This window comes from Paenibacillus sp. GCM10027628, from assembly GCF_042676385.1.
Lineage (GTDB): Bacteria > Bacillota > Bacilli > Paenibacillales > NBRC-103111 > Paenibacillus_E.
This window is the reverse complement of record NZ_JBHTHA010000048.1, coordinates 1-56,597: the sequence shown is the minus strand read 5'-3', so window position 1 is coordinate 56,597 and position 56,597 is coordinate 1. Positions and strand designations below refer to the sequence as shown.

General features: G+C 46.1%; 63 protein-coding genes and 1 pseudogene (1 of these 64 running past the window's edge). 52 read left to right on the top strand and 12 right to left on the bottom strand.

Going from position 1 to position 56,597, the window contains the following annotated elements; translation table 11 throughout:
• A protein-coding gene (locus tag ACFQZT_RS29430) for a formate/nitrite transporter family protein (RefSeq protein WP_379306006.1) crosses the window boundary here: on the top strand, window positions 1-311 show its final stretch. 508 nt of this gene lie to the left of the window's left edge; only the last 311 of its 819 coding nucleotides appear in the window; the start codon falls outside the window, past its left edge; it ends in the stop codon at window positions 309-311.
• 153 nt (window positions 312-464) lie between these two features.
• On the opposite strand, the gene ACFQZT_RS29425 is transcribed toward ACFQZT_RS29430, so the two are convergent.
• Both ACFQZT_RS29425 and ACFQZT_RS29420 read right to left on the bottom strand, forming a co-directional pair.
• Window positions 465-1,010 (bottom strand): DoxX family protein, encoded by a 546-nt coding sequence (locus ACFQZT_RS29425; RefSeq protein ID WP_379306004.1) that lies wholly within the window; start codon window positions 1,008-1,010, stop codon window positions 465-467.
• Between the two features lie 208 nt (window positions 1,011-1,218).
• A complete protein-coding gene (locus ACFQZT_RS29420; protein WP_379306002.1) occupies window positions 1,219-1,941 on the bottom strand; it encodes a Crp/Fnr family transcriptional regulator in 723 nt (240 codons plus the stop codon).
• Between the two features lie 181 nt (window positions 1,942-2,122).
• On the opposite strand from ACFQZT_RS29420, the gene mobA reads away from it, so the two are divergent.
• The 22 genes from mobA to ACFQZT_RS29310 all read left to right on the top strand — a co-directional run bounded on the left by mobA (window position 2,123) and on the right by ACFQZT_RS29310 (window position 24,513).
• Window positions 2,123-2,728: a molybdenum cofactor guanylyltransferase gene (mobA, locus tag ACFQZT_RS29415; RefSeq protein WP_379306000.1), complete on the top strand. Its 606-nt coding sequence runs from the start codon at window positions 2,123-2,125 to the stop codon at window positions 2,726-2,728.
• Window positions 2,729-2,837: 109 nt separating this feature from the next.
• Entirely contained in the window at window positions 2,838-3,002 is a 165-nt protein-coding gene (locus ACFQZT_RS29410) for a cytochrome c oxidase subunit 2A (protein WP_379305998.1), read from the top strand.
• Between the two features lie 35 nt (window positions 3,003-3,037).
• Entirely contained in the window at window positions 3,038-3,508 is a 471-nt protein-coding gene (locus tag ACFQZT_RS29405; RefSeq protein WP_379305996.1) for a cytochrome c oxidase subunit II, read from the top strand.
• 31 nt (window positions 3,509-3,539) lie between these two features.
• Window positions 3,540-5,204, top strand: coding sequence for a b(o/a)3-type cytochrome-c oxidase subunit 1 (locus ACFQZT_RS29400; protein ID WP_379305995.1), 1,665 nt, complete (start codon window positions 3,540-3,542; stop codon window positions 5,202-5,204).
• Between the two features lie 343 nt (window positions 5,205-5,547).
• The gene (gene adhE / locus ACFQZT_RS29395; RefSeq protein ID WP_379305993.1) at window positions 5,548-8,157 is read left to right on the top strand and encodes a bifunctional acetaldehyde-CoA/alcohol dehydrogenase; all 2,610 of its coding nucleotides are present in this window, start codon (window positions 5,548-5,550) and stop codon (window positions 8,155-8,157) included.
• A gap of 22 nt (window positions 8,158-8,179) precedes the next feature.
• Entirely contained in the window at window positions 8,180-10,435 is a 2,256-nt protein-coding gene (pflB, locus tag ACFQZT_RS29390; RefSeq protein ID WP_379305991.1) for a formate C-acetyltransferase, read from the top strand.
• A gap of 23 nt (window positions 10,436-10,458) precedes the next feature.
• Complete coding sequence (gene pflA / locus ACFQZT_RS29385; RefSeq protein ID WP_379305989.1) at window positions 10,459-11,211, top strand: pyruvate formate-lyase-activating protein; 753 nt, start codon at window positions 10,459-10,461, stop codon at window positions 11,209-11,211.
• A gap of 201 nt (window positions 11,212-11,412) precedes the next feature.
• Window positions 11,413-11,718: an STAS domain-containing protein gene (locus ACFQZT_RS29380; protein ID WP_379305987.1), complete on the top strand. Its 306-nt coding sequence runs from the start codon at window positions 11,413-11,415 to the stop codon at window positions 11,716-11,718.
• A 52-nt stretch (window positions 11,719-11,770) separates the two neighbouring features.
• Entirely contained in the window at window positions 11,771-13,891 is a 2,121-nt protein-coding gene (locus ACFQZT_RS29375; protein ID WP_379305985.1) for an EAL domain-containing protein, read from the top strand.
• A gap of 25 nt (window positions 13,892-13,916) precedes the next feature.
• A complete protein-coding gene (locus tag ACFQZT_RS29370) occupies window positions 13,917-14,459 on the top strand; it encodes a hemerythrin domain-containing protein (RefSeq protein WP_379305983.1) in 543 nt (180 codons plus the stop codon).
• 12 nt (window positions 14,460-14,471) lie between these two features.
• Window positions 14,472-15,014 carry a ribosome hibernation-promoting factor, HPF/YfiA family gene (gene hpf / locus ACFQZT_RS29365; RefSeq protein ID WP_379305981.1) on the top strand — a complete coding sequence of 181 codons (543 nt, stop codon included), beginning with the start codon at window positions 14,472-14,474 and terminating at the stop codon, window positions 15,012-15,014.
• A gap of 102 nt (window positions 15,015-15,116) precedes the next feature.
• The gene (nirB, locus tag ACFQZT_RS29360) at window positions 15,117-17,555 is read left to right on the top strand and encodes a nitrite reductase large subunit NirB (RefSeq protein ID WP_379305979.1); all 2,439 of its coding nucleotides are present in this window, start codon (window positions 15,117-15,119) and stop codon (window positions 17,553-17,555) included.
• A gap of 12 nt (window positions 17,556-17,567) precedes the next feature.
• Window positions 17,568-17,918, top strand: a complete 351-nt coding sequence (nirD, locus tag ACFQZT_RS29355) for a nitrite reductase small subunit NirD (RefSeq protein ID WP_379305977.1) — start codon at window positions 17,568-17,570, stop codon at window positions 17,916-17,918.
• A gap of 76 nt (window positions 17,919-17,994) precedes the next feature.
• On the top strand, window positions 17,995-19,035 hold the full coding sequence (locus ACFQZT_RS29350) for a hypothetical protein (protein ID WP_379305976.1): 1,041 nt from the start codon (window positions 17,995-17,997) through the stop codon (window positions 19,033-19,035).
• On the top strand, window positions 19,022-21,193 hold the full coding sequence (locus ACFQZT_RS29345; RefSeq protein WP_379305974.1) for a molybdopterin oxidoreductase family protein: 2,172 nt from the start codon (window positions 19,022-19,024) through the stop codon (window positions 21,191-21,193). The genes ACFQZT_RS29350 and ACFQZT_RS29345 overlap by 14 nt, the downstream gene beginning before the upstream one ends.
• Entirely contained in the window at window positions 21,190-21,753 is a 564-nt protein-coding gene (locus ACFQZT_RS29340) for a 4Fe-4S dicluster domain-containing protein (RefSeq protein ID WP_379305972.1), read from the top strand. Before ACFQZT_RS29345 ends, ACFQZT_RS29340 begins: the two co-directional genes overlap by 4 nt.
• 25 nt (window positions 21,754-21,778) lie before the next feature.
• Window positions 21,779-22,315 carry a Rieske 2Fe-2S domain-containing protein gene (locus ACFQZT_RS29335; RefSeq protein WP_379305970.1) on the top strand — a complete coding sequence of 179 codons (537 nt, stop codon included), beginning with the start codon at window positions 21,779-21,781 and terminating at the stop codon, window positions 22,313-22,315.
• Window positions 22,305-22,493 (top strand): hypothetical protein, encoded by a 189-nt coding sequence (locus ACFQZT_RS29330; protein WP_379305968.1) that lies wholly within the window; start codon window positions 22,305-22,307, stop codon window positions 22,491-22,493. The genes ACFQZT_RS29335 and ACFQZT_RS29330 overlap by 11 nt, the downstream gene beginning before the upstream one ends.
• On the top strand, window positions 22,490-23,677 hold the full coding sequence (locus tag ACFQZT_RS29325; protein ID WP_379305966.1) for an MFS transporter: 1,188 nt from the start codon (window positions 22,490-22,492) through the stop codon (window positions 23,675-23,677). The genes ACFQZT_RS29330 and ACFQZT_RS29325 overlap by 4 nt, the downstream gene beginning before the upstream one ends.
• Window positions 23,667-23,891 carry a hypothetical protein gene (locus tag ACFQZT_RS29320; protein WP_379305964.1) on the top strand — a complete coding sequence of 75 codons (225 nt, stop codon included), beginning with the start codon at window positions 23,667-23,669 and terminating at the stop codon, window positions 23,889-23,891. Before ACFQZT_RS29325 ends, ACFQZT_RS29320 begins: the two co-directional genes overlap by 11 nt.
• Window positions 23,884-24,213: a hypothetical protein gene (locus ACFQZT_RS29315; protein ID WP_379305962.1), complete on the top strand. Its 330-nt coding sequence runs from the start codon at window positions 23,884-23,886 to the stop codon at window positions 24,211-24,213. Before ACFQZT_RS29320 ends, ACFQZT_RS29315 begins: the two co-directional genes overlap by 8 nt.
• A 9-nt stretch (window positions 24,214-24,222) precedes the next feature.
• Entirely contained in the window at window positions 24,223-24,513 is a 291-nt protein-coding gene (locus tag ACFQZT_RS29310; RefSeq protein ID WP_379305960.1) for a hypothetical protein, read from the top strand.
• Window positions 24,514-24,628: 115 nt separating this feature from the next.
• On the opposite strand, the gene ACFQZT_RS29305 is transcribed toward ACFQZT_RS29310, so the two are convergent.
• Window positions 24,629-25,348, bottom strand: a complete 720-nt coding sequence (locus ACFQZT_RS29305; RefSeq protein ID WP_379305958.1) for a Crp/Fnr family transcriptional regulator — start codon at window positions 25,346-25,348, stop codon at window positions 24,629-24,631.
• 250 nt (window positions 25,349-25,598) lie between these two features.
• Here ACFQZT_RS29305 and ACFQZT_RS29300 point away from each other — a divergent pair, with 250 nt between their 5' ends.
• The 5 genes from ACFQZT_RS29300 (at window position 25,599) to ACFQZT_RS29280 (ending at window position 28,800) form a co-directional block, all read left to right on the top strand.
• The gene (locus ACFQZT_RS29300) at window positions 25,599-26,069 is read left to right on the top strand and encodes a hypothetical protein (protein WP_379305956.1); all 471 of its coding nucleotides are present in this window, start codon (window positions 25,599-25,601) and stop codon (window positions 26,067-26,069) included.
• Window positions 26,070-26,123: 54 nt separating this feature from the next.
• A complete protein-coding gene (locus ACFQZT_RS29295) occupies window positions 26,124-26,777 on the top strand; it encodes a response regulator transcription factor (RefSeq protein ID WP_379305954.1) in 654 nt (217 codons plus the stop codon).
• Window positions 26,770-27,870, top strand: coding sequence for a PAS domain-containing sensor histidine kinase (locus ACFQZT_RS29290; RefSeq protein WP_379305952.1), 1,101 nt, complete (start codon window positions 26,770-26,772; stop codon window positions 27,868-27,870). The genes ACFQZT_RS29295 and ACFQZT_RS29290 overlap by 8 nt, the downstream gene beginning before the upstream one ends.
• 75 nt (window positions 27,871-27,945) lie before the next feature.
• Entirely contained in the window at window positions 27,946-28,377 is a 432-nt protein-coding gene (locus ACFQZT_RS29285; RefSeq protein WP_379305950.1) for a universal stress protein, read from the top strand.
• A gap of 48 nt (window positions 28,378-28,425) precedes the next feature.
• The gene (locus ACFQZT_RS29280; RefSeq protein WP_379305948.1) at window positions 28,426-28,800 is read left to right on the top strand and encodes a globin domain-containing protein; all 375 of its coding nucleotides are present in this window, start codon (window positions 28,426-28,428) and stop codon (window positions 28,798-28,800) included.
• A gap of 27 nt (window positions 28,801-28,827) precedes the next feature.
• On the opposite strand, the gene ACFQZT_RS29275 is transcribed toward ACFQZT_RS29280, so the two are convergent.
• The 5 genes from ACFQZT_RS29275 to ACFQZT_RS29255 all read right to left on the bottom strand — a co-directional run bounded on the left by ACFQZT_RS29275 (window position 28,828) and on the right by ACFQZT_RS29255 (window position 33,208).
• Window positions 28,828-29,199 (bottom strand): DUF2512 family protein, encoded by a 372-nt coding sequence (locus ACFQZT_RS29275; protein WP_379305946.1) that lies wholly within the window; start codon window positions 29,197-29,199, stop codon window positions 28,828-28,830.
• Between the two features lie 112 nt (window positions 29,200-29,311).
• Window positions 29,312-29,494 carry a YgaP family membrane protein gene (locus tag ACFQZT_RS29270; RefSeq protein WP_379305944.1) on the bottom strand — a complete coding sequence of 61 codons (183 nt, stop codon included), beginning with the start codon at window positions 29,492-29,494 and terminating at the stop codon, window positions 29,312-29,314.
• Between the two features lie 151 nt (window positions 29,495-29,645).
• Window positions 29,646-30,938, bottom strand: a complete 1,293-nt coding sequence (gene hcp, locus ACFQZT_RS29265) for a hydroxylamine reductase (protein ID WP_379305942.1) — start codon at window positions 30,936-30,938, stop codon at window positions 29,646-29,648.
• Window positions 30,939-31,040: 102 nt separating this feature from the next.
• Window positions 31,041-31,331, bottom strand: coding sequence for a hypothetical protein (locus tag ACFQZT_RS29260; protein ID WP_379305940.1), 291 nt, complete (start codon window positions 31,329-31,331; stop codon window positions 31,041-31,043).
• Window positions 31,332-32,125: 794 nt separating this feature from the next.
• The gene (locus tag ACFQZT_RS29255) at window positions 32,126-33,208 is read right to left on the bottom strand and encodes an LLM class flavin-dependent oxidoreductase (RefSeq protein ID WP_379305938.1); all 1,083 of its coding nucleotides are present in this window, start codon (window positions 33,206-33,208) and stop codon (window positions 32,126-32,128) included.
• A gap of 152 nt (window positions 33,209-33,360) precedes the next feature.
• On the opposite strand from ACFQZT_RS29255, the pseudogene ACFQZT_RS29250 reads away from it, so the two are divergent.
• The 17 genes and pseudogenes from ACFQZT_RS29250 to ACFQZT_RS29170 form a co-directional block, all read left to right on the top strand.
• Window positions 33,361-33,534, top strand: a pseudogene (locus ACFQZT_RS29250) (response regulator transcription factor); the annotation flags it as partial.
• A 342-nt stretch (window positions 33,535-33,876) separates the two neighbouring features.
• Complete coding sequence (locus tag ACFQZT_RS29245; RefSeq protein WP_379305936.1) at window positions 33,877-34,230, top strand: VOC family protein; 354 nt, start codon at window positions 33,877-33,879, stop codon at window positions 34,228-34,230.
• A gap of 43 nt (window positions 34,231-34,273) precedes the next feature.
• On the top strand, window positions 34,274-35,668 hold the full coding sequence (locus ACFQZT_RS29240) for an MDR family MFS transporter (protein ID WP_379305935.1): 1,395 nt from the start codon (window positions 34,274-34,276) through the stop codon (window positions 35,666-35,668).
• A 170-nt stretch (window positions 35,669-35,838) separates the two neighbouring features.
• A complete protein-coding gene (locus ACFQZT_RS29235) occupies window positions 35,839-36,414 on the top strand; it encodes a PadR family transcriptional regulator (protein ID WP_379305933.1) in 576 nt (191 codons plus the stop codon).
• A gap of 558 nt (window positions 36,415-36,972) precedes the next feature.
• Window positions 36,973-37,722 (top strand): arylamine N-acetyltransferase family protein, encoded by a 750-nt coding sequence (locus tag ACFQZT_RS29230; RefSeq protein ID WP_379305931.1) that lies wholly within the window; start codon window positions 36,973-36,975, stop codon window positions 37,720-37,722.
• A gap of 241 nt (window positions 37,723-37,963) precedes the next feature.
• Window positions 37,964-39,127 carry a YhgE/Pip domain-containing protein gene (locus ACFQZT_RS29225; RefSeq protein WP_379305929.1) on the top strand — a complete coding sequence of 388 codons (1,164 nt, stop codon included), beginning with the start codon at window positions 37,964-37,966 and terminating at the stop codon, window positions 39,125-39,127.
• A gap of 21 nt (window positions 39,128-39,148) precedes the next feature.
• On the top strand, window positions 39,149-39,760 hold the full coding sequence (locus tag ACFQZT_RS29220; RefSeq protein WP_379305927.1) for a TetR/AcrR family transcriptional regulator: 612 nt from the start codon (window positions 39,149-39,151) through the stop codon (window positions 39,758-39,760).
• A 190-nt stretch (window positions 39,761-39,950) separates the two neighbouring features.
• On the top strand, window positions 39,951-40,655 hold the full coding sequence (locus ACFQZT_RS29215) for an SAF domain-containing protein (protein WP_379305925.1): 705 nt from the start codon (window positions 39,951-39,953) through the stop codon (window positions 40,653-40,655).
• Between the two features lie 17 nt (window positions 40,656-40,672).
• Complete coding sequence (locus tag ACFQZT_RS29210) at window positions 40,673-41,908, top strand: CpaE/TadZ family protein (RefSeq protein WP_379305923.1); 1,236 nt, start codon at window positions 40,673-40,675, stop codon at window positions 41,906-41,908.
• A 22-nt stretch (window positions 41,909-41,930) separates the two neighbouring features.
• Window positions 41,931-43,364, top strand: a complete 1,434-nt coding sequence (locus ACFQZT_RS29205; RefSeq protein ID WP_379305921.1) for an ATPase, T2SS/T4P/T4SS family — start codon at window positions 41,931-41,933, stop codon at window positions 43,362-43,364.
• Between the two features lies 1 nt (window position 43,365).
• Window positions 43,366-44,301: a type II secretion system F family protein gene (locus ACFQZT_RS29200; protein WP_379305919.1), complete on the top strand. Its 936-nt coding sequence runs from the start codon at window positions 43,366-43,368 to the stop codon at window positions 44,299-44,301.
• A gap of 11 nt (window positions 44,302-44,312) precedes the next feature.
• Window positions 44,313-45,209, top strand: a complete 897-nt coding sequence (locus tag ACFQZT_RS29195) for a hypothetical protein (RefSeq protein ID WP_379305917.1) — start codon at window positions 44,313-44,315, stop codon at window positions 45,207-45,209.
• Between the two features lie 15 nt (window positions 45,210-45,224).
• Window positions 45,225-45,374: a hypothetical protein gene (locus ACFQZT_RS29190; protein WP_379305915.1), complete on the top strand. Its 150-nt coding sequence runs from the start codon at window positions 45,225-45,227 to the stop codon at window positions 45,372-45,374.
• Entirely contained in the window at window positions 45,371-45,517 is a 147-nt protein-coding gene (locus ACFQZT_RS29185) for a hypothetical protein (protein WP_379305913.1), read from the top strand. The genes ACFQZT_RS29190 and ACFQZT_RS29185 overlap by 4 nt, the downstream gene beginning before the upstream one ends.
• A complete protein-coding gene (locus ACFQZT_RS29180) occupies window positions 45,514-45,939 on the top strand; it encodes a hypothetical protein (protein ID WP_379305911.1) in 426 nt (141 codons plus the stop codon). The genes ACFQZT_RS29185 and ACFQZT_RS29180 overlap by 4 nt, the downstream gene beginning before the upstream one ends.
• Before the next feature lie 9 nt (window positions 45,940-45,948).
• Entirely contained in the window at window positions 45,949-46,431 is a 483-nt protein-coding gene (locus ACFQZT_RS29175) for a hypothetical protein (RefSeq protein ID WP_379305909.1), read from the top strand.
• Between the two features lie 42 nt (window positions 46,432-46,473).
• Entirely contained in the window at window positions 46,474-47,673 is a 1,200-nt protein-coding gene (locus ACFQZT_RS29170) for a M24 family metallopeptidase (RefSeq protein ID WP_379305907.1), read from the top strand.
• A gap of 70 nt (window positions 47,674-47,743) precedes the next feature.
• Here ACFQZT_RS29170 and clpP read toward each other — a convergent pair whose 3' ends face one another.
• From clpP to ACFQZT_RS29155, 3 genes are read right to left on the bottom strand one after another with little or no spacing between them, the layout of a single operon-like run.
• Complete coding sequence (gene clpP / locus ACFQZT_RS29165; protein ID WP_379305905.1) at window positions 47,744-48,325, bottom strand: ATP-dependent Clp endopeptidase proteolytic subunit ClpP; 582 nt, start codon at window positions 48,323-48,325, stop codon at window positions 47,744-47,746.
• Window positions 48,326-48,349: 24 nt separating this feature from the next.
• A complete protein-coding gene (locus tag ACFQZT_RS29160; protein WP_379305903.1) occupies window positions 48,350-48,631 on the bottom strand; it encodes a hypothetical protein in 282 nt (93 codons plus the stop codon).
• 12 nt (window positions 48,632-48,643) lie between these two features.
• Window positions 48,644-49,228 (bottom strand): ArsR/SmtB family transcription factor, encoded by a 585-nt coding sequence (locus tag ACFQZT_RS29155; RefSeq protein WP_379305902.1) that lies wholly within the window; start codon window positions 49,226-49,228, stop codon window positions 48,644-48,646.
• 532 nt (window positions 49,229-49,760) lie between these two features.
• Here ACFQZT_RS29155 and ACFQZT_RS29150 point away from each other — a divergent pair.
• The 3 genes from ACFQZT_RS29150 (at window position 49,761) to ACFQZT_RS29140 (ending at window position 51,969) form a co-directional block, all read left to right on the top strand.
• The gene (locus ACFQZT_RS29150; RefSeq protein WP_379305900.1) at window positions 49,761-50,306 is read left to right on the top strand and encodes a hypothetical protein; all 546 of its coding nucleotides are present in this window, start codon (window positions 49,761-49,763) and stop codon (window positions 50,304-50,306) included.
• Window positions 50,307-50,501: 195 nt separating this feature from the next.
• Window positions 50,502-51,284 (top strand): P-loop NTPase family protein, encoded by a 783-nt coding sequence (locus tag ACFQZT_RS29145; protein ID WP_379305898.1) that lies wholly within the window; start codon window positions 50,502-50,504, stop codon window positions 51,282-51,284.
• A gap of 187 nt (window positions 51,285-51,471) precedes the next feature.
• Window positions 51,472-51,969: a 2,4'-dihydroxyacetophenone dioxygenase family protein gene (locus ACFQZT_RS29140; protein WP_379305896.1), complete on the top strand. Its 498-nt coding sequence runs from the start codon at window positions 51,472-51,474 to the stop codon at window positions 51,967-51,969.
• Between the two features lie 454 nt (window positions 51,970-52,423).
• Here the strand turns inward: ACFQZT_RS29140 and ACFQZT_RS29135 are convergent, their stop codons facing one another.
• Window positions 52,424-53,173 (bottom strand): SDR family oxidoreductase, encoded by a 750-nt coding sequence (locus ACFQZT_RS29135; RefSeq protein ID WP_379305894.1) that lies wholly within the window; start codon window positions 53,171-53,173, stop codon window positions 52,424-52,426.
• A 191-nt stretch (window positions 53,174-53,364) separates the two neighbouring features.
• Between ACFQZT_RS29135 and ACFQZT_RS29130 the strand changes: the two genes are divergently transcribed.
• From ACFQZT_RS29130 to ACFQZT_RS29115, 4 genes are all read left to right on the top strand, one after another.
• Window positions 53,365-54,213: a helix-turn-helix transcriptional regulator gene (locus ACFQZT_RS29130; protein ID WP_379305892.1), complete on the top strand. Its 849-nt coding sequence runs from the start codon at window positions 53,365-53,367 to the stop codon at window positions 54,211-54,213.
• Between the two features lie 447 nt (window positions 54,214-54,660).
• Complete coding sequence (locus tag ACFQZT_RS29125) at window positions 54,661-55,107, top strand: hypothetical protein (protein WP_379305890.1); 447 nt, start codon at window positions 54,661-54,663, stop codon at window positions 55,105-55,107.
• 1 nt (window position 55,108) lies between these two features.
• Entirely contained in the window at window positions 55,109-55,333 is a 225-nt protein-coding gene (locus tag ACFQZT_RS29120) for a helix-turn-helix transcriptional regulator (RefSeq protein WP_379305888.1), read from the top strand.
• Window positions 55,334-55,376: 43 nt separating this feature from the next.
• Complete coding sequence (locus ACFQZT_RS29115) at window positions 55,377-56,069, top strand: hypothetical protein (RefSeq protein WP_379305886.1); 693 nt, start codon at window positions 55,377-55,379, stop codon at window positions 56,067-56,069.
• The last annotated feature ends 528 nt before the right edge of the window (window positions 56,070-56,597 follow it).

Below are 56,597 nucleotides of genomic sequence, written 5' to 3'. Positions count from 1 at the left end.
CTCTTGCTGTTTGGTTATCTTATGGGGCGGAGGATGGAGCAGGGAAGATATGGGGAATCTGGTTTCCGACCATGGCGTTCGTGGCCATCGGATTTCAACACGTTGTGGCTAATATGTTCGTCATACCAGCAGCCATATTTGCCGGCCAATCTAGTTGGGAAGCGTACCTGCATAATTTCATCCCGGTTTTTATTGGTAATGGGATTGGAGGCGCGGTCTTTGTTGCGGGGCTGTATCGGAGAAGCTTAGAAATTCCGGTGAAAGAGGAAAAGAGGGTTCTCTCAACTCGCTCTACTCAAATTAAGCATTGATTGACACTTCTTGAGCAAATGGAGGGCAAGCGAAAGCCAACCGAACCGGGGCTCTAAGCTTGCTTTCGGTTTTCTTTTTTTGAAATACAAAAAAAGCTGCCCCTAAGGTCAGTTGATGGCCTTTTGAGACAGCATCTTTGAATTGAACAACCGTTAGATATGAGCCGGTTTGGTGTTGCCAGTGCCGGTTTTGTTGTGTTTGGTACCTTCTTTCTTGCGGGTGATTATTTTACGAAGCAGGGGAAGAAGGTAATAGTCGACGCCGAATTTGCCCGTATTGGCTCCCCCAATGAACAAGATAGCGCCAATCAGTATAAACCAAGGATTCGTGCTAACGGTTCCGGCGAACATGAACATGAAGTTCATCAAGAGTCCGAAGAATGCAGCAGCGGCCGTCAAGGCTCCCAGGATCAGCCCGAGACCAACCAAGAATTCGCCAAGAGGGATCATGAAGTTAATGAACTTGACGTTCGGTAATGCGAAGTTTTGGACAAAAGCGGTGAATGTCGGATAAATGAGTTCGTTCGTCGCTTTGTCGATAACCGGCTTGGTAACGGCATTATTTAAGAAACCGCCGGCATCGAATCCCTTCGTTAATTTATCCCATCCGTGGGTGAGCCATTCGAAGCCGAGATAAAGTCGAACCAATAAAAGGACAGCAGCAGCATATTTATTCTCTCTAAGCCATTTAACTAACATAACAATCATCTCCTATTAATAAAATGTGAAAAAAATCACAAACAATTGTTGAAAAATCCAGCATCGTCTATTTTAAATCCAAGCGAGATCGTTTCATGTCACATCTCCCTTTCCTTCATTTGTCTTTCTCTTGACACCTTTAGATTATCATGTTTTGATTTTTGGCCGATGTGATGAAAATCACAGCGCAACAAATCATCACTGAATATCACAATCTGCAAACGTCTTTAGGGCAGCTTTCACAATGGCAAATATCGCGTAAATATTCGAGATTCATCACGATGAGATTCCCGTTGTCAAATTTAATGGCGTTTGTTTTCCGCAACTCGCTGAGCATTCGATTTACGCTTTCTCTCGTCGCGCCGATCATATCGGCAAGTTCCGTATTGGTCAGCTTTTTCGTAATGACGGTTTGCCCTTCCTGCTGGATACCATAGGAATTCGTAAGCCGAATAATCAACGAGCATAGTGCGCCATGTTTGCCAAACATCATAAGGTCCCGAAATTTCGTCTGTGTCATGCGGTGGACAAGCCCCATCCATTTCATGAATTCAACGGCTAAATCGCCGTGCTGCCAAAGCAATACTTCCAGATCCTTCTGAAGAATGACCCCGACCATACTTTCCTCGATGACTTCTGCATTGAATACTTGCAACGATTGGCGGAAAGGGTCAACCTGACCGAACATATCACCCTCCTGATACATGTATAAAATAAATTGCCGGCCTTCATCCGATGATTTGGTAATTTTGATGCGTCCGCTTTTTATGAAGATCAGCTTATCGGCAGGGTCTCCCTCCCAGAATAAATGCGCTCCGGCAGCGACCTTCATTTTATACATGATTTGCTGCAGTTTAGATAAGCTTTCTGCAGAGAAGCACTCTGTATTTCGAACGCCGACCTCTTGATTTATGGTTTGTTTGTTCTCCATGCCTTTATCCGCTCCCAACAACATGATGAAGTAAGTTCATTAAGTATAATTGTTCTTTTGTAATTGCGATGTGATCTATGTCACAGGCCGCTTTTGGGGGTGTGACATTTTTCACTTACATCCCCCTTTCGTTTTACTAAAGTAAGAACTATATAAAACTTGATAAAGGGGAGTGATGGTGATGCTTACGGGAGTCATTTTGGCCGGTGGAGCAAACCGTCGAATGAAAGGGGAACTGAAAGCTTTGCTTCCGTTTGACGGACAGCCTCTCATTGTCCGGCAAGTGGATCGGATGAGGAAATTGTGCGATGAGATGATCGTCGTAACCAACGATCCGATGCCATATCTGCCCATTCTGGACCGTTCCGTGCGGATTATAACTGATTTTTTCGCTGGCCACGGACCGCTCGGGGGCATGCATGCGGCATTGTCGTTAGCCAAACATACCTCCGTATGGGTTGTTGGTTGTGATATGCCGTTCATTTCGAGTCAAGCAGCAGAGCTTTTGTGGAACAGAAAGCGGGATGGTTTTGAAGCAGTAGTTCCGCTTGTGGCGGGTGGATTGTTCCCCTTGCATGGCATTTATGACCGATCATGCAAAACTAAAATTCTTCCTTTGCTCGATAGAGGTGAAACGAAAGTATCCGCTTTACTCGGACATATTTTCTGGAGCGAATTAGGAGATGAATATTTACAAGAGAATGGAGTCAATCTGAATTTCATCTCCAGCATTAAAACAATGAATGACTATGAAGCTTTTCAAACGATCGCGAAGACGGGGATGTAACGAATTGTTCAGCTTTTCATTTGGGAGAAGTGACATTAATCACAGTGGCAGCGCGAGAATGTTTCTACAATGTGGATATGACAATTTTCGTAATGGAGGTGGCTCTAAAATGAATCTTAGAAAGATAAGCAATGAGCAACTGGAACATAGCGCGATAAAAAAAGAGGAACAGGAACCGGCGCTGAACGGCACATTTGCCGCCGTCATGCTGCTTGGAACTTTTTTGGCTGCAAGCTGGCTCGCCGTATTTATATTGTTTCTTTCCAGACAGTAGCACTAATTACGATTCGAAAAGGATGGGGTTAAGCCATGCATATTCATAAACTTGAGAAAATTTGGCTAACGATTGGCATCAGCATGTTGTTCGTGTTTCTAGGCGTTTTGGGCGTTTCCGCGTTTGCTATGGGGGTAAAACCGCCTAGTGAGCATCATCATCAGATCGATCCTTCCAAGGTCAAGGAGACAGCCCCTTTTGACAAACCCGGGCTGCTTCAGACAGGCGATCATGAGTACGAAGCGGTGATGATCGCGTTCACCTTTGGGTATGCGCCGGAAAAAATGGAGGTGCCTGCAGGAGCAACGATCAACTTTATCGTCACAAGCCAGGATGTTGTACATGGCTTCGAGATTCCGGGGACGAATGTCAATATGATGATTGTTCCCGGGGAAGTTAGTCACGTGAGCCATACGTTTACAAAGCCGGGGGAATACCTGATTTTGTGCAACGAGTATTGCGGCGGGGCGCATGAATATATGAAAACGACGATCATCGTGAAATGACGATAAGGAACCTGAAAGGTGGATGTCTGGGATGAAGACGGGACGATTGGAATTATTCGAAAACAAATTCGATCTCAAAGACGGCAAGCTAGTCGTTGCCCATATTATTGTCGCTTTCATAGCCCTGCTCATTGGAGGAATCGCAGGGCTGCTGCAAACGATGGTGAAGAGCGGGACGATCAAACTGCCTTATGGGATCGGTTATTATGAACTGCTGACCGCACATGGCGTTTTGATGGCGATTGTATTTACAACCTATTTTATTATAGGTTTTCTATACTCAGGCGTTTCATACACGCTAGGCGGAAAATTGCTGCCGATCGTGAATCGGTTGGGGTGGCTTGGATTTGCTTTCATGACTGTAGGAACTGCGCTCGGTGTTGTCATGGTTTTGACGGGAAAAGCAAGCGTACTGTATACCTTCTATGCGCCTATGAAAGCTTCCCCTTATTTTTACATCGGATTAGCCTTATTGGTTGTAGGAAGCTGGATTAGCGGGTGGGGCATATTTTATCAGCTTAAGTATTGGAAAAAGACGCATCAGGGCAAGCTTTCTCCTTTGTTTGCTTTTATGGCGGTCATCACTTTCCTTATGTGGCAAATCGCCACAATCGGTGTTGCAGCAGAGGTCCTGATTCAGCTTATTCCATGGTCTTTCGGATGGGTGGAAACGATCAATGTGATGCTGAGCCGTACCTTATTCTGGTACTTCGGCCATCCGCTCGTGTATTTCTGGCTAATGCCCGCGTACATTTGCTGGTATGTGATTATTCCCAAGATTATCGGAGGCAAAATTTATAGCGACGCGCTTGCCAGATTGTCTTTTGTCCTTCTGCTGTTATTTTCGATTCCGGTAGGATTTCACCATCAATTGATGGAGCCGGGCATCAGTTCCTTCTGGAAGTACTTGCAGGTTGTTCTGACCTTTATGGTCGTCATTCCATCTCTGATGACTGCATTTTCGTTATTCGCAACTTTTGAGCTGAATGGACGCGCCAAAGGAGCCAAAGGGCTGTTCGGTTGGGTGAAAGTGATGCCATGGAAGGATGTTCGATTCTTCGCTCCATTTATGGGGATGCTGATCTTTATCCCGGCCGGTGCAGGCGGACTAATCAATGCAAGCAACCAAATGAATGCAGTGGTCCACAATACGTTATGGGTTACGGGACACTTTCACTTGACGGTCGCGACAAGCGTGGCGCTTACGTTTTTCGGGATTACGTATTGGCTGCTTCCCGCAGTAACGGGCCGTGTCCTGACGAAGCGCATGAATAAGCTTGGGATTATTCAAACGGTCATCTGGTGTGTGGGCATGTTCTTTATGTCTGGGGCGATGCATCTTGTCGGACTATTCGGCGCACCGCGGAGAACGGCATTCACGACCTATGAAGGAAATCCGGATGCGGCAACCTGGATGCCGTATTATGTATTCATGGCAATTGGCGGCACCGTTTTATTTATCGGCGTGTTGTTAATGGTGTACAACGTTTTCGCGCTGCTTCGGGCGCCGAAGGGTGTGACCGAGTATCCGATCGGCGAAGCCATGGAACAGGCCGAAGCGACTCCGGCATACCTGGATCGCTGGAGCGTGTGGATCAGCTTGTCGGTAGTGCTGATATTGGTTGCTTATACGATACCGTTAATGGATATGATTATGCAATCAGGTGTTGGTTCAAAAGGGTTTGTTACTTGGTAATGTGAAAGAGGGCACCAGTTTTTAACCACATCAGAAAGTTTAAGTTCACTAAAGCGCTAAAGCGTGGTGAAGACTTTCTGATTGGCATGAAAAGCTACCTCTTACGCAGGGCCATTCATCGTGGAAAGGGCTCCGCATAGGAGCTTTTCTTAAAAGAAAAAGCTGGTGCTTCTTCTTCACAACAACTTGTGAATTGTTTCACAAAAGCTTCAAGAGATGGTTATCCATAAAATCCCTGGTTGTGATTTATATCATAGTTGAATAAAGGTCATGAAGATTAAGCTAATATCAGAAAACACAACAACGGCAACCCATCAATTAACGATAGAGGAGTGGATCGAGTATGGCGATGAAAGAAATCAAGATTAAAGAGCAGATTTCCGCGCAGGATGAAGTGAATCAGTTGGTAGCAAGAGCCAAGCTTGCACAGAAAGCTTTTATGGAATTGGATCAAGAACAGGTGGATGTCATCGTGCAGCAAATGGCGCTCGCCGGAATCGACAAGCATATGTCGCTTGCCAAACTGGCTGTCGAAGAAACGGGACGCGGTGTCTATGAGGATAAGATCACGAAGAACCTGTTCGCGACCGAATACATCTATCACAGCATAAAAAATAACAAAACTGTGGGTGTTATTGAGGAAAATGCTTACGAAAGCTACCGGATGGTAGCGGAACCTGTTGGCATTATTGCGGGTGTCACCCCCGTCACGAATCCGACTTCGACAACGATGTTCAAGTCGTTAATTGCGACCAAAACCCGCAATCCGATCATATTCGCTTTCCACCCTTCCGCTCAGCAATCCAGCGCTGCGGCTGCTGCAACGTTGCTGGACGCCGCAGTGAGAGCGGGTGCCCCTGAACATTGCATCCAGTGGGTGAAGCATCCATCCGTGGAAGCAACGCAACTGCTGATGAATCATCCGGATGTGGCGTTAGTGCTTGCTACCGGCGGGTCCTCCATGGTAAAGGCCGCTTACAGCACAGGGAAACCGGCTCTAGGCGTCGGCCCCGGCAACGTGCCTTGCTTCATTGAGAAGTCGGCGAATTTGCCGCAAGCTGTCAATGATTTGATTTTATCCAAGACGTTCGACAATGGCATGATTTGCGCTTCCGAGCAATCCGTTATTATTGAAGAAGCCGTCTATGTGGAAACAAGAAAGCTCATGACCGATCAAGGTTGTTACTTCTTAAACAAAGAGGAAACGGAAGCTGTATCCAAACTTGTTATTAATAATGAAAAATGCGCGGTTAATGCCGTTATCGTCGGCCAATCCGCAGTGAAAATTGCCGAAATGGCGGGCATCAAGGTACCGTCTGCAACGAAAGTGCTGGTCGCCGAGCTCGCCGGAGTTGGCGAGGCTTACCCATTATCAGCTGAGAAATTAAGCCCTGTACTTGCTTGCTATAAGGTGAAAACGGCAGAGCAAGGGATAGCTCGAGCGGTTGAAGTCGTCAAATTCGGCGGCATGGGCCATTCCTCGGTGATCCACTCGCAAAATAAGGATGTGATCGAAGCATTTGCTGCTAAATTGCAGACAGGACGCGTGATTGTCAATTCTCCGTCCACACATGGCGCGATCGGGGACATTTACAACACCAATCTGCCGTCGTTGACGCTCGGTTGCGGATCTTACGGACATAACTCAACAACCTCCAACGTAAGTGCTGTGAACCTGATCAACGTGAAGCGGGTTGCTTATCGCACGGTCAATATGCAGTGGTTTAAAATACCGCCGAAAGTTTACTTTGAAAAAGGCGCCACACAGTACCTGGAAAAGATGCCGGACATCACACGCGTGATGATCGTCACCGATCCTATGATGGTGAAGCTCGGTTACGTGGAGCGAGTCGAATATTATTTGCGCAAGCGTCAGCTCCCCGTCTACATCGAAATATTCTCGGATGTTGAACCGGATCCATCCGTTGAAACGGTAGAGCGGGGCAGAGCGCAGATGGCAAGCTTCCAGCCGGATTGCATTATCGCCTTGGGCGGCGGCTCTCCGATGGATGCGGCCAAAGCGATGTGGCTGTTCTATGAATACCCGGATACGAGCTTCGATGCGTTGAAACAGAAGTTCATGGATATCCGGAAGCGGGTTTACAAGTATCCGCGCCTTGGACGCAAAGCCAAGTTCGTCGCGATTCCTACCACTTCGGGTACAGGATCGGAAGTGACTTCTTTTGCGGTCATCACCGATAAGGAGAAAGGCAATACGAAGTACCCGCTGGCGGATTACGAGCTGACTCCCGACGTTGCCATCATTGACCCTGATTATGTATACAGCTTGCCGAAAACGGCAGTTGCTGACACCGGTATGGACGTCCTCACGCATGCGATTGAGGCATACGTGTCCGTCATGGCAAATGATTACTCCGATGGTTTAGCCATGAAAGCAATCCAGCTTGTGTTCCAAAATCTGGAGAAATCATTCGCCACGGGGGACCCTGTTGCACGCGAGAAAATGCATAATGCATCGACGATAGCAGGTATGGCTTTCGCGAACGCGTTCCTTGGCATTAACCATAGTCTGGCGCACAAATGGGGCGGTGAATACCATACCGCTCACGGACGCACCAATGCGATTCTCATGCCGCATGTGATCCGCTATAATGCCCAGAAGCCAACGAAGTTTACTTCGTTCCCGAAATATGACCACTTCGTGGCGGATCAACGCTATGCCGAAATTGCCCGCATGCTCGGACTACCTGCCAAAACAACGGAGGAAGGCGTGAACAGCTTGATCGATGCCATTCGCAAGTTGAATAAAATACTTGGCATTCCTGAGAAATTCCAGGATCTCGGGTTTAATCCCGAACAATTCGAGGCGCGCGTAGAGTACTTGGCGGATCGGGCTTTCGAAGACCAATGTACAACTGCGAATCCACGGATGCCATTAGTAACGGAGTTAGTCGATGTTTACCGCCACGCGTTCTACGGCAGGTTTGAGTAAACGGAAACTGGAGGTGCCGATCATGGCCATACGAGAAACAGATTTGCAAACGAATAGTTGGAGAGGATTTACAAAAGGCAAGTGGGAACATAGGGTTGATGTGAAAGATTTTATTGATACAAACATAACCCCATACACCGGGAATCATGCCTTCTTGGCAGGGCCTACAGAAGCTACGGAAGAACTGTGGCAAATGGTCAGTGAATGGACCCGCAAGGAAAGGGAGAACGGCGGCGTCTTGGACATAGACGTAAACACCGTATCTACGATTACCTCGCATGCACCGGGTTATATTGCGCAGGACAAAGAGCAGATCGTCGGTCTGCAAACCGATGCTCCTTTGAAGCGGTCCGTGCAGCCGTTCGGCGGAATCCGCATGGTGATCGATGCTTGCGAGGCTTACGGTTTTAAGCTGCCTGAAGAGATCGTTTGCCAATTCACGGATATTCGTAAAACGCATAATCAAGGCGTATTCGACGCCTACACCACGGAGATGAAGACAGCCCGCAAGGCGGCAATCATCACGGGTCTTCCGGATGCATACGGTCGGGGACGAATCATCGGCGATTATCGTCGTGTCGCCTTATACGGCGTAGACAGGTTAATCGAGGAGAAAAAGAAGGACCTTCTCCAGCTTGAAGTAGACGCCATTACAGAGGACGTCATTCGGCTTCGTGAAGAGTTGTCCGAGCAAATCCGCAGCTTAGGCGAGCTTAAGCGGATGGCAGAGTCTTACGGCTATGATATTTCAGCGCCGGCGGCTAACGCCCGCGAAGCGGTGCAGTGGGTATACTTTGCTTATTTGGCTGCGATTAAGGAGCAAAATGGCGCAGCCATGAGCCTTGGACGCGTATCAAGCTTCCTCGATATTTATATCGAACGGGACTTGCGGGAAGGGGCTTTGACAGAAGAACAAGCGCAGGAACTTGTGGACCATTTTGTTATGAAGCTGCGTATCGTTAAGTTCTTGCGCACCCCCGATTATAATGAGCTGTTTAGCGGAGATCCGACCTGGGTAACGGAATCGATCGGCGGTATGGGGCTGGATGGCAAACCGCGCGTTACGAAAAATTCCTTCCGATTCCTTCATACGTTGTACAATTTAGGCCCCGCACCCGAACCCAATCTGACGGTGCTTTGGTCGACACAGTTGCCTGAAGATTTCAAAGCATACTGCGCCAAGGTATCGGCAGAGACGAGTTCGATTCAATATGAAAACGATGATCTGATGCGTCCTTATTACGGAGACGATTACGGCATCGCATGCTGCGTATCCGCGATGCGGATCGGCAAGCAAATGCAATTTTTCGGGGCCCGCGCCAATTTGGCAAAAGCTTTGCTGTATGCCATCAACGGCGGTGTGGATGAGAAGCTCGGCATTCAAGTCGGACCGAAGCTGGCTCCCATTTCTTCCGAAGTGTTGGACTATGAAGAAGTTGCAGAGAAGTTCGATACGGTGATGGAGTGGCTGGCAAAGCTGTACATGAACACATTGAATGTCATTCACTACATGCATGATAAATACTGCTACGAACGGCTAGAAATGGCCTTGCATGACCGCGAGATTTTGCGGACGATGGCCTGCGGCATTGCCGGATTATCCGTGGTCGCAGACTCGTTCAGCGCCATCAAGCATGCAAAAGTGCGGCCCATCCGCAACGAAAAAGGAATTGCCGTCGACTTTGAGATCGAAGGGGAGTATCCGCAGTACGGAAACAACGATGAACGTGTGGACGCCATTGCCGTCCAATTGGCCGAAACGTTCATGAATAAGCTCCGCAAGCATAAGACTTACCGCGGTGCGCTTCCGACGATGTCGGTTCTGACGATTACATCGAACGTCGTTTATGGGAAAAAGACAGGAAGCACGCCGGATGGACGAAAAGCGGGCGAGCCATTCGCACCGGGCGCCAATCCGATGCACGGACGCGATCGCAAAGGGGCGTTAGCGTCGCTGGCCTCCGTATCCAAAATCCCGTATGAACATTGCCTGGACGGTATTTCCAATACGTTCTCCATTGTGCCGAAGGCGCTCGGGCGCGAAGAAGATACACGAATCTCGAATCTCGTATCGCTGCTGGACGGATACATGGCGAACCAGGGGCATCATTTGAATATTAACGTATTTGATCGCGCGCAGCTTCTCGATGCAATGGAGCATCCGGAGCAGTATCCGCAGCTAACGATTCGCGTTTCCGGCTACGCCGTTAACTTCATCAAGCTGACACGTGAGCAGCAGCTTGATGTCATTCACCGGACTTTCCATGGAACGATGTAAGTACAGAAAGGGGTGCAGACCTCATGAAAGGACGCATACATTCCTTCGACACCTTCGGCACCGTTGACGGTCCGGGCATCCGCTTCGTGCTTTTCATGCAAGGTTGTGCGCTGAAATGCCAATATTGTCATAATCCGGATTCATGGGAAATGAATGCAGGAAGGCAGATGGACGTAGAGGAGATATTAGAAGAGATAGAGCCTTATTTGGAGTATTACCGCCGTTCCGGAGGCGGGATTACGGTGACGGGGGGAGAGCCGACTTTGCAAGCTCCCTTCGTGGCCCGTTTGTTTGCAGAATGCAAGCGGCGTTTTGGCTTGCATACGGTACTGGATACCAATGGCTTCTGTGAGCAAGACCATGCGAATGAGCTGCTGAGCGTTACCGATCTGGTGCTGCTGGATCTTAAACAGATGAATCCGGATAAGCATATCGCGCTTACGGCGCAGCCGAATGATCGGATCAAGCGCTTCGCTAATCATTTAAATGAGATTCATAAGCCCATGTGGATCCGTCATGTTTTAGTACCGGAATGGACGGATGACTATTCGGATTTATTGGACCTGGGCATGTTCGTAGGCTCTTTGGATAATGTAAAGAAAATAGAGCTGTTGCCTTACCACAGGATGGGTGTATACAAATGGGAGCAAATGGGCGTATCGTATCCGCTTGAGAATTGTCCCACTCCAACCGATCGGGACGTTATCCGGGCGCGAAGCATTATAGATCGGGGTATCAAAGCTAGCCAAACCGGACATGCAGGCATAAGTGATTAAACGATGTTCCATCAAGGCAAAAACTTGCTTTGGTGGTTTTTTTTCGATAATGGACTGGTTTCTATGTGACGAAAGTCACAGCGGGAAGAAGACTGGATGTTAGATACTGAAACTAAGGTCATCAAAGATAGCAAATGAGGAAACGAAAGTAACGCCGGTGAAAAAAATAAGCCCATGTATGAATAACCGGGGGGATAAACGATGTTTTTGGATGTTCGGGTGTTCGAGGGACAGGTGCATGTAACGCCTACGGGTAAAATTTATGTGGACGAAGCAACGATCGTAAGAGAAAAGCTGTTTCCCTATATCGACAAAGGATATAAGCAATTTGTTTTTAACTTACGCGAAGTGGACGATATGGATAGTTCCGGACTTGGCGTTCTGGTCGCGATTCAGAAGAGAGCTCTAATACATGGAGGCGGGGTAGTTATTAAGGGGCTGCAGGGGGATGTCAAAGAACTGTTCGAGCTGACTCGCCTGACGAAGGTTTTTGAGATTCAACCCTGATCGTCATACTCTCAAATGAAACAAGTTGCTGACTTAAAGGTGGTTATCGGATATGAAAAATAAGCTGCAGCTTTATGCACGTGTATTTTACAAAGTGATGGAATCCATCATGATTACAGATTCCGGAGGCGTCATTCTATCAGTCAATCCAGCGTTTAGCGCGACAACCGGCTATACGGAGGAGGAGGCGGTGGGTCAAACTCCCCGTATTTTATATTCCGGCATTCAGGAAACTGCGTTTTATATTCATATGTGGGCGAAGATTCATGAAACCGGCAGTTGGCAAGGGGAGATTTGGAATCGAAAGAAGAACGGGGAGCTGTATCTCGAATGGCTGACGATCAGTACAGTAAGGGATGAACATGGGAAAATATCCAATTATGTAGGGATATTTCTGGATATAACGGAGAGAAAAAAGGCTGAGGAAAAATTGCAGCTGCATGCCAGGGTGTTTGAAACGGCGAGCGAAGGGATCATGATTACGGATACGAAGGGAACCATATTATCGGTCAACCCGGCGTTCACGGAAACAACCGGCTATACGGAGGATGAGGCTCTGGGCCAAACTCCGCGCATGCTGCATTCCGGCGTACAAGATGCCGAGTTCTATATACATATGTGGGCTTCGATTCATGAAACGGGCGGCTGGCAGGGCGAGATTTGGAATCAGCGGAAGAATGGCGAAGTGTACCCGGAGTGGCTAACGATTAATGCCGTGAGAAATGAGAATGACAACATATCCAATTATGTCGGGATTTTCACGGATATTACAGAGCGTAAGCTAACGGAAGAGAATTTAAAGTATTTGGCCCATTACGATGTATTGACCGGGCTCCCGAACCGGTTCTTATTTCATGACCGGCTGAATCATGCCATTCTGCAAGCGCAACGTCAAAAAAAATGGGTCGCCTTGATGTTTATTGATCTTGACCACTTTAAACTGATTAACGACTCGTTGGGACATGCAGTCGGAGACCAATTGCTGCAGAAGGCAAGCAAACGATTGAAAAGCTGCGTTCGAACTAAGGATACCGTGTCGCGATTGGGCGGTGACGAATTCACGGTAATTTTACCGGATATTCAGAAAACCGAAGATGCTTTGCCTGTAGCTCGAAAAATATTGGAAGAACTCGCTCTTCCTTTCTTCGTTGAAGAACATGAACTGTTTATAACGGCTAGCATCGGAATCAGCATTTATCCATTGAACGGAGATGATGGCGATACCTTAATTAAACATGCCGATTCGGCCATGTATCGGGCCAAGGAACAGTCAAATAATTACCAGATGTATACGACGGATATGAATGCAACTTTTGTACGGAAAATGCAACTGGAGAACGGGTTGCGAAAAGCATTGGAAAAAGAGCAATTAGCAATTGTTTACCAACCGCAAATGGACATACGAACGGGTCAAATCACCGGCGTGGAAGCCTTGCTGCGCTGGCAGCATCCCGAACTGGGCATGGTGTCGCCGAACGAGTTTATTCAGATCGCCGAGGAAAACGGCCAAATTGACGAAATTGGAGCATGGGTATTGCGTAAGGTTTGCGAACAGAACAAAGTTTGGCAGTTAGCAGGCTATCCTCCGATAAAATGCGCCATCAATCTGTCCCCGAGACAGTTCAAAAATAAGAATCTGATTGAAACGGTCAAGCGAATATTGCAGGAAACCGGGCTGTCCCCGAGTTATCTGTGTTTTGAAATTACAGAAAGAATCAGCATACACCGGATTGAATCGGTACTGGCAGTTTTGCATGGATTAAAAGAGATAGGGGTGGAGTTAGCCATTGACGATTTTGGCAAGGGCCACTCCGCTTTAAGTTATTTGAAGAGGTATCCCATTGATATATTGAAAGTGGATAAATATTTCGTTCAAGACATCGAAACGGATCTTGGGAACGCGTCGATTGCTAAAGCTATTATTGATATGGCCCACGGTTTGGGGATCCGGGTGATTGCCGAGGGCGTGGAAACGGAAAATCAGCTTACCTTTCTTAAGAAGCTGCATTGTGATTCCATTCAAGGATATTGGTTAAGCCGACCTCTTCCTCCCGAAGAGATCGTGTTCTATTTCAAGGCAGAGGGAAGAAGGATTTCTTCGGCATCGGCGGTTGATGTGATGTATCGCACAGCGATTATCGATAAGCGGATCTATACTATAAATAGAAGCTAACAACGCACTTTTGGAGGGATTGTGTATGGCACTACATTCATTGAGCTGCACATTGGGAATCGCCTCTTCCAACCCATCGGAACTTGTTTTTGCCACGGATCGTTTGAGGGAAGAGCATGACCGCTTAAGACAGCAATTAAAGGTTCTTGAAACGAGCGCCAAAGAAATAGGTCATCTAAATGATCCGGCGAAAGGTATCAAGGTTCTGCAAAGTCTAAGGCGGCAAGCCTCTGAGTTTGTTGAAGCGTTGGAACGTCACGCCGAGTGGGAGGATCAGGAATTATTCCCTTTCCTTCTTGAGTATTTTCACCGACAAGTTGCTCCGTCGATTACGCCCTCTTTCTGGGTGCTTGAAAAAGATCATCAATTGGCGCTTTTATTTATTCAAACGTTTCATGACGCCGTCATCGATTTAACACCGTTAGTCGTAAAAAAACAGCTCGTAGAGGCATCAGCGCATCTCATACAGGCTTGTTTGATTTTAAAGGATCACTTTGCCATGGAGGAGCAACTCGTGTTCCCTTTGACTGAAAAAGTGCTAACCGATTTAGAATACTTCTTCTCATAGGAGCTGAACGAAATGAAATTGATCGTACATGGGAAAAACATACAGATCACCCCGGCTTTACAAGAATATGTAGAACGCAAGTTAGGGCGGCTTGAATCGTGGTTCGAAGATACTGGTGAGATGCATGTTACATTATCGGTTCAAGGACATAAGCAATTGCATGTTGTAGAGATTACTATCACGTGTAAAGGTGTTGTTCTCCGCGTAGAAGAAAAGCGAAATGACATGTATGCTTCGATTGATTTGGCGGCTGATAAACTAGAAAGAAAGAACAGGAAGCTGAAGGAGAAGATTACTCATAAAATACGTCATCAAGGCGGATTAAAAGATTTAACACTAGAACGAACAGTGTCCACGGATTGGGTGCGCGTTTCTCCTTTTGAAGTTGCCCGGGTGAAGATCGTGCCGAACAAACCGGAGGATATCGAGGAAGCCATTCTTCAGATGAATTTGCTCGATCATAATTTTCATTTGTTTTTTAATAGAGACTCTAATAGAACCGAACTTGTGTATCGGCGAGACGATGGTTCGTATGGACTTATCACGACCGCTTAATATATGGAGGCGCGGGTAAAGTTAAATCCCTTGCCTCCTTTTACTTTGGTATGTGATATTTTTCACGAAGTTTGAATAAGATCGCTAGGAGGCTGAAGGACCATGGCTAAGGAAACAAACCGACAAAAGTTAGTGCTTGTAGGAAACGGAATGGCAGGTATGAACACCATTGAGCAAATCATCAAGCTAGCGCCTGATTTATTCGATATAACGGTCATCGGCAAGGAAGCTCATCCCAACTATAATCGGATACAACTGTCTTTCTTGCTGGAGGGAAGCAAGACATTTGACGAAATCGTTCTGAACGATTTTGATTGGTACAAACAAAATAACATTCAACTGAACACAGGCATAGAGGTAACGGGAATCAATACGTCAGCCAAATATCTCTATACGAGTAACGGACAAATTAAGCCTTACGATAAACTCATCTTGGCAACCGGATCGAATCCGGTGATACTTCCGTTACCAGGCATAGAAAAGGAAGGGATTATCGGCTTCCGGGATGTTCATGACTGCTGCAAGATGATGGAAGCTGCGCAACATTTCAAAAAGGCAGCCGTCATTGGCGGCGGTTTGCTTGGACTCGAGGCGGCGAAGGGACTTTTGAAATTGGGCATGCAGGTTACCGTCGTTCATTTGTTCGAGGATTTGATGGAGAGACAGCTGGATTCAGCTGCAGCATCGATGCTTAAAGCCGAGCTGGAACAGCAAGGGCTTCATTTTATGATGAAGAAAAAAACGGTGGAGATCCTTGGCGATGCGCAAGTTAAAGGGTTGAAATTTGATGATGGTTCCCAGCTTGAAGCCGAATTCATCGTCATGGCAGCTGGAATTGCACCTAATGTTGCTCTTGCGCGAAATTGCGGCATTGCAGCTGAACGTGGCATTGTGGTCGACGATTACATGCGTACAAGCATCAAAGATGTGTATGCTGTCGGTGAATGTAATGAGCATCGCGGCATCTGCTATGGACTGGTAGCGCCGTTATTTGAGCAAGGCGCAGTCTTAGCTAAACATTTGTGCAATGTTCCTACGGAACCCTATAACGGTTCGGTCGTATCGACCAAACTGAAAATTTCAGGTATTGACGTTTTTTCAGCGGGTGAGTTTCAAGATCAGCCTGCTCTAGACATTATTCGTATGCAAGATAACTGGAAGAAAACATATAAAAAAGTTCTTCTCCGAGCCGGGCGCATTGTTGGAGGCGTATTGTTTGGCGATGTTAGCGAATCTGCCCAACTATTAAAGTGGGTAAAGGAGCATGCACCAATGACACCGGAAATTCATGAGCGACTTTTGGGCTCATCGGCTGCTGTAACCGCTGATCCGCTTGCTTTTATCTCTGCCATGCCGGCTGATGAAATTGTATGCGGCTGTAACGGAGTGACCAAAGGCATGATTATACAAGCGATTACAGACAAGGGGCTTAGTACGGTAGATGAAATCAAAGCGTGTACCGGCGCCAGCCGATCGTGCGGCGGATGTCGACCGATGGTAGAAAGCATTCTGGCCATGACACTTGGGGATCGTTATGAAAGCAGCGACAACGTCAAGGAATCGATTTGCGCGTGCACGACACACAGCCGTGAAGATGTGATTGCTGCAATCAAAAATAAAGGATTAACACATGTCCGAGAAGTGATGAATGTACTTGCGTGGAGCAATCCGGAAGGGTGCTCAAAATGCCGGCCCGCCATCAATTATTATATCGGCATGGTATGGCCCGAAGCATTCGTGGATGAACGCGAATCCAGATTCGTGAACGAAAGGCTGCATGCCAATATTCAAAAAGACGGCACCTACTCCGTTATACCCAGAATGTATGGGGGTGTCACGACCCCGGAACAGCTGCGTCAAATCGCAGATGTGGCAGACAAGTATGAAGTAAAAATGGTTAAAGTGACCGGTGGCCAACGGCTTGACCTATTGGGCGTGAAGAAAGAGGATCTCCCTCGCATTTGGGAAGAGCTCGACATGCCTTCAGGCTATGCATATGCCAAAGCGATTCGAACCGTCAAAACGTGCGTAGGTTCTACGTTCTGCCGATTTGGCACACAGGATTCCATCAGCATGGGTATTCTGCTTGAGAAGAAATTTGAACGGCTGTGGATGCCGGCCAAGTTCAAGATGGCTGTCAACGGTTGCCCCCGCAATTGTGCCGAGGCAGAAATTAAAGATTTTGGCATCGTCGGAAATGATGGCGGTTGGGAGATTTATGCCGGTGGCAACGGCGGGGTGAAATTAAGGGCAGCCGATTTGTTGTGTAAGGTTAAGACCGATGAAGAGCTTATCGAACTTGCTTGTGCTTTCATTCAATTTTATCGGGAAACCGGCAAATATGGGGAGCGTACGTCGGATTGGATTGAACGGCTTGGCTTGCACACGATTGTCCAAGAAATCGTCATGAATAAGGATCGTCGCAAACAACTTGTTGAGCGTATCGAACTAGCGCTGTCAGGACTACAAGATCCTTGGAAGGAAGTCGTTGAGCACGAGGAGCTCAAGCATCAGTTATATGAAGAGATTCAGGTGAAATAAGGAGGGATAGAAATGGGAGCTTCCAAAGTAAAGGATTCTGCGGTGCATCATTTGGTTGGTAATCTTGAGGATTTTCCTCTACATCTCGGTAAAACCGTTCATATCGGTGAAACAGAGATTGCTGTGTTCCGGATCTCAGAAGATACGTTATACGCGCTTGAGAATAAAACGGGTCATAAGAAAGGAGGTCCGCTCACGGAAGGTATCGTTAGTGGGGAGTACGTCTATTGTCCGCTGCATGATTGCAAGGTTAATCTTCGTACGGGAGAAGTTCAATTGCCGGATACGGGGCAGGTGAAAACTTTTCCGGTGTCGCTTGAAGGAAATAAAGTTCTGATAATTCACGCGTCCCATCCGCAGTGATAATTCTCACAGTGCTTAGCCGGCCATTCATGTTTTAATTCATATAGGAGATCACGAGTAGGGGAGCAATGAAATCATGGATCGAGCGTTCGCGTCAAAATTCGCCAAATGCGTCTTTTTCGTTGTTTGCGGTTTAATTATTCTCATGTGGATCGGTTCGAGGTTTTTCACTCACATTGACTTGGCTTTGTATGGATATATGGTCGGTACGGTCGTTTTCATTTGCGGTTTCTTTTATCGCTTTATTGCGTGGGGAGAACGGCCCCCAACAAAAATCATATTGAAGAAGGGCATCAAACGTTTATTTCGTAAAAGTACGCCAAAGACAACCGTGGAGCATTTAGCCACTTATCGATTTATCTGGAACCGTGGGTGGTATCGCTGGACACAGCACGTTCTTCTAGGTTGGGGGTGCATTCTTTCCGCTTTTGTAACCTTTCCTCTCGTGTTCGGTTGGATGTATTTTACGATGGGCGAGAATGGAACTTACACAGTCGTAGGTTTTGGGATCGACTTGATGCGAATAAAAGCCGATGGACTTCTTGGATTTCTATTTTATAACGCTTTGAATATAACGGCTTTCATGGTCATTGGCGGCGTATGCATGGCCTTATATCGCAGGCTGAAAAACATGCAGGCGCGTGCGGAACAAACGTTTATTTATGATTTTCTCCCGCTTTATATGTTGTTATTTGTAAGTCTCACAGGTCTTCTGCTGACCTTTTGCAATATTTTCCTACATGGTTATGGGCATCCTGTGGTTACGCTAGTCCATCAATGGTCGGTTATCGTTACTTTGATCTATCTGCCTTTCGGCAAGCTGGCGCATATCCCGTTCCGTCCAATGAGTGTATTTGCCCGCAATTATCGGGAGCACTACGCAGAACAGGCCATGAAAAGCTGCAAAGTATGCGGAGCCGGTTTTGTGTCTCTAGAACAATCGAATGATGTCATCGCTGTGCTGCACGTCAACGATATTGAATTTAAATCAGAGGAAGGCTACCACTTGGCCGAGCTTTGTCTGCCATGCCGCCGGAAATACCGGATGTCTCGTTTTACCGGGATTCCGACCCATCAGATTAGAGTGAAGGAGGCCAATCAAAATGCCAAAGGATAAATTTTATAAAGTCATCGCGAATAAAACGCATCCGAACGAACAGTTGGTGCCTACGCATTGCTCTTACTGCGGCATGCAGTGCGGTATGAATCTGAGGGTGGATACATCCACCAATAAAATTATCGGCGTGGAGCCGCGATATGATTGGCCGGTGACGCTTGGGAAAATGTGCCCCAAAGGTGTAACGGCCTACCAGCAAACGAATCATGATGATCGATTACTACGCCCTTTAATCCGTGATGATGCATCCTTAAAGGGAACCAAGGAAGGGTTTCGCGAAGCGAGCTGGGAAGAAGCTTATGGTTTAATTGCGAGAAGATTTCAAGAACTGCAAGTGCAATATGGTAAAGACTCGCTTTCCGTTTTCAGCGGTGTATCGATGACCAATGAGAAGTGCTACTTAACGGGGAAATTTGCGAGGGTCGCGATGCAAACGCGTTACATTGACTATAATGGCCGTTTTTGCATGTCGAGCGCAGCCGCCGGTTTTCTTCGAAGCTTTGGCGTGGATAGAGGATCAACGCTGCCATGGACGGATCTTCATGAAACGGATTGTTTGTTCATTGCCGGGAGCAATACGGCAGAATGCCATCCTACTTCCATGTTTCGTGTATGGGAAGTCCAGAACCGCGGCGGGTATCTGATTGTAGCCGATCCTCGGGAAACGCCGATCGCCCGCCGTGCGGATGTTCATCTGGACTTGCGTCCGGGAACGGATTTGGCGCTCGCCAATTGCATTGTCAATTTGCTGATCCAAAATGGTCATATCGATGAGCGGTTTGTTGCTGAGCATACCAACGGCTTTGATGAAATGAGAGAAGTTGTGAAAGAGTTCACACCTGAATATACGAGCGAGATCACAGGGGTTGCTCCGGAAAAATTAATTCGGGCCGCCGAAATATACGGCAAGGCGCCGAACGCAGTCGTCATGTTCGCCCGTGGGATCGAGCAGCAGCATAAAGGCTCCGATAATGTTTCCGCTTATACTAATATGTGTTTAGTGACAGGAAAAATCGGCCGTCCGAAATCAGGTGTTGCTACTTTCACCGGACAAGGGAATGGGCAAGGGGGAAGGGAACACGGACAAAAGGCGGATGCACTTCCCGGCTATCGCAAAATTACCAACCCTAAGCACGTGGAAGAGGTTTGTCGGGTTTGGGGCATCCGGCCTGATGAAATGCCGCAGCCGGGCGTCTCGGCATACGAGATGTTCGAGCTCATGATGGATAAGACGATCAGGAGTCTGTATCTTCTCTGTTCCAATCCTGCCGTATCCGCGCCAAACCAAAACTATGTCCGAGCCGCATTAAAAAATCTCGATTTTATGGTTTGTTCCGATATGTACCTCTCGGAATCCGCAGAATTTGCAGATGTCGTATTGCCGTCGGTTACATGGTCGGAAGATGAAGGAACAGTAACCAATCTGGAAGGACGGATCATCAAAATCAATAAAGCGCAGGAACCTGTCGGCGAGTCCAAGCCAGATTGGTTGATCCAATTTGAACTTGCCGAACGACTCGGCAGAGGGCAGTATTTCGGCCATCTGAAGACAGCAAGAGATGTAGCTGACGAATTCCGTCTTGCCTCCAAGGGTGGATATGCCGATTACTACGGAGCCACCTGGGAGAAGATCGATAAGCAAAACGGCGTCTTCTGGCCATGTCGAAGTGATGAGGATCCGGGGACACCGCATATGTTCCTTGACCATAAGTTCTATCATCCGGATGGAAAAGCGAAACTATGCGCTCTTCCTTATCGGCCGCCTGCGGAAGAACCCTGCGAACAATATCCGCTTCGCCTTACGACGGGCCGGGTTGTGTATCATTATTTGTCAGGCAACCAAACAAGGAGAATTCCGTTCCTCCGGGATATGTGCCCGGAACCTTATGTTGAGGTTCATCCCGAGACTGCAGAGCGATATGGCATATCACACGATGAAGTCGTTCGGCTATTTACACGTCGTGGAGAAGCCTTTTATAAAGTGAAAGTCATTGAAGCCATCCGCAAGGATACCGTATTTGTTCCTTATCATTTCGGTCATGAGCAATCGATTAATCTGTTAACGATACCGGCTCTGGATCCCATGTCTCGAATGCCTGAATTTAAGGCGTGCGCCGCACAAATAGAGAAGCAATCCGAGAGGATGAACACCCGATGAAACAACATCTCTACATTGAAATGGATAACTGCATCGGATGCCGGAGCTGCTTGGCTGCTTGTACGCAATGCGGAGGCCACGATGAAAGAAACCGCAACTATGTATACGAGGTTAACCCTCTCGTTAGCCGCCAAACCATTCCTTTAATGTGCCTGCACTGTGTAAATCCGGCGTGTGCAAGAAGTTGTCCGGCGCAGGCTATCCAGATCACGGAAGAAGGAGCTGTACTTTCCGCTTTGGTCGAGAAGTGCATTGGGTGTCAAAACTGTACGATCGCTTGCCCTTATGGAATTCCCAAGTTCGATGAAGAGCAGAATCTGATGTATAAATGCGACCTTTGCTACGATCGTACGAATGAAGGCATTCCCCCGATGTGTGCATCGGTGTGTCCGACCAATACGCTGCAATGGGTTACGGAAGAAGAACTGGCAGCTAAGAAAGAACAGCACAAGCTTGGGAAATGGACGGCAAGCCATCAGCCTTTCGATCCGCTTGAAGGGGAAACAAATGTGAAGATCAGTCTTCCGGGTATTCTGCAAGGAAAACAAAAATTGTTCTAAATAACATGTACGGGGGTGAACCGGTGTGGAACAAGACAAAGCCCGAGACAACAATCATAGTCCATTTCATGAAGATAACTATACGCATAATATTCATAAAAATAATGAAAGAAAATTGGACCGCCGCGGCTTTATGAAGACGCTGGTCGGTGCTGCCGGAGTGTTCGCGGTTTCAACGCTTCCTTGGGGAGCTCTTGCGGCGAAGGAATTGACGGGATTACAAAAAAAAGCGTATCCGGAGCTGAAAATTACAGACATCTCTTCTCTGAGAGTCGGAGATGCCGTTGAATTTGCTTATCCGGGGGAGCATGATTCTGCTCTGTTGATTCGCCTTGGTGAAAACGAGTATAAAGCTTATCAGAATGCTTGTACGCATTTGAAATGCCCTGTGTTTTGGAGTAAAGAGAAGGATGAGATGATATGTCCTTGCCATCACGGAATCTTCGATGCCAGAACCGGGTCGCCGACAGCAGGTCCTCCTAAGAGACCTCTACCAGAGGTGCTGCTGAAACAGGAGCAAGGCGCTATTTATGCGACAGGAGTGAAGCGTTATGAAACGTAGTTTTGTGGGCGTCATTTTACTATGTGTCGTATTGTTTTTGAACATACTTTGTACACAAAAAGCCGTTAATGCCTTCTTTTTTGAGCAGTACCGTTCCGTCATTCTTTATGCCATACTTAACATTTTATTGTTTCCAACTGCAATTTGGATCTATCGTCGGGAGCGTGACGTCATATGAGTATAAAAAAATTACAATTACCGTTACAAACGGTTAGCCTTGTCCTTGGATTTATGGTCTGGGTCATTCTATCCTCACTGATGCCATTTATTAAAGAAACCATTAAACTGACGCCATCCCAGCTGACATGGGTAACCGCAATTCCCGTCTTGTTCGGATCGGTCATGCGTGTGCCTGTCGGTTATTGGACGAATCGTTACGGGGCAAGAAAATTGTTCGCGATAAGCTTCATCCTCTTGCTTGCTCCCGTATACTGGGTTAGCCAAGCCAGCTCCTTTTTGGATTTAATTATAGGCGGGTTCTTTCTAGGCATTGGCGGAGCCGTGTTTTCCGTTGGTGTTACTTCCTTGCCGAAATATTACCCGAAAGAACGTCATGGCTTTGTAAACGGCATCTATGGAATCGGAAATTTAGGAACGGCTCTATCTACTTTTGGAGCACCGGTCATGGCCAACCAAATAGGCTGGTCCAAAACAGTATTGGCCTACAGCATTCTGCTCATCGTTATGGCTGCATGTAATTTCTTCGCCGGTGATCGCAAAGAACCTCCGGTGAAAACAGCTTTAATCGAGCAAATCAAAGGCGTTTCAGGGAATTCTAAGCTTTGGTTTCTATGTTTGTTCTACTTCATTACGTTCGGCTCCTTCGTCGCATTCACCGTATATTTACCTAACTTCTTAGTAACCAGTTTTCATTTGTCCAAAGTAGATGCCGGTATGCGTACCGGAGGGTTTATCGTTCTGGCAACGGCGATGAGACCTATCGGGGGTTATCTGGGGGATAAATTTAATCCATTTAAAATTCTAATGTTCGTCTTCGCAGGTCTAACTGCAGCGGGTGTGCTGCTCTCGTTCGCACCGTCCATGACGTGGTATACTGCAGGCTGTTTAACGATCGCATTTTGTGCAGGGACAGGTAACGGAACCATTTTCAAGCTGGTGCCTATGTATTTCACCAAACAAGCAGGTATTGCCAACGGGATTATTTCTGCGATGGGCGGTTTGGGCGGATTTTTCCCTCCTCTCATGCTTACTTTCCTCTTTAAATTAACAGGTCACTACGCCATTGGGTTCATGGCACTATCAGAGGTAGCATTGGCCAGTCTGATTCTTATTGTATGGATGTTTTATCAGGAAAAACTCGGTCTTTCTTCGAAAATCATCGAAAATACGGTTGGACCGTGAATTCTATCTTTCATTGTGGGACTCCATTCGCAGCCAAGGCTATTGGCAAGGCAAGAATTGGAATCGTAAAAAGAACGGAGACGTCTACTTAGAGTGGCTAATGATAAGCGCTGTGAAAAACGATGCGGGAGAGGTTGTGTACTATTCCGGCATGTTCAGTGACATTACACAGCACCCGGGTTGGAAGCTGGAGGAAGGTGGAGCCATTGCCTAGTGAGTATGCATTGAATTTGTGCTTTATCCGTGAACATACGGAATCGCTATTCCTTACAGCCATTGATAAAGAACTGTATCGTCTGTTTGCCGGGAAGGGAACCTGGTATATCGATGAGCGTGAGGAGTCGGGGCTGGATATTGCAGTTGCAGAAGTGAAAGGGCTTGCCGCATGGGCAAGCGAAGACGAAGTTATTCTTTATATCGAGGAGAATATGCTGCCAGTCTCCATTCCTGATTCAGAATGTTGGGAGCACCTGCAAGGATATCAAGTGAAAGTATCGCCCAAAGCAGATGCCGGCTGTTGCCGACTAAAGAAGTGAGGTTAACGTATGGATTGGGTGAATGAATGCTCCCGTTGGTATGGCACTCAGATTGAGGTGCACATTGAGGATCAGGCTGGCTTGGACCCAATAGCGCCTCCCAAATCGATGATCCTTGAAAAGGCGCGCCTTACGGACGATCAAAAGTATTTGCAATTGTATTTAAATGCCGCTCAGTTTTTAGCAATTCCGTTATTAGACGAAACGCATACGCATTTTATTAAAACCGGGCAGGGTACTGTACTTCAATCGTGGGACCCGACCGCACAATTGGTTTATAAAGTCGCTTTTCAATCATGATCGAAGCGCTCATCTCTCCGGAGATGGCGCTTTTTCCAAGTAGATGGTAATTAAACATGAAAACGCCGGTACCCTTCGCTATTCTCAAGCGCGGTTTCCGGCGAACAAGGGGATGCTACATGCGGCAAATTTCTTTCGGGCAGTTTTCACAGTGGCAGATATCGCGAAGATAAGTTAAATCCTTAATCACGATTTGGCCATTTTGAATCTCAACGGCATCTTCCTTTTTCATATCGCTCAACATCCGATTGACGCTTTCCCGTGTAGCTCCAATCATATCCGCCATTTCCGTATTATTGATCTTATAGTTGATCATCGTGTGCTCGCCTTTTGGAACGCCGTATGAATTACTGAGTCTTATCAGTAACGAACAGAGTGCGCCTGGCTTTCCGTACATCATCAAATCGCGAAATTTCGTTTCCGTCATGCGATGCATGAGTCCCATCCATTTCATAAATTCAATGGCCAAATCCCCGTGCTGCCAAAGTAGGACCTCGAGGTCTTTTCGCTGAATCACGCCAATCTCACAATCTGCTGTGACTTCCGCACTGAAGCTTTGTACAGAGTTCTGAAACGGATCCATCTGTCCGAACAAATCACCGGCCTGGTGCAAATATAGAATAAAGCTTTTACCCGTTTCCGAGAGCTTGGTTATGCGGACCCCGCCTTTCATTACATAATACAATTTATCCGCCGCATCACCTTCCCAAAACAGATAATCCCCCTTCTCCGCATGCTTCATATACATAATGCTTTGTAATTTATGAAAATTCTCCTCGGAGAAAAACTTTGTGATGCCTTTGTTATCTTCTTTCCATGGGCAGTTAACGGCCATATGTGCCAACTCCTCAACGTTTCTTTGTTACCTTTATCTTAACGGGTTCAAATGGTTTTGTTTATCGGGAGTTCTACTGATCTTTGAAGGGAAAACTCCCTATTTTGGTGTGAGAAAAATCACAGGTTCGGCGTAATTCCCTGATGCCGAAATCAGGGTTTTCCCTGACTTACAAGAAGACTTAAAACGTCTACAATGTTAAGGAGAAAGACTTACTCTGGAGCAAAAAAGGAATTGGAGGTGGCCCGGTATGTCTGATGGTGATGCAAACATCATAGTTGAATTGGCGAATTTGCGAAGCCTGACGTCAAGTGATTTTATCGCACTGGCGCCATTAAACGATAGCGATCAACGCATACGCTGGAAATATGCATTGGGCAGCAGAAATGAACGCTACAAGCAAATGATCATTAAATCTGGCCAGGGATTAGCAGGTTCCGCCTTGCGTCTTGGCAGATGGGTGAAACTGGATGACACGCATCCTGATGCCGATCAAGTACGACTTCATTGTCCCGTCATGCTAGCTGAACAGTTGCAGACCGCGGCTGTATTTCCGATCCTTACAGATTCCAATAATCCACTTTCCTTCATTAATGGGTTACTATTCATTGGAAAGAGAAAGCATCCGAGATATGTGCAGGAGGAAATCTTAGCCGTTCAAGAAAACCTTCAAACACTGACTTGGTATTTGAAGGTGAATACAGGGGAAATATCGAAATGAGTTCCATTATCGGAATTCATTTTTTATTACTAACCCGCTATTTGGAGGATGGATATGCTTAAAATTGTGGTGGTTGATGATCATGCAGTAGTCAGGTCAGGTTTGATGAGCCTGCTGAATGGTAAGCATAACATGGAAGTTATCGGAGAGGCTGCAGATGGAGAAGAGGGCATTCAAGCCGCTCAATTGCTTAAACCGGACGTCGTATTAATGGACTTAAATATGCCTCCCGGGATGGATGGACTTACAGCGACAACAGAATTGAAGCGTTTGATGCCTGATTTGGCCATCCTGGTCCTCACCATGCATGACGACGACGAATACTTGTTCAGAGCTATTCATGCCGGCGCTTCAGGGTATATCTTGAAAAGCGCACCGCATGAGGAGCTTTTGCTGGCGATACGCTCCGTTGCAGCAGGAAATGCATATCTATATCCAACCGCGACGAAACGACTCATGAGTGAGTATATCGAACGTTTGAAGCATGGAGAAAACACGGGTACGTACGAATCGCTCTCCGAACGGGAAAAGGAAGTATTAGCCTTGATTGCCAAAGGATTCTCCAATAAAGAGATAGCCGAGCAATTGATTATCAGTGTAAAAACGGTAGAATCACACAAAAGCAATGCGATGGAGAAGCTAGGGCTAAAAACGAGGCCGGAGTTAGTGAAATTTGCCGTCAAGAAAGGATTGTTGAACTTTGAGTAAGGATAGCAGGGAGTATCCGGAAGTGATTGGTGAAAATGTATCCGAGCTTATCGCGCAAATTGACGGTCATATCATAGACTCTTTGTTTCAAGATCATCTGAAACAGTCTCTTAAACAGCTTTCAGATGTCAAGTTTGCACTGGATGAATCCTCCATAGTGGCGGTTACCGATCAAAAAGGAAAAATACAGTATGTGAACGATAAGTTTTGTAAGATCTCCCAATACTCACGTGCCGAGCTTCTCGGCCAAGACCATCGAATTATTAACTCGGGTTACCATCGGAAGGAATTCATGACCCAATTATGGCAAACGATCTCTTCCGGTAAGGTATGGCGCGGAGAGATCAAAAACAAGGCTAAAGACGGCACATTCTACTGGGTGGATACGACGATTGTGCCATTTGTGGATGAACAAGGGCACCCCTACCAATATCTTGCGATTCGTAATGAAGTCACGCAATTAAAGCGAGTCGAAGAAGAACTGCAGCTTATGATGTCACAGGTCATGCAAATTCAAGAGGAAGAACGAAGAAAATTTTCACGTGAGTTGCATGACGGCATCGGGCAGAGTCTTTTCTCTCTATTGATCCAGATGGATAGACTGATCGGTGAAAGTGAAAATTCCGAAATACCTCTTCTTCGGCAAGTCGTCTCCGGAATCATTGAGGAAGTTCGCAATTTGGCTTGGGAAATCCGTCCTTCAGTTTTAGATGATCTGGGTGTAGTGCCTGCCATTCGTACTTATATAGAAAATTACATGGAGCATTACGGCATACGTGTTATACTTGACAGCAATTTGCGGAAGCGATTGGGGGCGCTTAAGGAAACAACGATATACCGTGTCATCCAGGAGGCTCTTACCAATATTGCCAAGTATGCCGATGTATCTGAAGCAAATGTGTTCGTTCATGATAAAGAAACATATGTTGAAGTGCGAATCGAAGATCGGGGAAAGGGATTTGCCCGGGGTGGCGTCACTAAAGGAGTCGGCCTGTTCAGTATGGAGGAAAGAGCCAAAAGTATCGGAGGGCAATTCGACATTTGTTCGGACATTGGCAAAGGAACATCAGTGACCTTAATCATTCCGAAGTAGTGATCTTTATCACATCCGCCTGTAAAGATCGGATTTATAATGAAGATAAATCCAATACGAGAGCAGGTGCAGGTTATGTTTTGCTCGAACATTTTAGTGGCATTTGACGGATCTGAATTGTCTGAAATAGCGTTAGGGAAAGCAGTGATGGCTGCAAAGACGGACAGCCGAATTCGTATAAATGTTATTGTCGTAGTAAAGCCGAAAGTTATAGTAGGGAGCGTTTACGTCACAATTGATGAGAACATTCTGGATTCGGAATTACAGTACGGTTATGAAGTTGTAGATAAAGTCGAGAAAAGTTTGAAGCATGTAACGAATCCGCACGCCGTGTCCCTGATTAAGGGAACTCCTCAGGATGAGATTTTAAGATTTGCAAAAGAACACCATTGCGATTTGATCGTCATGGGTAGCAGAGGGTTAAGCGGATTGAAGGAATTCATTTTAGGCAGTGTTAGTCATTATGTCGCGCAGCACGCTGAAGTACCCGTCCTTATTGTTAAATAAAAGCATTCATAAGTGTAGTAAAGGTAAATTTAGCGGGGAGATCACTTCATGGAACTATACGAATATATTGGAGGAGAAGCGACAATACGAAAAATCGTAGATGCGTTTTACCCTAAAGTTTTAGCTCATCCTATGCTTGCGCCTATTTTTCCAGAGGATGTAGAACCTCTGATCGAAAAACAGTACCTGTTTTTGACGCAATTTTTCGGAGGACCTCCTTTATATACGGATCAACACGGTAATCCAATGATGAGAGCCCGACATTCTCCATTCCCGATTACTAAAAATCGTGCGGAAGCCTGGTTGGACTGTATGCAAAGGACTCTTGAGGAAGTGATATCTTCAAAAGAAGTACGCGCAATTATTTTAGATCGCTTGAAAGGTCCTGCGTACTTCTTTGTAAATAAAGAAGGGGAAGAATAATAAGAGAAGGAAGCATATCGCCTCCTGTTAGTTTTCGTCAAATGAAGTTCGGCCGATCCTGCCAGGGTCCCGCTGAAAATAACTATGCATAAAGAACTCTATAACGCCGAAGGCCACTGCGATTATCATCATATTCATATAGGTTAAGGACCAGTTTAAGAGGAAGTTTTCAACGATCCAAAGGAAAGCATAGATCAGAAAAACATCTGCTAGCGTGGCGATCCAGTTGCCGGTTAATCTTAATAAAAATTGATCAATTGCAAAGTAAGAGAGAATAGAAAAAGCATAAGAACTTAAGAGCGCCTCCGTTAGTGTTGCTTGTGTAAAATACAACAATAGCGGAACTATAAAAATTCCATTTAGCAACATCTTCACAAAAAACTTCCCAAGCATTTTCATTTCTTACGCCTTCTTTCATCAAGAATGTTATTAGTGTGGACTTTTTGTGCTTAGAATATGTAATGAAGAAAGCTCATTTTCCGGGCTTTCTTCTTTTGCTTTGTAAAAATTATCAAGTTTCACAATTTGATATTTTCAATACTTCATTTAATGGACAATAACGAGTAGTGCCCGTAATAATTGGTGCTATTCCAATTAACCCCCACCATTTTTTGTAGTACAGTCCAGCAAGGATAATAGCAGAGCCCATGGTAATTCTTATTACTTGCTCCGTTTTTCCAACATTACATTTCATATTTAACCCTCCCTGATAAAGCGACTCTTCTTGACTATTTTGTTCTTTATCTAAGAATCAATAAATAGGGTATAGTAATTTTAGGGGAGTGGACGCAAATGTTAAAAATGGACGCATAACCAATGAGGTTATACGCCCACTTCATCTTTTATTAAGAAAGCGAAAGCATGGCTGCCATGTCCGTTTGAGCATCCCCAATCAATTTAAGCCCGAACGTTTCCATAAGCACGTTCATCACGCCGGGATTAATGAACTCCGGAGGTTTAGGCCCGATGCGAATATCTTTAATTCCGAGACTAAACAAACCGAGAAGAATGGCGACAGCCTTTTGTTCAAACCAGGAGAGGACGATGCTGACCGGTAAATCGTTTACGCTGCAGCCAAATGCATCAGCTAGAGCCAGGGCGATTTTGACAGTCGAACCGGAATTATTGCATTGCCCAAGATCGATATAACGAGGTATGCCAGTATCTGCGACTGTGCCGTAGTCCACATCGTTGAAGCGGAATTTACCGCAAGAGGTCGTAAGAATGACGGTATCATTAGGCAGGGAAGTAGCGAGCTCGCGATAATAGTCGCCGCCAGTCCCAGGTGCATCGCAGCCGGCAATGACGAAGAAACGCTTGATTTTACCATCTTTTACGGCTTGTATGATTTCTGGTGCGAGCCCGATCACCGTTTCATGATGGTAACCGGTCGTAAGAACCTGTTCAGATTCGACGATAACAGCGGGCAGTGATAAAGCTTTATCGATTAGTGGGGTAAAATCATCGCCTACGATTTTGGTAACACCTTCGAGACCGGCAATATCGTAAGAGAAGAAGCGGTCGGCGTATGAGCCTTTAATTGGCATCACACAGTTTGTCGTAGCCAATATGGCTCCTGGGAATTTTTTGAAAATACGCCGCTGGTCGTACCAAGCTTTACCTATATTCCCTTTCAGGTGAGAATATTGTTTTAGTTTAGGATACCCGTGGGCTGGAAGCATTTCGGAATGCGTGTAGATGTTGATGTCTTTGCCCTCGGTTTGCTTAAGCAATTCCTCCAAAGCATAGAGGTTATGTCCTGTTACTACTATGGCATGACCTTCGATTTTGTTCTGAGATATAGTGACAGGCTGCGGGATTCCGAAATGTGTAGTATGAGCTTGATCGAGTACATCCATGATCCTAACGGCAGCAGAGCCGACTTTCATGGCCATGTCTATATGTTCTTGGAGGTTGAAATTAGAATTTGTCAAAGTCATATATAAAGCTTCATGAGTGATTCGATCAACTTCAGGGTCGCTATATCCTAGTTGTCGGGCATGCGTAGCATAAGCGGCAATACCTTTTAACGCGAATATCATGGTGTCTTGAAGACTGGCAATATTCTCATCTTTTCCACAGACGCCGATTACCTTGCATCCTCCTGTTGGAGTTTGCTCACATTGATAACAAAACATCGAATAATCCCTCCGTTGTATTCATTTATAAATACATACATAGATTATCAAATCTTTTAGAGCATGAAAGTGATCTTTCTCACAGGTGATTATCGCAATGACCTACTGATCATTTTTCATAAAGTTTTTTGCCAGATTCTCGACATTTAAATCTCTTATCAAATCTTCATGTTCTTCCAGAACCTGAATCGTATATTCCTCACCCGAATCGTATGCTTTAAAAATGACCTGTTCTTTATTCTCTATATGCACATCGTGACCGCAGTCTTTTAGACATTGTTCAATATCATATAACGTTGCTCTTTGATTTTCCTCTAAAAAAATAATCCCCCTTAAAAGTTTTATGCTGTCTTTATGAATGACTTTAAAGTGAATCATGTGCTCTTTTTTCATAGGTAAGCACTTCCCTTCTTTATTTTGTAGACGATGGCTTTATGGTAACTAAGTTTTGTGTTGGGCGCTGTGATTTTTGTTATAGTTTGTATCGAAACATTTTAGAATTGGGCAGGTCCCTCGATAATAAGCAATTCTTTTGAAAAAGGCATCACTAAACCAAATCTTCGCCAGAACCCCATGAAAAGCCTCAGCACTTGAAAGCAGTTACTCCTGGAATACCTTAAGAATCTTCGTTTTTGTCTTAAATCCATCACTAATTAACGCTTCGGCTGATCGAGATGGATAAGAGCCGCCAGCTGCCTTAGCTAAAGCCACCAGATGTGGGTAGCTAAGATGTATGCTCCAAACTCTGGAGTTGCAGAGGACGAGCTCAATTTTCTTGATCGTTCGCGAACTAGATCTTATGTCGTCGAAGAACACGTGACTTCCGAGTAAGGGTCAAATTTTAATGTATTACGACCTTGGCATATGTATAAAACCCTGCATTTTGTGAAGATGTAAAAGTCTTATAAATGATTTTAATGATGTTTGGGGAAAGAAGCAGAAAGAGACCCACATCAACGGGATGTGGGTCCTAATTTTTATATGTTAAAAGGGGGTTGAGTTCTATTATAGGCTTGATTCATTAATGCCAGATGAAAACCAGATTTCAAACTGGTTACAAATATAGGGTAGTGCCAGCGAATCTGACACTACCTGCAAAGTGGATGGATATTTCTGGGGGTGGTACCGCCAACAAAACGTAAAACGTACGCTAAGCGAAAATATCAGCCTATCACCAATTGGCGAAATCAGGTAAGTCGAGATCGCTTGGCGGTTTCCCTCCGCACGACCGGGGCCACATCCGCAGCTAATCTCTCGATGTTTTTGGCTACTTTGGCAAACGGCAGGCCGCCGATATCCATTTGAGCCATGAAACGCCGATGGCCAAACAGCTCGTATTGCCGCAAAATTTTCTCGATAACCTGCTGCGGGCTACCGACTAAGAGCGCCGTGTCCTCTCCACATAGTGGATCAAAGTCCGCTCTCGACAAGCCGTTGTCCCAATAGTTGGAGTGGTATGGATGGAACTCGTCCCTGGCCTTTTGCGAGGTTTCGGCCATATACACATGCCCCGTCACTCCGACCCGCATTGCTTCGGCAGCCACACCAGCTTGACTGGCGGCCCGGCGATACACATCCACGAGCGGCTTATAATCGATCGGATTGCCGTCTAATATAACTAGCGTGAGTCCGGCGCCGACCCTGCCCGCCCGCGCCGCACTATCCAAGCTCTCCTGTACGCCGATCCACAGGGGAATGTTGTTTTGAACAGGCCGAGGAGATACCTCCGCTTCCAGCAAGGCCGAACGAAACCGGCCTTCCCAGGTAACCCGCCCATCAGCATTCAGCTGAAAGAACAAATTCAGGTGCTCAGCAAACAGCTCATCGTAATATTCCAGATCATAGCCGAACAGATAGAACGACTCCAGCGTTGCCCCCCGCCCCGCCATAATCTCAGCACGTCCATGCGATAGAAGATCAAGGGTGGCAAAATCCTCGAATAACCGGACCGGATCGACCGTGTTTAAAACTGTCGTAGCGCTGGTCAGCCTAATGCGCGAGGTAATCTGCGATATGGCCGACAACACCATCTGCGGCGACGACACCGCATAGTCCAGACGGTGATGCTCCCCAACACCAAAAACGTCCAGCCCCGCCTCGTCCGCCATTTTGGCCGCCTGCATAATCTCCTCCAGCCGCTGCTTGGTGCTAATTTGCACCCCGGTTAGGGGGTCCGTCCTTAAGTCAGCTAACGTGTAGATCCCTATTTCCATTCCACCGTGATTGGCCGCCGCCGCTTCCTCCATACTGCTTCCCCCTCGAAAAACCATGCTTTGCCTACATCATATTCCGCTGCTGCGAAAGGGTACCGCAGTACAATTAATTAATCCACGATGCACAATCGGCGGAGAAGGCTTTTATTGTCCGGCGACACAAGATTGAGAAGAGCAAAATCTATAACGTAACCCCCGGAGTTCATGAGTTATGCAAGCTGGGGCAAGGCCTCAACAGCAAGGAAATTGCCGTGGCGCTGACGATCACGGAAGGCACGGTGAAAAATTACGTCTCAAATCTGATCGCGAAGCTTGGGCTCCGCGACCGAACGCAGGCGGCCGTCTATGCGGTCCGTCACTCCATTAGAGCGAAACGAGCATGACTTTTGGCATAGCGTATGAGATTCGTCATGCGCAGCGGCCCAAGGTAGTCTAACGACATGAAAGTACCTACAACTAAACCTTGTTAAATCAAGGCTTTTTTGTGGTTGTAGGGATTTTCTTGTCGTTTTACTTGCGACATGATTTTCCCTACAAAGCATGCTAATGACAAGAAACCCCCTATAAAGTGTGAAAGTGATTCGTAATTATGACAGGGTATAAAGACTGTCGCATTAATACTTGGGCAGACCATTCAATGTTTTTTATATCAAAAAAATATATTTACATATTATATCTTTTTGATATAATAAAAACGATCAAACATAAAAAGGAGGCAATATAGCATGTTTAAGAGTGGCAATGTGACTGTCATGGTAACGGATTTAAAAAAGGCAGTAAAATTTTATGTCGAGACCCTTGGATTAAAGCTTCAACACGAAATGGACGGGCATTTTGCGCAGGTCGAAGCACCGGGATTGACGATTGGTCTCCTGCATCTTGCCGGAGAACATGGCTCTCAACATGGAAAATCGGGAAGTATGTCTATTGGATTTGAGGTACAAGAATTAGAGTCAGCCATCGAGACTTTGAAATCCCGCGGTGTTGAATTCCTTGATTCTACAGAAGGTAAAGCGGCCCAGGTCGTAAACTTCAGTGATCCTGACGGTAATCCCCTCTACTTGATTTGTAATCGTTAAGCCAGGTAGAGAAAAAGAGATAATAAAAGGAGGCGTATTCCGCATGACCCCGAAAACCAACGTCAACTTGGTCGTCGCCGGACTGCTGGCGGCGATGTTCATCGGTGCGTTGGACGTGACCATCGTCGCCACTGCCACGCCGCATATTATCGCGGATCTGCATGGTGAGAGCCTGTTCAGTTGGGTGTTCGCGGTTTACACGTTGACCACCTGTGTGGCGGTGCCTATTTTCGGCAAGCTGGCCGATTTGTTCGGGCGCAAAGCTGTGTTCGCGGTCGGCATCGGTTTGTTCGTGCTCGGTTCTATTTTGTGCGGGGCCTCACAGTCGATGGCGGAACTCATTTGGTTCCGGGCCTTGCAAGGAATTGGGGCCGGGGCGCTTGCGCCGGTGTGTTTTACGATTATCGGCGATTTGTTCTCGGGCAAGCAACGCGGCAAAATGATTGGTGTCTTCACGTCCGTTTGGTCCGTGGCAGGCTTGCTCGGCCCGCTTATCGGCGGTTATTTCGTCGATCAGGTGTCGTGGCGCTGGATTTTTTACATCAACGTGCCGATCGGCGCCGCCGCCTTGCTGCTGGTCACCGTATTTTTGCACCAACCGATCGAGCGCCGGGCGAAAAAAATCGATTACCTCGGCGCGCTCACCTTTTCCGTTTCTTTTTCCGCGCTCTTGTATGCGCTGCTGAGCGGCGGGTCCGACCATCCGTGGGATTCCCCGTTGATCGTAGGGCTGTTTGCGGCATCGGCCGTATTTTTGCTGTTGTTCCTCTGGATCGAAAAACGGGCAGAGGAGCCGATGATGCCGTTGTCGATTTTCCGCATCCGCGTATTGAACGTGACAAATATCAGCGGTTTTCTGACGTTCAGCATCACGACAGGTTTGACGGTTTACGCGCCGATCTGGATTCAGTCTGTGCTCGGCATTTCCGCGACAAGCTCGGGCCTGATCGTCATGCCGATGTCGCTGGCCTGGCCGCTCGCTGCCAACATTGCCGGTAGGCTTATGTACCGGATAGGGGTAAAGGCGTCGATCGTGTTCGGCTCTTGTCTGGTAGTGGCCGGCTCCATCTGGCTTGCCTCGCTTCATATGAACTCGCCCTATGTTTACTGGATTGGTATCCTCGTCATCATCGGGCTGGGGATGGGCTCCGTCGCGACGCCCTCCACCGTTGTCGTACAATCGGTTGTCGGCTGGGAAAAACGGGGCGTCGCCAACGCTTCCAGCATGCTATTGCGCGCGCTGGGCCAAACGGTCGGCATCGCGGTGTTCGGCACGATTTACAACCAGCATGTGACAACGCTCGGCTCCAAATCGGAGCTGGCTGTTGGTATGCATGCCATTTTTCTGCTCATGTGCGACATTGCAATTGCGAACCTGCTCGCCGTGCTGCTCCTGCCGAAACACCGCGATGTGATAGCGCAGCAGCAGTCGGTGTGACAGGGAGTCGAACGAAAGACCGGAATCGGTCGTAAATGGATAAGAACTGGAAAAAGTCGCGACGACCGCGACTTTTCTGTTTTCGGGCAACCGTAAGCTATACTGTTGTTTACTTATTATATCTATTCGATATAATAAGAGCAGTTAAACTTATAAGGGAGGCCATTTGCTTGAACGAATTATTCATACTCGGTGAATTGATGAACAACCCGATGCATGGCTATTTGTTGCATCAGATCTTGAACGGGGCTATTGGACCTACGCGAAAAATCAGCTGGGGGGTGCTTTATCCGCTCATTCACAGCATGCTTGCAGACGGGCTGATCGAGCAGGTTCACGATGAACAACCGGAGGGCGCTCGCCAGGGAAGAGGAAAAAAGAAAATAATGTATAGCATTACCGAAGAGGGCAGAATGCGCTTTTTTCGGTTGATGGAAGAACCGATTCCATACTCGGCGGATTACGAGCTGCACTTTTATATTAAACTGAAAAATTTTGATCTGATCAGTAGGGAACTGCGGTTTTTAATTTTGCACCAGTACAAGGATTACCTGCGGTATGAAATCCGCCATGAGGAAGAACGGATTGAGTATGTGAAAAAGGATGAACGGATACCAGACGGGGAACAGCAGTATATTCTGATCTTTTTCCGGCATCGGTTGGAAAAGCTCCGTTTTGACGAAGAGTGGGTTTTACAGTTAATCAATAGCCATCGAACGAATGCGGAAGGGCTTGAACGGGAGTGAACCCGGAAATGTTTAAGCGAAGCTCTTTGCGGCTTTGAGAATCACGCTGCTGCTCGATGTCAGCATTACGGCGGTCGGACTCGTCCCGGTCCTCCGATTCAAGTCCTCCGCAGCGACGGTGAAAGCGGAGCTCAGAAAAATAAATTTTTTCTTAATTTATTTGTACTTTCTTGTCACAATCCAGGGTATTTTCATGTCGTTGTACTTGAAAATGAATTGGGGGCTATAATCACATTGGATAAAGAACTAGCTCAAAGTGAATAGAACCGCAGCAGTGCACGGAGTTATAGATGCAGATGGGGATTCGACAAAGGGTCCTTTTGGCGTTGTTTTTTCGGGCAGAGCCTTCAGAAGCAATCGACACCTTGCGCCAAAGCTGAAAGAATCAAAAGCAAATTTTGATTCCGAGTTCGCAAATCTTCAACACAGCATTCAAAAATGTAAGGAGTAACCTCCGAAAAGGATAATGCTTGCATATATTTATTGCAGCAGATTGCGAACCGGTTAGCAAACTCGGCGGGTGACTTGTAAGACCAGAGAGGAGGGTCCGGCGAACCGATGATGAACATGAACAACTATTTATCGCGAATAGGGATTTCTGACGAAGGTGAAGCTACCATGGATTATCTGCAGCAATTGCAGTATCGGCATGTTACACAGATTCCTTTTGAAAACATGGACATTTTACAGGAAATCCCATTATCGCTTAATTCTTTCGAGATCTATGAAAAGATTGTCACCCGCCGGAGGGGCGGGGTTTGTTATGAATTAAACGGACTTTTCCATGTATTGCTGCGCGAACTCGGGTTTTCGGTCTCGATGGTGGCGGCTACCGTGAATGTGAATGGCAGCTGGTTTAAAGAAGGTACTCATGCGACTAACCTTGTGCAGTTGGGTGGGCTTAAGTATTTGGTTGACGTGGGGTTTGGCGGGCAAACTCCGCGCAGACCGATTCCTTTAACAGGCGAAGAGATTCAGGATGCGGACGGTTATTATCGTGTCCGGTCGTACCCGGAGGAAGCGGGTCAAATGATTTTGGAGAAGAAAGAAACGGAATGGACGATGTTGTATAAATTTTCACTTCAAGCGAGGGTTTTAGCTGATTTTGAAAATGTATGTTTGTTCACCCAAAACGGCGAAGAGTCCAAATTTAACAAGAAACTGCTCATTATGATCGTGACCGATCAAGGGCGCGCAACGTTAAGCGATCATTCGTTGACCATCGTAAACGGCAAGAATAAAATCAAAGAGACCATTGAACCTGAAGCGCTGCAACGGATAATCCAAGAGACTTTTAAAATTGGATAGGTATCAAAAACATGAGGCTGTCTCAAAAGGTCTGAAAAGACCTGAGAGATTGCCCCATGTTTTTTATGTGCTAGTCATTAGTAAATGGAAGGATAGACTAGGATATTTTCTTGTCGTCAGACTTCAATCTGAGGTGATGCTTTTGTTACACGTGCTGTATCTTGTATTGACAGGTGGCGGAGGCCCCCTTATAATTTAAACAAACGTTTAATTAAAACGATTGTTTAAAGGAGTGATTTTTATGAAAACTGCGATACTGGGGTTCTTAAAACCAGCAACGACCAAGGTCGGCATCATCACAGCGATGACGTTTCAACTGCTGTTTAGTATTATCTGGATGACTGGCTACGCTGGGGTAACTGATAATACGAAAAATTTGCGAATCGCAATCGTAAACGAAGACCAAGGCTTAGGTAGTAAAATAGTCGACAATTTGCAAGGCAATCTGCCTTTTCACATGGAAATCATCGCTTCCAGTGAGCAAGCGCAAAAGATGCTGAATGATCGTGAAGTACAGATGGTGATGCACATTTCGGCTGATTTTTCCAAGCAGCTTCAAACACCGGGACAAACGGCTCCGATCTCGTATACGATTAACGAATCTAATCCATCAATGACCAAGTCCATTATGCAAGCTGTTGCCGGCAATGTGACGGCAACCGTCAACAAAGAAGCTGTAGCGGCAGGAGCGTCCGCTGTACTTACACAAATGAATCCAAAACTGCCCGCCGAGCAAGCTCAGCAGATTGCGCAAGGTTTATCGGGTAAAGTCGTCTCTGATATTCAAAGTACGAATAAAGTGAAGGATATGCCCAATCAAATGCTGCCGATGATGCTCGTTCTTGCTTCCATTGTAGGAACTATGATTATGGGAATGAACTTTAACGTGACAAGCAACATGCTCGGAGCATCACTGTCGAAAGGTCAAAAATTAGCAGCAAGACTGGTGATTACTGTCATTGCGGCTGCAGGAGTTGGCTTAATCAGCTCGACGATGGTTGTAGTGTTGGGAGGGCACGTAGAGAAAGGATATATGTCACTCTGGGCGTTCGAATCCTTATTTTTGCTCGCTTTTGCACTCGTAGCTCAAATGTTTTTGACTTTGTTTGGAAACGCGGGTATGCTATTTAACATCGCCATGTTGTCCTTGCAACTGGTGTCATCCGGAGCCATTGTGCCTCGGGAACTCTTATCGAGTTTCTATCATAATTTGAGCGACGCCTTTCCTGCCACCTACGCAGTAAATGGTCTAATGAATATTTTATTCGGGGGACCTGCTGTAGGAAAAGAGATCGGCTTCCTGTTTATCATTGCCGGAGTAGCATTGATCATCGATATCGTCGTAGTTACGCTGAAAAAAACAAAGCCTATACCAGCTGTAGAACATCGCCCGCAAACTGCTTAGCTTAAACCGAGGAGGGTGCTTATGGCCGACCAAGAACTGGATATGAGAACGCGCATTCTTCTCGCAGCGAAGAAGCTTTTTGCGAAGAATGGATATGACGCGACAAGCGTTAGGCAAATATGTGAGGAGGCCGGGGCCAATGTGGCTCTGGTTTCCTATTATTTCGGCGGAAAAGAGAGCGTTTACCACGAGATCTTCAAGCAGTTTTTCCCCACCAATAAGTTTCCGGAGTTTTTTTCCATTGAAGATCCGGTTGAAGGGATACGAACGATCATTCGGGAGGTTGTTTTAATCCGCAACGCCGATCTCGAGCTCATTAGTATAATCCAGATGGAGATTATAACGTTATCGACGCGCGTTGAGAAAATTCGGGAATTTGTCTATCCGATATGGCAGAAAGTTCGGAATTTCTTGGAGTTGGGAAGACAGCAGGGACTATTCCGTTTCGAATCGTTAGACAGTACACTCATGTTCGTATTAGGTTCGGTATTCTTTTATAAACAGAGAGACTTTTTTGAACTTTTATTTACAGAGGAACGCCCGGAAACGCAAGCCTTGATCAGACAAACGATAGATTATGTGATGAATGGATTGGGATACCGTGAGAGGGATAGTGCCATGAAGAATGACTGAGAATGCTACGTGGCGCTGTTCCAAGTTTTTTTTGTAAGAATATGTTGTAAATTGGAAAAACATGTGATATTTTAAACGTATAGATAAGCACTTATATTAATCTTTGATCGATTTGCGAAGAACGCAAATTCCGGATGCATACCCGGGGTTTGCGTTCTTTTTTATTTTGGACAAATAGGAGGTTGATGGATTGAATCGCAGGAGAAGCCTGCTCATCAGTTTGGTTGCTGCGGTATTGGCCGGGCTGCTTGTTTACGGGGTTTACATTTTGCAGGTCAATCAGGTAGAGCTGCAGCAGACGGTGCAGGTTGTTGTGCCAAAGGATTTTATCCGTGCCGGGACGATGATTGGCGCCGATATGGTGGAGCTCAGGGCCGTGCAAAAAGGTAGTTTCACGAACGCCATGGTAACGGACCTGAAAGAAATTATCGGGCAGGAGAGCTTAATTCCGCTCGGGACGAAGGAGCCGATTCTCAGGTGGAAATTGAACAAGTACCACCTTTTACCGAGTGAGAGGGAGGCTACCTTTCAAATCCCCAAAGAGTATGTATTGTCCATCTCCGGCGGCATTCGAGCAGGCGATAGGGTGCGTGTGTATGTATCAACAGCAGATGGCAGCTCACGCAAGCTTTTCGACAAGGAAATGATTGTGGCTTCAGTGAAGTCATCCGCCAATGTGGAGATCGATAATCCCAAAAATTCTAATTTATTATCTAAAGTAGATGGTGATACGGAAAAAATGTACGCTTCGAGGCTAGAAGCTAACGGGGCTATCGACCAGATTAATTTGAATTTGAGCGAGGACGAGTGGCTGGAAATTGATCGGCTTTGCAGCACGAAAAAATCGAAGCTGGTCATTGCATTTAGTTCATCGTCTATACTTGCACCTCAATGAAGGGAGGAATGAACAACTTGAATATCGGATTGCTTTCAACGGATGAAAGGCTGATCGATGAACTTACGAATGTGGTGTACAAACAAACTCTGACATGGGTGATATGCTCGGCAGTTGAGCAGTTTAGCAGGGAGTTAAATGGAGCTCCATTCTCCCATATCATTTTATCAGATCGGCAGATGGATTTCGGGGCATTGGAGGAATGGCTCGATGGCTTGCAGCGGCAGCATCCGGACATGAAGGTAATCGTCCTGCTCTCCAACTATCATGATGCGGCCGTCAATGAGAAATACGTGAAGATGTGTAAGCTGAAAAAGCTGGATTACATCCAACCGGGGAGAAGCACGGCGGTTATTGCGGATCAAATTCGTGCTTGGGTCGATGGTTTGTCGGGAGAGCAAACCTATCATCAATCGATGGGCAAGCTGATTACATATGTGGGATCAACGCCGAATATCGGGACCACTTTAACTTCCTTTGGTACGGCTTTTTCATTAGCTAAGGAGACCACTGCGAAGATCGGGTATCTATGCCTCAATTTAAAAAGTTCTAAGCTTCACCGCTATCTTGGACGGGATGATAACGTGTTTACACTGGATAGCTTGAGAGCCGAACTTAAAGCGCAGAGCCTTACGGCGGAGAGACTTCAGCAAGTATGTGACAAACCGCGTGAGGCGCCTGGATTGTATGTTTTATATGGGAATATGCTTCGGGAGCAAGCGGAATTTTTCACGCCGTCCGAAATTGTGCATTTGCTGCGCATAGCGCGTGCCGCTTTCGATGTAAGTATTGTCGAAGTGAGCGCATATTGGGATAATGCGGCGACAGTATGCGGTCTTTTGGAAGCCGACACGAGAATTGTTATTACAACCCCTGATATCGCTCAATTTCAGGAGGATTTCTCGAAGTGGATTCGTCAAGTTGGCTCTGTATTCGGGCTTCAGCCGGATGCATTTGAATTAATAGCTGTCCAAACAGATCGTATGTCCAAGCATGACGAGTTCACGATCAAAGATATACGCAAGGAAACGCAGCTCCATCTAATCGGACAAATTTCCAAACATGCCGATGCGCTTTCTCGCTGCAACCAAGGCAAACTGCTCGATTTGTTCTTGCCTGGTCATGCCATGCGGGAGGAACTTGTTGCGGTATCGCGTAAGTTAATCGATTACTATCAGCTGCCGAGGAGAGTGAGTCTACGCCAAACGACATGGCTCCGAAGAATGATCGCGGGTCGACGGGCCGTAACTTAAATGAATGGAGAGGTGAAAGGGAGTGAATGAGGAACGGTTTTCGATTATTACTTACATGCACGAGCGCAAAAATGAGGATTCGGCAGAGAGCATTGATGTAAGGTCTCATGCGTCAGAATGCAGGGACAATGCCGCAATGCAAACGCAAGAAGACATCGTTTTTAATCAATGGGTACAAGATATTCGCAGCGAGCTCGTATCAGTCAAAGGCAGGAATGAAGAAGAGAAGCAGCTTTATAATGAAACTCTAAACCGAGCCATTCTAGGTTATGAGGAAGACCGAGGCAAGCTTCTGGCCATTATTCATGATCTTGTCGCGAAGCGAAGGTTGACGGATGTGCCTCCACGGGCAAGCAGCTATGCTACTTTGCCTGAAGCCATTTTTGCAGAAATTATCGGCTTGAATGTGCTGGAGCTTGTATTGAAACAAAAAGAAGGGCTTGAAGAGATTCAAGTTGTAGGGAAGCGGATTTTTGAAGTTCGCGGAGGCGTTCCTGTGCCGTCCCCTTACATGTTGCCCTCTGTGAGAGATTTGGAACGCATTCAACAGAATCTGGTGCTTTTTAATAATGATACCTTAAATCCGAGAAAGCGTTGGGCGGAAGTCATTTTACGCGACGGGTCGCGTGTTACCATGACCGGGTTCGGCTTTACGGCCGAGCCGACTTTGACGATTCGTTTTTATACAGTAAAACGATTCGATCTTGCTTCTCTATCCGGACCGGAACTGGCAACGATGGATACGAAGATGAAAGAGCTGCTCCTAAGGTTCATTCGTTCCTATTTCAATCTCGTCGTTATCGGCCCGACGAACTCAGGTAAAACCAATTTAATTAAGGCCATTATTGCTGAAATGGACGATAACGAAAGAATCATTACGATCGAATCGCGATTCGAGTTGAATTTAAAACGGGACTTCCCTCACAAAAATATTGTTGAATATGAAATTGATGAGCAAGACCCTCGTCATTCAGGCTTACAAGCTTTCAAGTTAGCTTTACGACAGTCTCCAAAACGCATTTGTCATGCAGAAATTCGCGACGAGGATGCCAATTTGTATGTCCGTGCGTGCACTCGTGGTCACGAAGGCAGTATTACGTCCGTGCACGTTAACGAATTGGAAGATGTGCCCGATGCAATTACGGATATGTGTATGCTCGATGGACGTGGGATGAATCCAACGCGATTAACGAAGCGAATTACAGAATATGTTACACAAATTGGGATCGAAATGGCTGTCGTCCGTGGAAAAAGAAAAATTGTGCGAATTGGCGAATACTGTTACGTTAACGGGGAGGTCCACGTAAGCGCTCTCGCAGTTTATGACAATTTCACAGAGCGATGGACATTTCCCGGGAAATTGTCGCATCGTGCTTCGCAAAAAATAAAAAAATATGACCAAGCAGGGTTTACTGTGCTGATGAAGCTCGGATTTGTAGAGAAAGAAGGCGAATGACATGTTGGTTTTCGCCAAATATTTATTTCTTTTACTGCTGTTTACACTCTGTTATGTGTTTCTCCAAACGATGCTGCAAGTGTTAATCCGACAGCGTAAAGCCAGATACAGGCTTCACTATGTCAAACAATCGACTTTCGGTAGCAGGTTCAGCGAATATTTGGGGAAAAGAAGCCATTTGTATAAGCATGTCAAAGAGATGATGGAATCGGTCGAATCCAGATTAAGTATGAATGTGATGATGATGTTGACCTTCATCTTATTTCTGGCGGGTTTACTCATTGGGGCTTTGTTTTTTCAAACCTTCAAAGGTGTTCTGGTCGTTACAGCCATATGCATTTCGCTTCCCTATATGATGCTGCGCATGAAGTTGATGAGTGTAAGACTACAGACTCGATTGGAGTTTTTGCCTGCCGTTGAAGTGTTTTATCAGTACTATATGATTGACCCTAATAAAAATATTAAGCTTGCGCTCAAATTTTGCCTGGAGGAAGGTCGGATTTTGTATCCGATTAAGCCGGTTTTCGAGCAGTTATACCGTAACTTAATGACACAGAGGGAGACGGAGGAAAGCTTGCGGATTTTTGCAATCACATTGGGGCATACGTGGGCGGATTATTTTGTCGGCATTATTCGTGTCGCCTTGACCGAAGGGAGTTATGTCGGAGAAAGCTTAAAGGAGTTAATTGTCGATATGCGGAAAGCGCAGCGAGCCGATCAATTAGAAAGAAACAGGCTTCTGGAGATACGGATCGCAAATTTCACGCCTATTTTCTTTCTGGCTCTATTTTTGTTTATTAATTTTAAGGTGAATACGGATAATGCGTATTTGTATTATGTTGTGGACCCCGCTGGACGAAATATGCTTCTGGATGCTCTGCTGCTCATTTTTGTGTCTTTTTTAATGGGGATTTACTTATCGCTTAGAAGAATGTGAGGCTGTTCGTATTGGTTATGGAAAGTACGCAGCTACTTGTGCTGCAAATTGGCTCGAATGTGCTTCTTTTTATTTTTATCATGACTGTTCTGTACCATCTGCTAATTCTAGTTCCTGTCAGATCCAAAAGATGGAGGTCTTTGCGGGTCAAACATGTTTTTAGACAAGCTAAACTCCCGTTGTGGTTATTCAAGTCGCTCGGGATGAGCAATAAAAGCGTGGAAGAGAAGCGTCAGCTTCTGATTGGATGCGGTGTTTGGCTGGATGCGGCTTTATATGAAGGAAGCAGGCGGTTGTTAATGGGCGCTGCGATCGTCGTTATGATCGGCAGTTATTCGGGCTTCCAATTTAGGCTGGCGGCTTATGTTCAGCCGATTTATGTCATAGCTGGGGCTGGATGTGTGCTTATATTTCTAATATTCGATAAAAAAGTTCTTTTTCAACTAAAAGCGCAGCGAGCGCATCGGATTGTCAAAGAAATTTACGTCCTTAGTCACCACCTTTTGTATTACAACGATTCCCGTATGAATTTGCATGCAAAGCTTGCACGCTGCGTATCGCAGACAAGATCGATACGGTCGGTGTTTCAAATCATGTTAAACGAATGGTATCAGGATTCGGAGACGGCTATTCATCATTTTAAAACCAGGCTGGGGACGGACGAAGCCCATAGCTTCGGGGAAACTTTGAATGCATTAAGGCTGAATGAACACGGCAGCTATTACGATTTATTGAAGCAAAGGATTCAGGATTATAAAGAGAAGATGGAACTGGTCCGAGATAGTCGAAAAGAAACCGTGTCTTATGTGCTCTTTGTATTGGCAGGGTTGCCTATTCTCAATACGTTTCGGGTGTTTATGTATCCATGGATTGCCGAAGGGCAGCGATTATTTGATTCTATTAACTAAAGGAAGAGGGACCTTATGAGGAATATTTTGATTACGGTGATGATGTTAATTGTGGTAGCTGTCTTATTTACGTCGATTATTAATGATGGATCGACAGGCATGAAGAAAAATATCGAAACGCATGGAACTAAAGCGAATACAGATATAACGGCGCTCAAACCGTGAGATCCATATTAGTTACAGTAATGCTGATCATGGTCGCAATCTTGATTTACAGCCATGTAGTCGGGGGGAGCAATGGTACCCGGCAGCAAGTATCGGATGGTGGAGCGCGGATCAATGATACGATCCAGAAGATCGATCCATGAAGCAGATTCTTGTATTTATTTTGTTTGCTACAATACTTTGTTGGTTCATGTTCGCACCTGTTTACAAGCACGTTATTATTCTGCGGCAAGCCTTGCTGCAAAAAGAGGTCGACTATTTGCTTGAAATCGGATCAAACGGCAGGCATGGCTACATCAATGAAGCAATGATTAATGCCTCTAAACAACGGATGGAGGAGAGAGGCTTTGTACCCGGAGATCTCGTTTATACGGTGACAACACCAGCAGGAGCAGGTGGAACGGATGCCGGTCAACCGGTTGTTCGGGGGACAGGATTGTCTTTAAAACTCACTTACCCGTACCATCGGCTATTTGTTATCGACCAGCTGGTCGGCATCGCCATTCCGGCACAAACCGATCGCATGGGAGCTGCCGGGATGAAAATGAGCGAATATGTGCCCTGAGGAGATGCGATGTATAAGTTGCTGTTATTAATCCTGATGAGTGTAACGTTTATGGCGCTTTATGCTTTGCAAACAGATGAGGAGGTGGCGATGCATACGCTTTTTCAAGGCAAGCATGCGCTGAATCGAGCGGTACATGCGGCTGCCCAGCAAAGCGATCAGGTGAAGTTGGCTTCGGGGATTCACTCGATTGATGAGAGTAAAGCTCGGGCGGAGGCGATGCGTTACCTGCAAACGAATTTGAGGTTGAACGGTTCAAATGAACCGCTGCCCGGTACATTTCTGCGAAACCGCGTGGATGTGGAATTATTTAAGGTCGTTAATGATCGGGAGGTATTTCCATATACGTATACGAATGCAGGGTACGGATATTCAGTTACATTAACAAGACCGGGAATTATTATGTTTATTCGATTGGAATTCCCTCGGACCTATTCGGTGCTGCAGCCGATTACTTGGACGATCAAATCTTCGGCGGAAATGGTGTATTGATGTATAATGGGGTTAAGTTACATCTAAGGAGAGATTGCTCTGATGAATAGGTTCGAGTTCGAACAAAGGCAGCAGTGGCTGCAGGCCGAGATGGTTCAACGTGGATGGTCCGGTTTCTTAATCACGCAAAATGTTGATATGTACTATTATACCGGTTCGATGCAGACCGGATATTTGTTTATTCCTGCTGAGGGCGAACCGTTGTACTTGGTTCGCCGAAGTTTGACAAGAGCGGAAGAAGAGGCCCATGCGGTTGTTGAACCGCTGGGGTCTTTGAAGACGCTCAAGGAGCGCCTGGCAGCCCGATATCCTGGGCTGCTGGATGCCGCTGCCGCAGACGGCGGACTGCGGCTGGCGACGGAGCTGGACGTGCTCCCCGTCCAGCAGTTCCAGCGCCTGCAGGCCGCGCTGCCCGGCGCGGCCTGGGAAGACGGCTCGCTGCTCGTGCGCGAGCAGCGGATGATCAAATCGCCGGACGAAGTCGCGGCGATCCGGCAGGCTGCGTCCGTCGTCGACGCAGCTTTGGAGGCAGCCATCCCCCACATTCGGGAGGGGATGGCTGAGTTTGAGCTGATGGCGCTCATAGAGCATCAGCTCCGGCTGCGCGGGCACCAAGGGCTGATGCGCATGCGTGCTTACAATTCCGAGTTAATCACCGGAATGGTTGCGGCAGGCGCTTCGGCGGCGGTGCCCACCTATTTTGACGGGCCGGCCGGGGGCACGGGGCTTCACCCGTCCAGCCCGCAGAGCTCAGGCCGCGCGCTGCTGAAGCGCGGCGAACCGATCCTCGTCGATATCGGCTGCTGCATCGACGGCTATCTCATCGATCAGACGCGCACGCTCGTGATCGGTGATCTAGACCCCGAGCTGCAGCGCGCTTACGAGGTGGCGGAGCAGGTGCTCCGCGCCACCGAATCCAGGCTGCAGCCGGGCGTGATAAGCGAGCATCTGTACCTGCTCGCTCTGGATCAAGTGCAGGAAGCGGGGCTGAACGCCCACTTCATGGGTTACGGCGCTGACCAAGTGAAGTTCCTTGGTCACGGTATCGGGCTCGAAATCGACGAACTGCCCGTTCTCGCCAAAGGTTTCAAATACCCGCTGACGCCAGGCATGGTCATCGCCATTGAACCCAAGTTCACGTTCCCGGGTCGAGGTGTAGTCGGTATCGAGGACACCTATCTCATCACGGAAACCGGCTATGAGAAATTGACGATTTCCCGAGAGGGTATCATCGTCATCTAAATGGAAAAGACTGCCTAAGAACTTTTCGAGTTCGGAGGCAGTCTTTTTGTTATTTTTTTGTGTTCGATGGTTAGATCTTCTCAACTACTTTATCGATCAAACCGTAGCTTTTAGCTTCTTCGGCCGTTAAATAGTAATCGCGGTCCGTGTCACGTTCGACTTTGTCCAACGGCTGTTTACTTGTTTCAGCAATAATGCGGTTTAGTGTATCACGCGTTTTGAGGATGTGTTGTGCACGAATTTGGATATCGCTCGCTTGTCCCTGCGTGCCGCCCCAAGGCTGGTGGATCATGACTTCGGCGTTCGGAAGCGCAAAGCGTTTGCCGGGAGCGCCGGCTGTCAGCAGGGTAGCACCCATGGATGCGGCCATACCCACGCAGATGGTAGAGACATCGGGTTTGATGAACTGCATCGTATCATAGATGGCGAGTCCAGCTGAGGTGGAACCGCCAGGCGAGTTAATGTACAGCGAGATATCTTTCTCAGGATCTTCGGCAGATAGGAACAAGAGCTGAGCAATGATGGCATTTGCTACCTGATCATTTACCTCAGTACCTAGGAATACAATTCGATCTTTAAGCAAACGGGAATAAATGTCGTAGGAGCGCTCCCCACGGGAGGATTGTTCAACAACCATTGGAATGAAGCTCATGTCAATCATCCTTTCTCTAAGTAATTAGGCGGCCAAATTTTGGACCGAGTGATTGCTGTAAGAAGGTCTTTGGCCAAATCCGGAGGATATAATCTTGAGGCGGACAGGTTCTTCAGACGTTGATGTGGAGAGGTCTCGTATGCTGACGGTAGCTTCCGAATCGATGAATGCGGAGCCATGACGGCGGTATTCATCGATGGAAACGACTTTACGGTTCGTGTCTTGTGTGCGCTCAATCTTTTGCTCCCAGATAATCACGGGTGCAGCCTCTTTTTGCGGCTTGCTCGTTTGTTGCTTTGGGCTCATAGGAAGTTCCTCCTAATTTTTAGGTTTGGGATACACGGTTAGCAGCACCTGATACGTTGAATCTTCGCTAGATGTGCTTGTGTATCGGCTTACTAATTGCTGAACCATCGCCGCATATTCATCTACGAATGCTTGCCGCTGTTGTTCATCGGCTAAATGCACCTGCAGCTCCAGGGAGGCGCTGGGTATGACTTCGTTTGCGTCGGACTGCTCCATTAGCAGCATGGCATCTCTTTTGATACGTTCCGAAGTCGTAATGAGATGGGCGAGCGAGCTCTGGTCTTTTAGTCTTTGTACGGTTTCCGGCTTCATGCTGAGTGATTCGGCAAGAACAAAAGTCTTAGCGATGGATCTGAACAACACTTCAACCAAATTGCGCACTTGGCGCGTGCCGACCTTTTGGACCAAGCCTGCTTTCTCCAGTGCTTTCAGATGATAATTAATGCGCTGTGCAGTTTCGCCAAGCTGCCGGGCTACTTCTGTCGCAGAAGCCGGTTCCATGAGTTGGGCGATGATTTCCCCGCGAAGCGGATTTAGCAGCACGGTCGCTTGTTCGGGAGATTCAATGTAATAGCTGTCCTGAATATCGTTTAACATGGAGAGAAAGTGCCTCCAATACAAAATATATGTTACGTAAAAATATTTTATTACGTATTTTGATGAATGTCAAATGGCAAATGCCTATGATGTGTTGGTTGACAAATAAGTTTTGAAGTAGACAATAAAGTTTTGAAGTAGACAATAAAGTTTTGAAGTGACAAATATAGTTTTGAAGTAACAAACAAAGTTTTGAAGTGACAAATAAAGTTCTGAAGTTACATAGGCGTTCACTCTATTGGGTGAACGCCTATTAAATTTCTTTATGGAGGAAGTCCTTAGTCGTATGGAAACAAGTCAGTAGTCATCAATATCAATACGGGTGGGGGGGATTAAACTAACTGGCAGTAAAATCACAAAAAAACATGGGGGCCCAATTCCATGTTATGGTAATATCAACGTATTAAATCAAACTTAGATAAATTAAACGAGGGGAATTATGCAATGACCACTGTTGGAATCTTAGGGACGATACATAATAATGAATTAAGATAGGAATCAATGTCCTCTCGATCTTTATAAGGAGATTATTTTGGAGTTTAAGCCGGATATTATATGTGGCGAAGTTCATCCGAGAAGCTGGGAAAAGTACTTAAATAACAAGAATGAAAAAGGTTATTGGGGAGAACCCGCTAGTGAATATTGGGAACTGATTTTCCCTTTATGTGAAGAGCACAGTATTGAGCTTGTCCCCATTGACTGGTTTGAACTGGATGTCTGGAACAATTTTTCGCCATTCGAAGGTTATTCAAATGAGGAAAAGGCTGAGCTTGAGAAAATTGATGACGAATGGTTTTCAAAGCAAATGAATGCTCACTCTTATGGAAATATTCCTTTTAATTCGAAGGAGTTTGATAATTTAGCCAAGCAAAAATATGATTGGTTGTTTCAGATCAATCCAGTATCGCAAAATTTTCGGTGGATAGTCAGGAACCATATTATGATTAAACGGGTAGTAAACACATTTAAAGCCAATCCTGATAAAAGGATTCTATGTATTGTTGGCGCAGACCATAATTATTTCTTTTATGAGGAATTAAGAAAGGAAGCAATTACACTTATATATCCGTTAAGATAATAACTTCATCCCAGCATGGCAGAATTGCGCTAACGAAAAACGATAGCTCAATCTAACACATCAAGAGGGAACGACAGGCAGCTTCGTTGCGCTAACTGGCAAATGTATGATAGAACAGATGGAATTGTTTATTAGCATATTATTGTAAAAGTTTCTTGCTGATTAGGAGTAAATCACATGCGAAGGGATTGCAAGTTGATCTTGGTTGAAGGATTGTGTGGAACGGGCAAATCGACGTTAGCGGAACGATTGCATCGCTATCTCTTACAACAAGGCATCTCATCCAGTTTTTATGATGAAGGTGCCGAGGGGCATCCGGCGAGCTTGAATTGGCACGCTTTCTTCCGAGAAGAGGAATATAAGGAACTTCTGGAGCGTTACCCGAACAAAGTTAACGATATTCGCTCACGCGCTATAAAGGATGGTACCAGTTACTTGCTTCCTTACCGTGAGGTCAGGGAATTCACCGAGTTGAATGCGCTCTATGCTGAGCTAAAGTCTCGCGAACTATGCTGGACGGATTCGCCCATAGCCACGCTGTCGGAGTTTACATATTCGATCCTGAGGCAATGGGCACGTTTCGCTGAGCTTGCTAGCACTTCTGGGAAGATATATGTACTCGAAGCGGTGTTCTTTCAGCATCAGATTCATGATTTGCTACGTCACTATCAAGCTGTTGATCGCCAAATAGAGCAGCACATTCATGGAATTGCCGATCAGATTGCTGCCATGCATCCAGTATTGATTTATTTAACTCAGCCAAGTGTGCGGGAGCAGCAGGTTTGGATATCCTCAATCCGTGCAAAACCCCATTTCGCTAGGGAACAAAATATTAGGTTTATGGAAAACCGCAAGCGGATCGAATTGAAGTTGCTTGATACGCTTCCGTTCCCAACCTATACTTTTGAAAATGTAAATCTAGATTGGGAAGATGTCTTTAGTAAAATGGTAGGGGCAATTGGTCAAAATATCGGGTAAAATACACAAAGAATTCATTAAGCTATCGGGACACGATAGTGCGGAGCTGCAAAAGGGCAGCTCCTTTCTAATGTTCATTAAAGTAACTGGTAGGTTAACGTGAAGACAATAGATGGAAATAAAGGGAAACTGGCGCTGTCTTCGAATAATAAATATAACTTAACTATTTTGAATGAAGGTGCCTCCAATGAATTCCTTAATTGAAGATTCTGTTATAAAACTTGCAGAGAAATTCCAGTTGCCAGAGCGTATTGTGAACATTGATGACCTACCTTGGGTGCCATTCACTGATAATCACTCTTGCTATTTCAAACCTTTACGTTTTGATCTAAATACAGGAACGTGGATTTACTTATTTAAGATTAAGAGTAATCAGATATTGGGAAGACATAGACATACTGGTGGATCAGTAATTGGCTATAATATTCAGGGAAAGTGGGGATATGAAGGACGAGAATGGGTTGCTGTACCGGGAACCTTCATATTTGAGCCACCAGGTGACATTCATACGCTAATAACTGAAGAAGAGGAAGTTGTAACACTATTTATTTTAGGGGGCTCACTTCAGTATTTTGACGAGAAGGATCAAATAATTGGGCAAGATGACATTTATACCGTTCTGAATAAATATAGAGTTTATTGTGAATTACATGGGATTGAAACTAGGGATGACCTGATTTATTAGGATACAGGCACATATAATCCCTTGAGTTAACGGGTAACGTTTGTTTAATAAATTACCTTCAAGAGTTGCCGGGTAGATACCGCCCTGACTACGAGGTGAGGTGAGGTGAGGTGAGAAAATGAATTGGTGGATTTAAATATAAACTGGCAGTGGATACGACATTAAAGGGGAAAAATGCAAAGTGAATTATTGGTTAAAGAGTATTATTCTAAGGATATTAGCCACCTTACTTGGAAATATAATCGTCGGAGTACTGTTGCTTATTTGTAAGCGTAAAACCGCACCCACCTGTTCATAGGAGTCGGCACCTGTTACAATGAATCCATCATACGGGACTGACACTGATCATTTCACCCAGTAGAACAAAAGTTAAATAAAGGCATCGGCAGTCTGGGACTTTCACATCCGAGGCTGTTAATGCCTTATTCATATATTCACACACCTTGTCAATTAGTTATACCAGTGAAGAACCGCCATCCACGACAATAGTCTGTCCGGTGGAGAATTTCTCACGCATTAAATAAAGAAAGGCCTCGGCCGCATCTTCTGGTTCTCCTACTCGGCCTACCAGGAGGGTTTTTCCAAAAGTCTCATACATATCGTTTCGGTTTTCCTCAGGCATGTCGTTCCACATCTCGGTACGCATTAACCCGAAGCTTATCGCGTTGACACGAAGCGGGCTAAGTTCGACAGCCAATGCCCTGGTCAATGCCTCAATAGCGCTGCATATGCTGGCTGCGACCGCCCAACCCTTCTGCGGCCGAGCTCCGGCAACGCCAGAAGTTAAAATGATTGACCCGCCCTCTCTGAGGTTCTTGCTACCATATTTAGCGGCCATAAACGCCCCCCAGTAACGCAGGTTAAAAAATCGACGTGCTGTCTCCATGTCAATTGTGCTGAGATTTTCGATATGCAAGGACTCGCCAGCCGTGAAAACCAAATGATCAAATTCACCAATTTGGCTGAAGAATGCACGAACCATCTCTTCATTCGATAGATCAACCACATGCCCTTCCGCACCTTGGGGCAGACGCGAGATCGCATTTTCAACTCTCTCTTTTCGACTGGAGACCACGACTACGGACGCCCCTTCCCACGCAGCCGCTTCGGCTGTTGCAAATCCAAATCCTGACGTTCCTCCAAGGAGGACAACGCGTTTGCCTCTTAATGTACTGCTTCGTTTGCTCTGTTCTGTTTTTACCATAGAATCTCCCTCTTTTTCATGATCGGTTTTGAAAAAATATTACTGCCGACTCCTCCTTCACTACAGGCGACAAGTCGATTATAATCAGTTAATAAACACACAAATAGGTCTGTGTTTGTAGTACTATTCCGAATACTAATCGTACGGATACTGATATAAAATATATCAGGATATGGAGGTGAATCCTTGTTATGAATTCTGAAAGAAGACGAAAAGAACTAGCTAATTTTCTCCGGACCCGCCGCTCGCGTCTATCTCCGCATGAGGTGGGATTACCGGTTGAGACCTCACGTCGTCGTACGCCTGGTCTGAGGCGGGAAGAAGTGGCAAGTCTATCAGGCATTTCCTTACCGTGGTACACCGCACTGGAGCAGGGACGGGATATTCAAGTATCGGAACAAGTACTGGAAAGCTTGGTACGTACCCTTCAACTTAGCAACGACGAACGCAATCATCTACTCGTGTTGGCTAACCATGCTGTACTTCCACACGAAACAGTTGATGAATCCATTTCTCCAGCCATTCAACAGATTCTTGACAGGATGGGGACCTACCCTGCCTATGTCATCGATAAGCGCTGGAACGTTTCCGCATGGAACCAAATGACGAATAAGGTATGTGGGGACTTTAAACAAGCGACAGAGATCGAGAGAAATATCCTTTGGCGCGTGTTCATGATGAAGGATAAGCAAGCTCGCATTGTTAATTGGGAAAACGTTGCCACCATGCTGTTAGCTCATTTCAGAAGCCGATATGCCTTATACATGAATGATTCGTGGTATCAGGAATTAGTTAACATGTTATATGCCAGGAGTGAGGAGTTCAGGGAGTGGTGGGGGAGACATGAGGTTTCCGGAAATTCGGAAGGAGAAAAATTGATCCAACATCCTCAAGCAGGCCTGTTGACATTTCGTTACAATAATTTCACAGTTTCTGAAAGTGGTGACTTCGTGATGAGGGTATTCACACCAATCGAAAACACTGGAACTGATGAACGGTTAGAAGATCTAATGTCTGAGTTTCGTTCGGGCAGTCTATAAAAAAGTATTCCTTGACAAAGCGATCACTTGATAAAATCATTCCTAAGTCAAAATATCAAATAGGCCCAAACTAGCAGACAGATGGGAGCCAGAGTAAGATAGATAAAGATCACGAACGGCAGGTTAAGTTTTTGATCGCTCAAACTAAACGGACTTGGCACCAATTCCAAATGTCTTTAGAAGGGGCGGGTAGGGTAGTTTAATGTCGATCTACCTATTTGAAGGCTCAATGCGTAGAATTCATAAGTGAACGAAAAGAACAGGAGAAAATAGTTTGGGTCAGGTTTTGCGACGGGAGTGTCGGAGCGAACCTGATCCTTTTTTTTACATTTTATCTGATGCAAAGAATTTATATATGTAAAGAATTCTTGACATTATGAATAGAATTCATTACATTATGTACATCGAACTTAACTCGAAAACCATATTGTGCAGGTGGTGTTGGGTATGACCTACCAAGAAAAGAAGAGTATCGTATCGTTGATCAGTGCTGTCGTTATTTTCGGAGCTTATTGTGCGTACATGTACCCGATGTATCCCGAAGGGGGGCTGGAGCCAACGGAAACCTTTCATTATTGGGGTTATTTCGTTCTTACTCTGACTTTGGTTTCAATCGTCGCGCATATCTTGATCAGCATTATTTTTAACATCGTCTTTAGGATAACGACCGGAGAAAAGGAACCGAGATTTGAGGATGAACTGGATAAACTTATTGCCTTGAAAGCACACCGAAATTCTTTCTTTTTATTTATTATCGGATTTCTTCTTGCCATGGGTTCGATAGTCATCGATCAGCCCATACAAGTGATGTTTGTGATCCTAATCGTCTCAGGATTCATCTCCGATGTTACCGGCTCCGTTACAAAGATTTATCACTACCAGAGAGGAGTCTAAGATGGGCAAAAATCTTGTCGGCAATCACATCCGAAGATTTCGATTTAACAATGATGAAATGACACAGCAACAATTGGCTGACAAGGTGGGCGTAACGAGACAAACCATCGTGGCCCTGGAAAAGGGGAACTACTCCCCGTCACTGGAGTTGGCCTTTCGCATTGCCCATGCCTTTAACGTACCCTTGGAAGAGGTATTCTTTTACGGGGATCACCAAAAGGAGTAAATTTGTAGGGTTGGCTAAATACCTAAAACAAGGAGAGTAAAAAATGAAGATAACAGCCTCGTATCTTGTCCGTTGGGCAGGTTTAGCAGCTATGGTGGCAGGAGTCCTTTTCATAGTGATTCAGCCGCTTCATCCACCTGAAATTCTTTCATCAGTTACCACCGGCACATGGGCAATCGTTCACTACTTAACTATCGCAATGTGCCTCTTCGGCCTCTTTGGGATAATGGGGATTTACGCCAGGCAAGTGAAAGAGGCCGGTTGGCTTGGTCTGATCGGGTTTCTCCTTTTTAGCCTTTGGCTGGTGTTCACTACTGCCCTTACGTTCGTAGAAGCTTTTATCTTGCCGTTACTCACGAATGACGCTCCAAAGTTTGTGGAGGGCTTTTTGGGACTCTCCAGTGGGTCCGGCAGCGAAATCAATCTCGGAGCCCTCGCAGGGGCAGGCATCATATCAGCTGTATCGTATTTGCTTGGTGGCTTGCTGTTCGGCATCGCTTTGCTCCGCGCCCGTATCTTGTCACGCTGGGCGGCCGGCTTACTTGCCGTTGGGGCTGTTTCATCTCTTGCGGCCGCGCTTCTCCCACACGAGCTTGGACGGATAGCAGCGATCCCGGTGGGGTTAGCGATGGCTTGGCTGGGATATGCACTCTGGTCGGAGCAGAGAGTGAAAGCCAAGGAAGAACCCACACCTGGCCCTAGATTACCGAATAGAAATGACCCGAAGAGTTTTTAAGGATTTCCATAGATCCGCTATACTCCCAAAAATCCTTTGATATCTTCGATATCGATGCTCTTCGTGAGTTGCATATTACAGATCATCAATTAACACAAAATATATGGCTTAGGGTTGCACGAAATACTGCAGAAAGCGGACGGATGATCATAATTTGTTGAACCGCCATGCCATGGGATATCGAAAAATGCGTGGATTATGCTTTTTTGAAACATGTCTACTATTTAAATTTACATTGTGACGATGAAACTCAGGATAAACGTTTACGTGAAAGAAACTGGACAGACGATAAGATTCAACAATACAAGAACTTTGCAAAACGTTTGATCGAAATTGCTGACGAGGTTTATTCCCTGCCTATGCCGAACAGTAGTTGCATCTCAAAAAAAGAGTGGGTTCTCCGATAAGTTTGAACTCGATAACGAAAGCTCCAAGACACAGGCTGCCGGTATATCGGCAACCGCTCAGCTATTCCAGCTAACAGCTTGTCAATATTTAATTATTAATGGGAGATTCATGTGGTGGTAT

Excerpts from the sequence above, each read along its gene's own strand:
- ACFQZT_RS29125 (WP_379305890.1), top strand. The coding sequence starts at position 54,661 with ATGACCTACCAAGAAAAGAAGAGTATCGTATCGTTGATCAGTGCTGTC.
- ACFQZT_RS29270 (WP_379305944.1), bottom strand. The coding sequence starts at position 29,494 with ATGAAATGTAATGTTGGAAAAACGGAGCAAGTAATAAGAATTACCATG.
- ACFQZT_RS29245 (WP_379305936.1), top strand. The coding sequence starts at position 33,877 with ATGTTTAAGAGTGGCAATGTGACTGTCATGGTAACGGATTTAAAAAAG.
- pflB (WP_379305991.1), top strand. The coding sequence starts at position 8,180 with ATGGCCATACGAGAAACAGATTTGCAAACGAATAGTTGGAGAGGATTT.
- nirB (WP_379305979.1), top strand. The coding sequence starts at position 15,117 with ATGGCTAAGGAAACAAACCGACAAAAGTTAGTGCTTGTAGGAAACGGA.
- ACFQZT_RS29300 (WP_379305956.1), top strand. The coding sequence starts at position 25,599 with ATGTCTGATGGTGATGCAAACATCATAGTTGAATTGGCGAATTTGCGA.
- ACFQZT_RS29285 (WP_379305950.1), top strand. The coding sequence starts at position 27,946 with ATGTTTTGCTCGAACATTTTAGTGGCATTTGACGGATCTGAATTGTCT.
- ACFQZT_RS29370 (WP_379305983.1), top strand. The coding sequence starts at position 13,917 with ATGGCACTACATTCATTGAGCTGCACATTGGGAATCGCCTCTTCCAAC.
- ACFQZT_RS29280 (WP_379305948.1), top strand. The coding sequence starts at position 28,426 with ATGGAACTATACGAATATATTGGAGGAGAAGCGACAATACGAAAAATC.
- ACFQZT_RS29420 (WP_379306002.1), bottom strand. The coding sequence starts at position 1,941 with ATGGAGAACAAACAAACCATAAATCAAGAGGTCGGCGTTCGAAATACA.
- ACFQZT_RS29170 (WP_379305907.1), top strand. The coding sequence starts at position 46,474 with ATGAATAGGTTCGAGTTCGAACAAAGGCAGCAGTGGCTGCAGGCCGAG.
- ACFQZT_RS29255 (WP_379305938.1), bottom strand. The coding sequence starts at position 33,208 with ATGGTTTTTCGAGGGGGAAGCAGTATGGAGGAAGCGGCGGCGGCCAAT.
- ACFQZT_RS29135 (WP_379305894.1), bottom strand. The coding sequence starts at position 53,173 with ATGGTAAAAACAGAACAGAGCAAACGAAGCAGTACATTAAGAGGCAAA.
- hpf (WP_379305981.1), top strand. The coding sequence starts at position 14,472 with ATGAAATTGATCGTACATGGGAAAAACATACAGATCACCCCGGCTTTA.
- ACFQZT_RS29345 (WP_379305974.1), top strand. The coding sequence starts at position 19,022 with ATGCCAAAGGATAAATTTTATAAAGTCATCGCGAATAAAACGCATCCG.
- ACFQZT_RS29305 (WP_379305958.1), bottom strand. The coding sequence starts at position 25,348 with ATGGCCGTTAACTGCCCATGGAAAGAAGATAACAAAGGCATCACAAAG.
- ACFQZT_RS29375 (WP_379305985.1), top strand. The coding sequence starts at position 11,771 with ATGAAAAATAAGCTGCAGCTTTATGCACGTGTATTTTACAAAGTGATG.
- ACFQZT_RS29115 (WP_379305886.1), top strand. The coding sequence starts at position 55,377 with ATGAAGATAACAGCCTCGTATCTTGTCCGTTGGGCAGGTTTAGCAGCT.
- ACFQZT_RS29155 (WP_379305902.1), bottom strand. The coding sequence starts at position 49,228 with ATGTTAAACGATATTCAGGACAGCTATTACATTGAATCTCCCGAACAA.
- ACFQZT_RS29160 (WP_379305903.1), bottom strand. The coding sequence starts at position 48,631 with ATGAGCCCAAAGCAACAAACGAGCAAGCCGCAAAAAGAGGCTGCACCC.
- pflA (WP_379305989.1), top strand. The coding sequence starts at position 10,459 with ATGAAAGGACGCATACATTCCTTCGACACCTTCGGCACCGTTGACGGT.
- ACFQZT_RS29330 (WP_379305968.1), top strand. The coding sequence starts at position 22,305 with ATGAAACGTAGTTTTGTGGGCGTCATTTTACTATGTGTCGTATTGTTT.
- mobA (WP_379306000.1), top strand. The coding sequence starts at position 2,123 with ATGCTTACGGGAGTCATTTTGGCCGGTGGAGCAAACCGTCGAATGAAA.
- ACFQZT_RS29275 (WP_379305946.1), bottom strand. The coding sequence starts at position 29,199 with ATGAAAATGCTTGGGAAGTTTTTTGTGAAGATGTTGCTAAATGGAATT.
- nirD (WP_379305977.1), top strand. The coding sequence starts at position 17,568 with ATGGGAGCTTCCAAAGTAAAGGATTCTGCGGTGCATCATTTGGTTGGT.
- adhE (WP_379305993.1), top strand. The coding sequence starts at position 5,548 with ATGGCGATGAAAGAAATCAAGATTAAAGAGCAGATTTCCGCGCAGGAT.
- clpP (WP_379305905.1), bottom strand. The coding sequence starts at position 48,325 with ATGAGCTTCATTCCAATGGTTGTTGAACAATCCTCCCGTGGGGAGCGC.
- ACFQZT_RS29295 (WP_379305954.1), top strand. The coding sequence starts at position 26,124 with ATGCTTAAAATTGTGGTGGTTGATGATCATGCAGTAGTCAGGTCAGGT.
- ACFQZT_RS29340 (WP_379305972.1), top strand. The coding sequence starts at position 21,190 with ATGAAACAACATCTCTACATTGAAATGGATAACTGCATCGGATGCCGG.
- ACFQZT_RS29175 (WP_379305909.1), top strand. The coding sequence starts at position 45,949 with ATGTATAAGTTGCTGTTATTAATCCTGATGAGTGTAACGTTTATGGCG.
- ACFQZT_RS29180 (WP_379305911.1), top strand. The coding sequence starts at position 45,514 with ATGAAGCAGATTCTTGTATTTATTTTGTTTGCTACAATACTTTGTTGG.
- ACFQZT_RS29350 (WP_379305976.1), top strand. The coding sequence starts at position 17,995 with ATGGATCGAGCGTTCGCGTCAAAATTCGCCAAATGCGTCTTTTTCGTT.
- ACFQZT_RS29130 (WP_379305892.1), top strand. The coding sequence starts at position 53,365 with ATGAATTCTGAAAGAAGACGAAAAGAACTAGCTAATTTTCTCCGGACC.
- ACFQZT_RS29380 (WP_379305987.1), top strand. The coding sequence starts at position 11,413 with ATGTTTTTGGATGTTCGGGTGTTCGAGGGACAGGTGCATGTAACGCCT.
- ACFQZT_RS29200 (WP_379305919.1), top strand. The coding sequence starts at position 43,366 with ATGTTGGTTTTCGCCAAATATTTATTTCTTTTACTGCTGTTTACACTC.
- ACFQZT_RS29220 (WP_379305927.1), top strand. The coding sequence starts at position 39,149 with ATGGCCGACCAAGAACTGGATATGAGAACGCGCATTCTTCTCGCAGCG.
- ACFQZT_RS29405 (WP_379305996.1), top strand. The coding sequence starts at position 3,038 with ATGCATATTCATAAACTTGAGAAAATTTGGCTAACGATTGGCATCAGC.
- ACFQZT_RS29425 (WP_379306004.1), bottom strand. The coding sequence starts at position 1,010 with ATGTTAGTTAAATGGCTTAGAGAGAATAAATATGCTGCTGCTGTCCTT.
- ACFQZT_RS29310 (WP_379305960.1), top strand. The coding sequence starts at position 24,223 with ATGGATTGGGTGAATGAATGCTCCCGTTGGTATGGCACTCAGATTGAG.
- hcp (WP_379305942.1), bottom strand. The coding sequence starts at position 30,938 with ATGTTTTGTTATCAATGTGAGCAAACTCCAACAGGAGGATGCAAGGTA.
- ACFQZT_RS29325 (WP_379305966.1), top strand. The coding sequence starts at position 22,490 with ATGAGTATAAAAAAATTACAATTACCGTTACAAACGGTTAGCCTTGTC.
- ACFQZT_RS29260 (WP_379305940.1), bottom strand. The coding sequence starts at position 31,331 with ATGAAAAAAGAGCACATGATTCACTTTAAAGTCATTCATAAAGACAGC.
- ACFQZT_RS29410 (WP_379305998.1), top strand. The coding sequence starts at position 2,838 with ATGAATCTTAGAAAGATAAGCAATGAGCAACTGGAACATAGCGCGATA.
- ACFQZT_RS29120 (WP_379305888.1), top strand. The coding sequence starts at position 55,109 with ATGGGCAAAAATCTTGTCGGCAATCACATCCGAAGATTTCGATTTAAC.
- ACFQZT_RS29240 (WP_379305935.1), top strand. The coding sequence starts at position 34,274 with ATGACCCCGAAAACCAACGTCAACTTGGTCGTCGCCGGACTGCTGGCG.
- ACFQZT_RS29140 (WP_379305896.1), top strand. The coding sequence starts at position 51,472 with ATGAATTCCTTAATTGAAGATTCTGTTATAAAACTTGCAGAGAAATTC.
- ACFQZT_RS29400 (WP_379305995.1), top strand. The coding sequence starts at position 3,540 with ATGAAGACGGGACGATTGGAATTATTCGAAAACAAATTCGATCTCAAA.
- ACFQZT_RS29230 (WP_379305931.1), top strand. The coding sequence starts at position 36,973 with ATGATGAACATGAACAACTATTTATCGCGAATAGGGATTTCTGACGAA.
- ACFQZT_RS29225 (WP_379305929.1), top strand. The coding sequence starts at position 37,964 with ATGAAAACTGCGATACTGGGGTTCTTAAAACCAGCAACGACCAAGGTC.
- ACFQZT_RS29190 (WP_379305915.1), top strand. The coding sequence starts at position 45,225 with ATGAGGAATATTTTGATTACGGTGATGATGTTAATTGTGGTAGCTGTC.